At 39.3% G+C, this 57671-nt stretch carries 52 protein-coding genes, 1 riboswitch and 1 other annotated feature (1 of these 54 running past the window's edge); of the genes, 33 read left to right on the plus strand and 19 right to left on the minus strand.

What is annotated here, in order from left to right:
- Window positions 1–147: 147 nt before the first annotated feature.
- Window positions 148–450 (minus strand): MerR family transcriptional regulator, encoded by a 303-nt coding sequence (locus tag A33I_RS02945; RefSeq protein WP_012958293.1) that lies wholly within the window; start codon window positions 448–450, stop codon window positions 148–150.
- A 248-nt stretch (window positions 451–698) separates the two neighbouring features.
- Here A33I_RS02945 and cobA point away from each other — a divergent pair, with 248 nt between their 5' ends.
- Genes cobA through A33I_RS02960 form a run of 3 tightly spaced genes read left to right on the plus strand, consistent with a single transcriptional unit; the run spans window position 699 to window position 3636 of the window.
- Window positions 699–2177 carry a uroporphyrinogen-III C-methyltransferase gene (gene cobA / locus A33I_RS02950; RefSeq protein ID WP_022626966.1) on the plus strand — a complete coding sequence of 493 codons (1479 nt, stop codon included), beginning with the start codon at window positions 699–701 and terminating at the stop codon, window positions 2175–2177.
- Entirely contained in the window at window positions 2177–3016 is an 840-nt protein-coding gene (locus A33I_RS02955; RefSeq protein WP_022626967.1) for a sirohydrochlorin chelatase, read from the plus strand. Before cobA ends, A33I_RS02955 begins: the two co-directional genes overlap by 1 nt.
- The gene (locus A33I_RS02960; protein ID WP_022626968.1) at window positions 3013–3636 is read left to right on the plus strand and encodes a precorrin-2 dehydrogenase/sirohydrochlorin ferrochelatase family protein; all 624 of its coding nucleotides are present in this window, start codon (window positions 3013–3015) and stop codon (window positions 3634–3636) included. The genes A33I_RS02955 and A33I_RS02960 overlap by 4 nt, the downstream gene beginning before the upstream one ends.
- 23 nt (window positions 3637–3659) lie before the next feature.
- On the opposite strand, the gene folE2 is transcribed toward A33I_RS02960, so the two are convergent.
- Window positions 3660–4550 carry a GTP cyclohydrolase FolE2 gene (gene folE2 / locus A33I_RS02965; protein ID WP_420796748.1) on the minus strand — a complete coding sequence of 297 codons (891 nt, stop codon included), beginning with the start codon at window positions 4548–4550 and terminating at the stop codon, window positions 3660–3662.
- Between the two features lie 207 nt (window positions 4551–4757).
- Here folE2 and A33I_RS02970 point away from each other — a divergent pair, with 207 nt between their 5' ends.
- A complete protein-coding gene (locus A33I_RS02970; protein WP_022626970.1) occupies window positions 4758–5042 on the plus strand; it encodes a hypothetical protein in 285 nt (94 codons plus the stop codon).
- A 377-nt stretch (window positions 5043–5419) separates the two neighbouring features.
- Window positions 5420–6790, plus strand: coding sequence for an aspartate kinase (locus A33I_RS02975; RefSeq protein WP_022626971.1), 1371 nt, complete (start codon window positions 5420–5422; stop codon window positions 6788–6790).
- 50 nt (window positions 6791–6840) lie between these two features.
- Here the strand turns inward: A33I_RS02975 and A33I_RS02980 are convergent, their stop codons facing one another.
- The gene (locus tag A33I_RS02980; RefSeq protein ID WP_022626972.1) at window positions 6841–7695 is read right to left on the minus strand and encodes an ion transporter; all 855 of its coding nucleotides are present in this window, start codon (window positions 7693–7695) and stop codon (window positions 6841–6843) included.
- Between the two features lie 233 nt (window positions 7696–7928).
- Here A33I_RS02980 and A33I_RS02985 point away from each other — a divergent pair, with 233 nt between their 5' ends.
- On the plus strand, window positions 7929–8939 hold the full coding sequence (locus tag A33I_RS02985; RefSeq protein ID WP_022626973.1) for an NAD(P)/FAD-dependent oxidoreductase: 1011 nt from the start codon (window positions 7929–7931) through the stop codon (window positions 8937–8939).
- Between the two features lie 649 nt (window positions 8940–9588).
- Here the strand turns inward: A33I_RS02985 and proC are convergent.
- From proC to proB, 3 genes are read right to left on the minus strand one after another with little or no spacing between them, the layout of a single operon-like run.
- The gene (gene proC / locus A33I_RS02990; protein WP_022626974.1) at window positions 9589–10422 is read right to left on the minus strand and encodes a pyrroline-5-carboxylate reductase; all 834 of its coding nucleotides are present in this window, start codon (window positions 10420–10422) and stop codon (window positions 9589–9591) included.
- A gap of 7 nt (window positions 10423–10429) precedes the next feature.
- Entirely contained in the window at window positions 10430–11677 is a 1248-nt protein-coding gene (locus tag A33I_RS02995) for a glutamate-5-semialdehyde dehydrogenase (protein ID WP_022626975.1), read from the minus strand.
- Between the two features lie 2 nt (window positions 11678–11679).
- Window positions 11680–12801, minus strand: coding sequence for a glutamate 5-kinase (proB, locus tag A33I_RS03000; RefSeq protein ID WP_012958304.1), 1122 nt, complete (start codon window positions 12799–12801; stop codon window positions 11680–11682).
- A gap of 84 nt (window positions 12802–12885) precedes the next feature.
- Window positions 12886–13097, minus strand: a binding site (T-box leader).
- 159 nt (window positions 13098–13256) lie between these two features.
- Between proB and A33I_RS03005 the strand changes: the two genes are divergently transcribed.
- Both A33I_RS03005 and A33I_RS03010 read left to right on the plus strand, forming a co-directional pair.
- Window positions 13257–14054 carry an SDR family NAD(P)-dependent oxidoreductase gene (locus A33I_RS03005; RefSeq protein ID WP_022626976.1) on the plus strand — a complete coding sequence of 266 codons (798 nt, stop codon included), beginning with the start codon at window positions 13257–13259 and terminating at the stop codon, window positions 14052–14054.
- Between the two features lie 13 nt (window positions 14055–14067).
- Complete coding sequence (locus A33I_RS03010) at window positions 14068–14253, plus strand: hypothetical protein (protein WP_022626977.1); 186 nt, start codon at window positions 14068–14070, stop codon at window positions 14251–14253.
- 108 nt (window positions 14254–14361) lie between these two features.
- Here the strand turns inward: A33I_RS03010 and A33I_RS20730 are convergent, their stop codons facing one another.
- Window positions 14362–14520 (minus strand): hypothetical protein, encoded by a 159-nt coding sequence (locus tag A33I_RS20730; protein ID WP_022626978.1) that lies wholly within the window; start codon window positions 14518–14520, stop codon window positions 14362–14364.
- A gap of 188 nt (window positions 14521–14708) precedes the next feature.
- Between A33I_RS20730 and asnB the strand changes: the two genes are divergently transcribed.
- The 4 genes from asnB to A33I_RS03030 all read left to right on the plus strand — a co-directional run bounded on the left by asnB (window position 14709) and on the right by A33I_RS03030 (window position 20923).
- Entirely contained in the window at window positions 14709–16556 is a 1848-nt protein-coding gene (asnB, locus tag A33I_RS03015; protein WP_022626979.1) for an asparagine synthase (glutamine-hydrolyzing), read from the plus strand.
- Window positions 16557–16701: 145 nt separating this feature from the next.
- A complete protein-coding gene (locus A33I_RS03020; protein WP_022626980.1) occupies window positions 16702–17277 on the plus strand; it encodes a TetR/AcrR family transcriptional regulator in 576 nt (191 codons plus the stop codon).
- 65 nt (window positions 17278–17342) lie between these two features.
- A complete protein-coding gene (locus A33I_RS03025) occupies window positions 17343–19850 on the plus strand; it encodes a YhgE/Pip domain-containing protein (RefSeq protein ID WP_022626981.1) in 2508 nt (835 codons plus the stop codon).
- A 65-nt stretch (window positions 19851–19915) separates the two neighbouring features.
- Window positions 19916–20923 (plus strand): DUF3231 family protein, encoded by a 1008-nt coding sequence (locus A33I_RS03030; RefSeq protein ID WP_022626982.1) that lies wholly within the window; start codon window positions 19916–19918, stop codon window positions 20921–20923.
- A 43-nt stretch (window positions 20924–20966) separates the two neighbouring features.
- Here A33I_RS03030 and A33I_RS03035 read toward each other — a convergent pair whose 3' ends face one another.
- Both A33I_RS03035 and A33I_RS21385 read right to left on the minus strand, forming a co-directional pair.
- Window positions 20967–21377: a peroxiredoxin-like family protein gene (locus tag A33I_RS03035; protein WP_022626983.1), complete on the minus strand. Its 411-nt coding sequence runs from the start codon at window positions 21375–21377 to the stop codon at window positions 20967–20969.
- Between the two features lie 27 nt (window positions 21378–21404).
- A complete protein-coding gene (locus A33I_RS21385; protein ID WP_022626984.1) occupies window positions 21405–21533 on the minus strand; it encodes a hypothetical protein in 129 nt (42 codons plus the stop codon).
- Window positions 21534–21734: 201 nt separating this feature from the next.
- Here A33I_RS21385 and A33I_RS03040 point away from each other — a divergent pair, with 201 nt between their 5' ends.
- The 9 genes from A33I_RS03040 (at window position 21735) to A33I_RS03080 (ending at window position 35310) form a co-directional block, all read left to right on the plus strand.
- Complete coding sequence (locus A33I_RS03040; RefSeq protein WP_022626985.1) at window positions 21735–23363, plus strand: GGDEF domain-containing response regulator; 1629 nt, start codon at window positions 21735–21737, stop codon at window positions 23361–23363.
- A gap of 110 nt (window positions 23364–23473) precedes the next feature.
- On the plus strand, window positions 23474–24463 hold the full coding sequence (locus A33I_RS03045) for a HEAT repeat domain-containing protein (RefSeq protein ID WP_152976426.1): 990 nt from the start codon (window positions 23474–23476) through the stop codon (window positions 24461–24463).
- A 75-nt stretch (window positions 24464–24538) separates the two neighbouring features.
- Complete coding sequence (locus A33I_RS03050) at window positions 24539–25891, plus strand: glycosyltransferase family 2 protein (RefSeq protein WP_051320798.1); 1353 nt, start codon at window positions 24539–24541, stop codon at window positions 25889–25891.
- A gap of 28 nt (window positions 25892–25919) precedes the next feature.
- Complete coding sequence (locus A33I_RS03055; protein ID WP_022626988.1) at window positions 25920–26282, plus strand: response regulator; 363 nt, start codon at window positions 25920–25922, stop codon at window positions 26280–26282.
- The gene (locus A33I_RS03060; RefSeq protein ID WP_022626989.1) at window positions 26275–29157 is read left to right on the plus strand and encodes an ATP-binding protein; all 2883 of its coding nucleotides are present in this window, start codon (window positions 26275–26277) and stop codon (window positions 29155–29157) included. The genes A33I_RS03055 and A33I_RS03060 overlap by 8 nt, the downstream gene beginning before the upstream one ends.
- Window positions 29158–29851: 694 nt before the next feature.
- Window positions 29852–31333, plus strand: a complete 1482-nt coding sequence (locus A33I_RS03065) for a methyl-accepting chemotaxis protein (RefSeq protein WP_022626990.1) — start codon at window positions 29852–29854, stop codon at window positions 31331–31333.
- A 181-nt stretch (window positions 31334–31514) separates the two neighbouring features.
- Entirely contained in the window at window positions 31515–33014 is a 1500-nt protein-coding gene (locus tag A33I_RS03070) for a phytoene desaturase family protein (RefSeq protein WP_022626991.1), read from the plus strand.
- Window positions 33011–34456 carry a phytoene desaturase family protein gene (locus A33I_RS03075; RefSeq protein WP_022626992.1) on the plus strand — a complete coding sequence of 482 codons (1446 nt, stop codon included), beginning with the start codon at window positions 33011–33013 and terminating at the stop codon, window positions 34454–34456. Before A33I_RS03070 ends, A33I_RS03075 begins: the two co-directional genes overlap by 4 nt.
- A 14-nt stretch (window positions 34457–34470) precedes the next feature.
- A complete protein-coding gene (locus A33I_RS03080) occupies window positions 34471–35310 on the plus strand; it encodes a phytoene/squalene synthase family protein (RefSeq protein ID WP_022626993.1) in 840 nt (279 codons plus the stop codon).
- 56 nt (window positions 35311–35366) lie between these two features.
- On the opposite strand, the gene A33I_RS03085 is transcribed toward A33I_RS03080, so the two are convergent.
- The 4 genes from A33I_RS03085 to A33I_RS03100 are packed head-to-tail and all read right to left on the minus strand — an operon-like array spanning window position 35367 to window position 39470.
- The gene (locus tag A33I_RS03085) at window positions 35367–36845 is read right to left on the minus strand and encodes a phytoene desaturase family protein (protein ID WP_022626994.1); all 1479 of its coding nucleotides are present in this window, start codon (window positions 36843–36845) and stop codon (window positions 35367–35369) included.
- Window positions 36842–37951: a glycosyltransferase family 2 protein gene (locus tag A33I_RS03090; RefSeq protein WP_022626995.1), complete on the minus strand. Its 1110-nt coding sequence runs from the start codon at window positions 37949–37951 to the stop codon at window positions 36842–36844. Before A33I_RS03090 ends, A33I_RS03085 begins: the two co-directional genes overlap by 4 nt.
- Entirely contained in the window at window positions 37948–38673 is a 726-nt protein-coding gene (locus tag A33I_RS03095) for a lysophospholipid acyltransferase family protein (RefSeq protein WP_022626996.1), read from the minus strand. The genes A33I_RS03090 and A33I_RS03095 overlap by 4 nt, the downstream gene beginning before the upstream one ends.
- A complete protein-coding gene (locus A33I_RS03100) occupies window positions 38670–39470 on the minus strand; it encodes a carotenoid biosynthesis protein (RefSeq protein ID WP_022626997.1) in 801 nt (266 codons plus the stop codon). The genes A33I_RS03095 and A33I_RS03100 overlap by 4 nt, the downstream gene beginning before the upstream one ends.
- Before the next feature lie 133 nt (window positions 39471–39603).
- On the opposite strand from A33I_RS03100, the gene A33I_RS03105 reads away from it, so the two are divergent.
- The 3 genes from A33I_RS03105 (at window position 39604) to A33I_RS20120 (ending at window position 41531) form a co-directional block, all read left to right on the plus strand.
- A complete protein-coding gene (locus A33I_RS03105) occupies window positions 39604–40347 on the plus strand; it encodes an SDR family NAD(P)-dependent oxidoreductase (protein ID WP_022626998.1) in 744 nt (247 codons plus the stop codon).
- A 110-nt stretch (window positions 40348–40457) separates the two neighbouring features.
- Window positions 40458–41324, plus strand: coding sequence for an SDR family oxidoreductase (locus tag A33I_RS03110; RefSeq protein ID WP_022626999.1), 867 nt, complete (start codon window positions 40458–40460; stop codon window positions 41322–41324).
- A 57-nt stretch (window positions 41325–41381) separates the two neighbouring features.
- A complete protein-coding gene (locus tag A33I_RS20120) occupies window positions 41382–41531 on the plus strand; it encodes a YycC family protein (protein ID WP_022627000.1) in 150 nt (49 codons plus the stop codon).
- A 43-nt stretch (window positions 41532–41574) separates the two neighbouring features.
- Here the strand turns inward: A33I_RS20120 and A33I_RS03115 are convergent, their stop codons facing one another.
- A complete protein-coding gene (locus A33I_RS03115) occupies window positions 41575–43104 on the minus strand; it encodes an NCS2 family permease (protein WP_022627001.1) in 1530 nt (509 codons plus the stop codon).
- A gap of 12 nt (window positions 43105–43116) precedes the next feature.
- The gene (locus A33I_RS03120) at window positions 43117–43710 is read right to left on the minus strand and encodes a xanthine phosphoribosyltransferase (protein WP_022627002.1); all 594 of its coding nucleotides are present in this window, start codon (window positions 43708–43710) and stop codon (window positions 43117–43119) included.
- Between the two features lie 166 nt (window positions 43711–43876).
- Window positions 43877–43978: riboswitch (purine riboswitch) on the minus strand.
- A 253-nt stretch (window positions 43979–44231) separates the two neighbouring features.
- On the opposite strand from A33I_RS03120, the gene A33I_RS03125 reads away from it, so the two are divergent.
- Window positions 44232–45818: a glutathione ABC transporter substrate-binding protein gene (locus A33I_RS03125; RefSeq protein ID WP_022627003.1), complete on the plus strand. Its 1587-nt coding sequence runs from the start codon at window positions 44232–44234 to the stop codon at window positions 45816–45818.
- Window positions 45819–45975: 157 nt separating this feature from the next.
- Here A33I_RS03125 and A33I_RS21390 read toward each other — a convergent pair whose 3' ends face one another.
- Complete coding sequence (locus A33I_RS21390) at window positions 45976–46212, minus strand: YjcZ family sporulation protein (protein WP_022627004.1); 237 nt, start codon at window positions 46210–46212, stop codon at window positions 45976–45978.
- Window positions 46213–46451: 239 nt separating this feature from the next.
- Here A33I_RS21390 and A33I_RS03135 point away from each other — a divergent pair, with 239 nt between their 5' ends.
- The 6 genes from A33I_RS03135 (at window position 46452) to A33I_RS03160 (ending at window position 52022) form a co-directional block, all read left to right on the plus strand.
- Window positions 46452–46970: a PTS sugar transporter subunit IIA gene (locus A33I_RS03135; protein WP_022627005.1), complete on the plus strand. Its 519-nt coding sequence runs from the start codon at window positions 46452–46454 to the stop codon at window positions 46968–46970.
- A gap of 425 nt (window positions 46971–47395) precedes the next feature.
- Window positions 47396–48235: a BglG family transcription antiterminator LicT gene (licT, locus tag A33I_RS03140; RefSeq protein WP_022627006.1), complete on the plus strand. Its 840-nt coding sequence runs from the start codon at window positions 47396–47398 to the stop codon at window positions 48233–48235.
- Window positions 48236–48260: 25 nt separating this feature from the next.
- Window positions 48261–49205: an aminoimidazole riboside kinase gene (locus A33I_RS03145; protein ID WP_022627007.1), complete on the plus strand. Its 945-nt coding sequence runs from the start codon at window positions 48261–48263 to the stop codon at window positions 49203–49205.
- A gap of 326 nt (window positions 49206–49531) precedes the next feature.
- The gene (locus A33I_RS03150) at window positions 49532–49837 is read left to right on the plus strand and encodes a CC/Se motif family (seleno)protein (RefSeq protein ID WP_012958337.1); all 306 of its coding nucleotides are present in this window, start codon (window positions 49532–49534) and stop codon (window positions 49835–49837) included.
- Between the two features lie 20 nt (window positions 49838–49857).
- Entirely contained in the window at window positions 49858–50406 is a 549-nt protein-coding gene (locus A33I_RS03155; RefSeq protein WP_031311388.1) for a DUF8052 family protein, read from the plus strand.
- Window positions 50403–52022 (plus strand): carbon starvation CstA family protein, encoded by a 1620-nt coding sequence (locus tag A33I_RS03160; protein WP_022627009.1) that lies wholly within the window; start codon window positions 50403–50405, stop codon window positions 52020–52022. Before A33I_RS03155 ends, A33I_RS03160 begins: the two co-directional genes overlap by 4 nt.
- A 43-nt stretch (window positions 52023–52065) precedes the next feature.
- Here A33I_RS03160 and A33I_RS03165 read toward each other — a convergent pair whose 3' ends face one another.
- Window positions 52066–53019 carry a TIGR03943 family putative permease subunit gene (locus A33I_RS03165; protein ID WP_022627010.1) on the minus strand — a complete coding sequence of 318 codons (954 nt, stop codon included), beginning with the start codon at window positions 53017–53019 and terminating at the stop codon, window positions 52066–52068.
- Between the two features lie 51 nt (window positions 53020–53070).
- On the minus strand, window positions 53071–54099 hold the full coding sequence (locus A33I_RS03170) for a permease (protein ID WP_022627011.1): 1029 nt from the start codon (window positions 54097–54099) through the stop codon (window positions 53071–53073).
- A gap of 267 nt (window positions 54100–54366) precedes the next feature.
- Between A33I_RS03170 and A33I_RS03175 the strand changes: the two genes are divergently transcribed.
- On the plus strand, window positions 54367–54915 hold the full coding sequence (locus A33I_RS03175) for a DUF2179 domain-containing protein (RefSeq protein ID WP_012958342.1): 549 nt from the start codon (window positions 54367–54369) through the stop codon (window positions 54913–54915).
- 124 nt (window positions 54916–55039) lie between these two features.
- Window positions 55040–55984, plus strand: coding sequence for a CobW family GTP-binding protein (locus A33I_RS03180; protein WP_022627012.1), 945 nt, complete (start codon window positions 55040–55042; stop codon window positions 55982–55984).
- Window positions 55985–56680: 696 nt separating this feature from the next.
- On the opposite strand, the gene mtnA is transcribed toward A33I_RS03180, so the two are convergent.
- Window positions 56681–57671 carry the 3' portion of an S-methyl-5-thioribose-1-phosphate isomerase gene (mtnA, locus tag A33I_RS03185; RefSeq protein WP_022627013.1) on the minus strand. Its footprint extends 62 nt past the window's final position, so the window shows 991 of its 1053 coding nt (coding positions 63–1053); the start codon falls outside the window, past its right edge — the gene reads right to left on this strand; the stop codon is at window positions 56681–56683.

Below are 57671 nucleotides of genomic sequence, written 5' to 3' on the forward strand. Positions count from 1 at the left end.
AAAAGAGTCGTAATAATCAAGAGAAAGGGCAGTTCCTTCTCCACGGTCGGAGAAGAAACTGCCCTTTTTTTTATTTTTTTGATCATTTCCTCAGGCCACTAAAAAAACCATGGGTTTATCAGTGGCCTCGGTTGGACCTGGCATGAGTTATTTTCTTATATTAAACGCTGCATTTAATTGACCACGAAGCATTTTGTCGCGAACTTCTTTCTTCTTCATCATCTTTTGTTCTTGTCTTCTTATTTCGAACGTCTGCATACCATCTTCCATTTTATTTGCAATGTCAATTAGGCGTTCGACATCTATAAATGAATACTTGCGTGTACCGCCTTTTGTTCTGTCAGGGTAAATTAATTTTCTTTCTTCATAATAGCGGATCTTCCTCTCGCTCAATCCAGTTAGTTCACTTACTATCCCAATTGTAATCACTTTCTTATCTTTATAAGACATAACCAAGAAACACCTCTTTGATGGGGATTATTTATCTGTTTTAAAGTGAGAATGTTCTGACCTTTTGTCATACTATATCACATGGACAAGGGGGAGGTGAGAGAGTTTGTTAGATTTTCTGACAAATTTTCGATTGAACGAACATATTAAATAGTGAATGTACATTTTCTGAAAATTACGTTATACTTTATAAAACTTATAAATTAACTCGGAATAATAGATGTGAGAAATTAAGAGGAGATGAAGAGATGAACAATGGAGGGTACGTGTATTTAGTTGGGGCAGGTCCTGGGGATTTGCAGCTCATGACATTGAAAGCTAGAAGATGTGTTGAGATGGCAGATGTTGTTCTCTACGACCGGCTGGTGAATCCATTATTGCTTGAATGGACGAAGCCGGATTGTGAGCATATTTATTGCGGGAAATTACCTAAGCGGCACTTATTGAGACAAGAGGCCATAAATGAAAAGCTCGTTCAGTATGGGAGTGAAGGCAAAGTTGTTGTCAGACTTAAAGGCGGGGACCCAAGTGTGTTTGGTCGAGTGGGGGAAGAGGCTCATGCTTTAGATGAAGCTGGCGTTCCTTATGAAATCGTTCCAGGGATCACAGCTGGAATTGGAGCGGCAACATATGCTGGTATACCTGTGACGCATCGGGATCATAGTGCATCGTTTACCGTTGTAACGGGGCATGACAAGTCTGAAAAAGGAGAGCCTTTAATCGATTGGCAAGCACTTGCAAAAGGGAGCGATACAATTGCTTTCTATATGGGAGTGAAAAACCTCGGTTATATAGCTAATCAACTAACCCTGCACGGTAAGCCTAAAGACACACCTGTTATTTTAATTCAATGGGGAACGTTAGGCAGTCAAAAAACCGTGAGCGGTACACTTGAAACGATTGCAGAAGAAGTAAGCAAATCAAACTTGACGAACCCTGCGATTACTTTAGTTGGTGAAGTTGCAAACATAAGAAAAGAACCAAGCTGGTTTGAGCGAAAACCTCTATTTGGCCAGCATATCTTATTAGGCAGAACTTCAGGAAGCCAAGGTGCGGTTGCTCATGAGTTAGAAGAATTAGGAGCTGAAGTATTCGAATTTCCACGTATCTATTCTAAGACAGCTGAAAAACCGCAAACGGATTTTAGGGACTTTGATCAAATTGTCTTTATATCGCCTGAAAGTGTTGAAATCTTTTTTAATTGGTTGAGAACAGATAAGGTGGATCTACGAGAAATCAGGGCTACATTTCATGTGCGCTCAAAAAAATCAGAGAGGGTTTTAGAGAAGTACGGTTGTTTTACAAGTGAATTAACTAAGGTAAAGGAGGACTCTTCTAAGGTTCTGTTGCTAGGCAATGCACATTTAGCAAATGACAAAATGTTATTAACTGACACTTGGGGGTCACATGAATATGTTATTACCCATCACGACTTTGTTGTCTCGTCTACAGATGTTACCTGTGAAAGATTAAAAGATGAAGGGCGTATTCAAACCATTGTCTTCCCAAGTGCTCAGTCTGTACAAACCGTCAGCGGTCGGTTTATGAAGATGGGCTGGAGCATAGAGGAGATTAACAATACGGTCAAAGTAATTTGCTTTGGTTCAATGTCAGAGAAGGCAGCCCTTTCTGCTGGTTATAAAGTAGATGTCGTGTTAGAATCTCCTACAAAAGAAGCGCTTATTAACGTACTAAGACAATCTAACATAACAGAGGTGGTTAAGTAGTGAAAGCCATTTTATATGTAGGGCACGGAAGCCGGGTGAGGGCTGGAAATGAAGAATTAATCGCATTTATTAACCAAGTAAAGCTGCGGTTTCCCGAGATTCCTATTCAGGAGCATAGTTTTATTGAACTTGCCGAACCGTCTATCGACCAAGGAATAAAAACATGTATTGAAAAAGGGGCAACAGATATCGCGGTCATTCCTGTTTTGCTGCTAACGGCCAATCATGCGAAATTTGATATCCCAAGAGAAATCGACCGAGCAAAAGCAGAATATCCTCATGTACAGTTTTCTTACGGACGCCCATTTGGAGTGGAGTCAACATTAATCTCAATAGTAAAGAAGCGACTTGAATACAAAGGTTTAAAAAGTGTTGAAGGCAGACCGACAGATGAGAAGCGTGAAGAGGTAAGTGTTCTGCTTGTAGGACGGGGCAGCAGCGATCCAGATGCAAACAGCGATTTAATGAAAATCTCTAGACTTTTGTGGGAGGAAGCTCCGGTAAGTGAAATAGAGGTATGTTATATCGCGGCAACAAGACCATCTGTCGATCAAGGTTTGGAGAAAATTACTAGATTACCTTATAAAAAAGTATTCGTTCTTCCTTATCTTCTTTTCACCGGTGTCTTAATGAAAGGACTCCAAAAAAAATTAGACCAGTGGTCGCTTGAAACCGGAATAGAATCGATTTTATGCCCTTATTTAGGGTTTGATGATGATATGAAAGAAGTGTTGGTCAAGAGGGTAGAAGAAGTGTTAGCTAATCAGGTGAGGGTGAATTGTGATTTATGTGTTTATCGAATAGAAGCAGAAGAAAAAAAGCAGGTGACCTCTGAATGAATCTTCCTGTGATGATGGACCTTGAGGGACGGGAAGTAACGGTAGTTGGAGGGGGGAGAGTGGCTTACCGTCAAATAAAGAAGCTTCGGCTTCAAAAAGCAACCATTCATCTTATCTCACCAGATATTATTGCAGAAATCGAAGACCTAGTTAGAGCAGGTGAAGTGAGCTTTGAAAAACGTGAAGTTAAGCCGAATGAATCGTTCTCATCTGACCTAGTCATTCTAGCTACTAATGATCAAGAATTAAATGAGGCGCTTTATTATAACCGGGAAGCTAGACAATGGGTCTATAATGCCTCAAATCAAGCAAAGAGTGATATCCACTTTCCTCACATTTTACAAAAAGGGGATTTAACGATCACAGTTTCAACAAATGGGGCAAGTCCGTTCTATGCTAAAGAGCTCTCAAAACAAATCGTAAACCAGTTGCCAGTTGATATTGAAGATCAGCTCTTATTTTTAAAATGGGCAAGAGATCAGATTAAAAGCGCGTCTTTAAATTCAGTTGATAAAAAAGATCTGCTTACTCAAATCGTTCAATCTTATTGGCTAAACGATAAAGAGCGTGAGGAGAAGCTTCTGATGAAAGTAAAGAAAGCATTAAATAAAGAAGCCTGATCCGGATAGGATCAGGCTGTTTATTATTCTTTAGAGAAAGAAAGCTGCGCAATTGCATCATGCTGGTGAATCGACTCTTCATTACGGCACTCAATTTCAAATGAACGAATCGCTTCATTTTCATAAAGATCACTAGCTACAAGACGAACAAGATCTTCTACAAAACGAGGGTTCTCATATGCATGTTCGGTAACAGCTTTTTCATCAGGTCTCTTTAATACAGGGTAAAGAATGGAGCTTGCATTACTTTCTGCTGCTTCAAGCAGTGCTTGCTTCCAATCAATATCTGCCACATCATCCACCACAGCACTCATTGTTACAAAGCCGCGCTGATTGTGCGCACTATACTCACTAATTTCTTTTGAACAAGGACATAAAGTAGTTACAGCAGCAACTAAAGTAATCTTTGATGTGTAACCTGTTTCTTCATTAAAACTTACATCAAATGTAACATCTGCGTGAGCCATTCCTTCTTTCTTCATAGAAGGGCTTGATTTAGTAAAGAACCAAGGGAATGTAACCTTTACATCAGATGCTTTTTGGTCCATTTCGCGAGCTAAGATGGCAGCAAACTCACGCAGCGTTTCAAGTGAAAGAAGGTGAGTTTGGAAATACATATGGAGCTGTTCTGTTAAACGGCTCATGTTAATCCCTTTGAATTCTGCATCTAAGCTTGTCGTCATAGCAAATTCGGCTGTAGTCGTTTGAGTTGTTGGTGCTAGAGCCGATTCAATCATCACAGGATACTTAACCTTTGAAATACCTACTTTTTGAATAGGAAAATAATAATCATCTGGTTTATTTTGAAGATCTGGCATCTGATCTTTTTCTTTAGGCTTTGTTCCTTCAATTGGTTCCACTGAGCCGAAATGACGGTGCCTTTCAGCTTTAGGCGGCAATTGTCTATTCATCATCATCACTCCTGATTTATCCTCTAACATAATCTATAAGTAGAGTAAATTACATAAGAAATACGAAATTATCATACCATATTTTGTTCCAAGCAGAAAACAACTTGATTCGATATAGTTAAAAATTACTTATACAAGTTGTAAAGGTTGCATGCGCTGCTCCCTCATATTACACTACAAAAGGAAATGTAGACAAGGAAGTGAGCATATTTGAAAAAAGGAACGGGTATTTTAATAGCAGTCGCACTAGTTTTAGTAGTGCTTGGGTTAACGATTCAAACAACCGTTCAACCTACTGATGAGAGGGTAATTGTTGATCACACAAAGAAAGTTTACAGTGCACCAGAGTGTTTTGATCAAGCTGAATTAACCAACAATCTTGAAGAAGTTACATATGGCTATGCAGTTGATCTAGGATATGATTCTGAATCATCTTGTACGGCTGAAGCACTTAAAAGTGAGAAAATGCCAGTATTACTCTCATGGTTCAGATAAGCTGACCCCCCGCATGAAAATGCGCGGGGATTTTTTTGTTTCTTTTCATTTATTCCAGCTGTAACCTAATTTACAAAGAGCTAGTGAAAGAAGTGTAGACATAATATAATGAAATGAACATAAAATGTCCTTTATATGTGCTTAACCATACTCAAGAATGCTTCTCCATTTTGAGCATTTGGGAGAATTGGGCAATGATTGGCGTAAAATGAATGAACTAGACGGGTGAGGCGAGGTAAGCTAAGTTAAGCGTTTGGTATGCGGGATGAGTAGGATAGATTCACTTTGCGGCAACGGTGTCATTGTGCTATAGTTAGAATGTTCAAATAATTAGATAAATAGAGAAAACGAGAGAAGTAAGGAGCTGGAGTGACAAGATGAAGGTAGCTAAATTTGGGGGAAGTTCCGTAGCTAGTGCAGAACAAATCAAAAAAGTTGCAGCAATTGTATCAGAGGATTCTGAGCGGAAAATTGTTGTCGTTTCTGCACCTGGAAAAAGAGATAGCAGCGACACGAAAGTTACAGATTTACTTATTCATTTAGGTGAAACATACCTGTCGAATGGCGAGGTAGAATTAGCGCTGCAAGCCGTTGTAGAACGCTATGCTTCCATTGCCGAGGGTCTTGGTTTAGGGGGCAGTATTATTGCCACAATCGAAGCTGATCTCCGTGAGAGGTTAACATTTGACAGGAATCGTTCTGGGTCATTTATGGACTTAATTAAAGCTAGCGGCGAGGATAATAATGCTAAATTAATTGCGTCATACTTACAAAGTGTGGGCTTACCTGCAAAATATGTTAATCCTAAAGATGCAGGTTTATTAGTAAGTGATGAGCCAGGAAATGCTCAGGTGCTTCCAGAAGCTTACGATCATTTAAAAGAGCTGCGTAACACTGATGAAATCATTGTTTTCCCAGGTTTCTTTGGCTACTCAAAAGAAGGGACTCTTGTAACGTTCCCACGAGGCGGATCTGATATTACTGGTTCGATCTTAGCGGCCGGAGTGGAAGCTGACTTATATGAGAACTTTACAGACGTAGATTCTGTTTTTGCAGCGAACCCAAATGTCGTTTCAGAACCTGTGAAAATCAAGAAAATGACATATCGAGAAATGCGCGAGCTCTCGTATGCCGGATTTTCTGTTTTCCATGATGAAGCCTTAATTCCTGCATTCAGAAAAGGAATTCCTGTTTGTGTGAAAAATACCAACAATCCATCTTCCTCTGGAACGATGATTATCGCCGAGCGCGAATATTTTCTAAATCCTGTGATTGGGATTGCAGCAGATGAAGGCTTTTCAACCATTTACGTTCGTAAATACTTAATGAATAGAGAAGTGGGCTTTGGACGAAGACTTCTGCAAATTATTGAAGATGAAGGCTTGTCCTATGAACATATTCCATCGGGAATTGACGATACATCTGTCATTCTGAGACAATGTCAGTTAACTCCTGAGATTGAAGAGCGGATTGTTGAGCGTATCAGAATGGAACTTGGCGCAGATGATGTGTATATTGAAAAGGATTTTGCAATGATTATGATTGTCGGAGAAGGGATGCACAATACAGTTGGCGTGTCAGCTCGTATGACTGCTGCTCTGGCCCGTGCTAATGTGAATATTGAGATGATTAACCAAGGATCTTCTGAAGTGAGCTTAGTTATTGGGATTCATGAAAAAGATACAGACCGCGCAGTACGAGAACTGTATGCTGAATTTTTCGGTGCTGCAGTTGAAGTCGTTCAATAAATAGTAATACGCACACAAAAAAGGAGCTGTCATTAGTCAGCTCCTTTTTGTTACCCTTTTTTTGTTTGCTGTTTATACATTTGTTTAATGAGGTCTTTCATCTCTGCTACTTCATTACGCAGAGAAGCAAGCTCTTCTTTTGTATCTGCCTCTTTATCATCTAATTCTGATTTGAGTTCTTCTTCGTTTGCTTTTTCAACGTTATTAACGATAACACCGATAAATAAGTTAAAGACAATAAATGTCCCTACTAAAATAAAGATGACAAAATAAATCCAGGACCACCAAACCTCTGCAAAAATCGGCCTCATGACACCGCTTGCCCAAGATTCAAGTGTAACAACTTGGAATAATGTTAATAAAGAAAGCTGTAAGTTACCAAAATACTCAGGTGCTACAGAAGCAAATAACATCGTTCCAATCACAGCGAAAATATAGAAAATAATTCCCATCAGGATCATAATGTTTCCTAAAGCCGGGATGGTCATCAGCAAAGCATCGACTAAACGACGCAGAGAAGGAATGACAGAAATGGCACGTAATACGCGAAGAACGCGCAGGATACGAAGAACCGTTACAAAATGAGCACCGGCAAAGACATGACCGGCAAGAACGATTAATAAATCAAACCAGTTCCAGCTGCTTTTAAAAAAGGATTTAGTCGGTCTCGCTGCGATAAAACGCAGTGTAATCTCAATTGTAAATATCCAAAGCAAGGCTAAATCTGCTGCGTAGAACCAATCATTATAACCTTGATATACAGTAGGATATGTTTCAAGGCCTACAATAATGGCATTAATGATAATCAAGGTAATAATAGTTGGAGTGAAGGCCTTATGAAAGACGATACGCTGAGCTAAGGCTACTAATGGTGGAACTTGTTGTTCGGCTGGATTGTTTTCCATTTACATAATAACTCCTTCTTGCATTTTATTCTGCTATTCGATATGCACACTTTCCTATTTTACTAGATAAGAAGTCAACAAGACAAGCTGACGTTTCTTTTTATATATGTGCAATCCCTTCATCAGTAATTGAAACACGAAATCGAAATAACCACTTCGAAAGCGAGGTAAATTATTTCGTCATTCGGATTTATTCTGCTATGATCAATAATAATAGAAAAGGGAGGGTGAATATGAGAAAAGAATCACCTATTATTATTCTAGGAGCAGGGTTAACAGGACTATTTGCTGCACAAGAATTAAAAAAGAAAAGCATCCCGTCTCTACTCATTGAAAAAGGGAGAAGTGTAGGGGGCAGGATGGCTACAAGAAGAATCCAAAGCGGTAGAGCCGACCATGGAGCTCAATTTTTTACAGCAAGATCAGATGTTATGAAAAGTTTAGTAGACAGCTGGATGAAAGAGGGCACTGTTAATGAGTGGACAAAGGGCTTTCACCAAATGGACTTAGGCGGTAAAGTTCATTTAGAGACAGATGGTTATCCGCGGTATGTGGGCTCAACTAGTATGAATGCGCTTACAAAATCACTTGTTGATGAGAATGATATTCTTTTAAATCATCGTGCCGTTCATCTTGATTATCAAAAGCAACAATGGCAGTTGGAAGTCATAAATGAGCAGGATTCTGTAACAGAAACAGTACAAGCGGCAGGAATTATATCAACCATTCCGATCCCTCAAGTCCTCACCTGGATGAACCTCGGGCTGCTAGAAAGTGATATAAAGATGGAGCTTGCAAATATTACGTATGATCCTTGCATTTGTTTAATGGTTACGTTAAGAAATGACAGCAGAATTCCTCCTAAGGGCGGTATACAGGGAGAAGGGGATGTCGCTTTTATAGGAGACAATCAACAAAAAGGAATATCGACCAAACCGATCATAACGATTCATGCCTCAGGAGAATGGAGTTCTAACAATTTCGATGCAGCCGATGACGAGGTCACTTCATTCTTATTAAAGCAAGTAGAATCACTCATTTCTCCTAATGAAGTAGAAGAAGTACAAGTGAAGAGGTGGCGGTATGCAAAGCCACGGTCACTATATCCAGACAGGGTGCTTGCTACAACGTATCCGAGTCCTATAGTGTTTGCAGGAGATTGCTTTAAAGAAGGGAAAGTAGAAGGCGCTGTATTATCTGGAATGGAAGCAGGAAAACGAATGAGCAGGTACTTAAAGAAATAGAGGCTGGGCATAACGGAATTGCTTAAATAAGAATAGAACAAAGCGCTTAAGTCACTGAAAATGCATCTTCCTACAGTAGCTGTTGATTTCCGCTGCAAGGCACACGCTTCCCGCGGACGGCCCAGGAGCTCCTTGTCACTTAACTCCTGTGGGACCTCACTGGCCACGTACAGTATGAAAAGGTTCTCCCCTGCAGTAATTGTTGATTTCCGCTGCAGGCGCACGCTTTCCGCGGGCGGCCCGGGAGCCTCCTCGTCGCAATTGGCTCCTGTGGGGTCTCCCTGGTCACGCGCATCCCGCTGGAGTCGGCGCCTTCCGCTCCAATCAACGTAGCATGTAGGTTAATAAGTGGTCCCTCACATTGCAAGATAGTATTCAGTGACTTAGCTTTATAGTTAACATCATATAATTGGTGTTTCGATTGGTCTGATTCAAACGAAATCATTCAACTAAATCCGTCCCAAGCACATTACTTAGCGGATGAACTATGCGGAGACTCCCTGCGGTGCCTAGAGCAGGGCTGAGATCCCACAGGGCAAAAGCCCGAGGAAGCTCAGAGCTCACCGCGAAAAGCGAAGTGTATTTCAGGAGCGGGAATTCTCCTCTATCATACGTTCGTTTCAAAATGCTTTTGCCCCAGCCTCTATATTTATTTTGATTCTGTAAACACAGACCCTAATTCCTTCGAACGGGCAATGGCTTTTAGGATAGCATCATGCATGGCATCCTGGCCGTTACGTTCACTTAAAAGCGTGATGCCAGCTTCCGTTGTTCCATTTGGACTCATCACTTCTTCGTATAATTCCCGAGATGATTTTGATGTGTCTTGAAGTCGTTTTCCAACACCGACAACCGTTTGCGTAATTAAAGCTGTAGCTTCCTCACTTGTTAATCCACTCTCAACAGCCGCCTTCTCCATCGCTTCAATGAGATAATAAAAGTAAGCAGGGCCGCTGCCGGCTACGCCGGTGACAGCATCCATTTTTTCTTCAGGAACGACAGTTACCGTACCTACAGCTGAAAATAATAGAGATACCGTTTCTAAGTCATCACCTGTTGAATATCTGCCAGCACAGATGGCGGTTGCTGATGCTCCTACCTTAGCAGAAGTATTTGGCATCGTCCGAACGACCCTGCTCTTTGAGCCAGATAAATCCTCAATATAACTAGAAGGGATCCCTGCAATAACTGAAATAATCAGCTTATCGTTATTTACTTTCTCTTTAATTTCTCGTACAGCTTCTTCAATATTTTTAGGTTTCATCGCTAAAACAATAATTTCCGCTTGTTCCACAGCCCATGTTCGGCTTGTGGTTGTTTGAATGTTGTATCTCATTTTTAATTTTTCGAGCTTAGTTGTATCTGACAGGTTTGTGGCAATGATGTTATGTGGGTCTACGATTTGGTTTCGTATAAGTCCCCCAATGATTGCCTCTGCCATGGCACCTGCACCTAAAAAAGTAATCGTTTTATTTGTTAACATAGGTCACCTATCCTTTAATTTGTCCGTTCCCTAAAATCAGGTATTTGTTTGAAGTCAGGGCGTTCAGCCCCATTGGCCCTCTAGCATGTAATTTTTGTGTGCTTATTCCAATTTCGGCCCCAAAACCAAATTCAAATCCATCCGTAAACCTGGTTGAAGCGTTGTGATAAATAGCAGCTGCATCCACAAAATTTTGGAATGTAAGGACATGTTCTTTAGTCTCGCTGATGATGGCTTCAGAATGTTTTGTGCCGTATTTTCGTATATGTGCAATCGCTTCATCAATAGAAGGGACGATTCGAACCGCAAGTTTTAAATCTAAATATTCGTCTGCCCAATCAGATTCTGTGGCTTCCTTAATGCGCTCATCCATTGAACAAGCAGCCTGATCTCCGAAAAAGGTTACCCCTCTTACTTCAAGTTGGTCAAGCAGACTTTGTAAATGTTCATTTGCAAATCCTTGATGGATGATTACTGTTTCTGCTGCATTACATACAGATGGACGCTGTGTTTTCGCGTTGACGACAATTGATTTTGTTAGCTCGAAATCAGCTGAATGATCAACATAGATGTGACAATTTCCTACACCTGTCTCAATGACCGGGACGGTTGCTTTTTCAATGACTGCTTGAATTAAGGAAGCTCCCCCTCGTGGAATAAGTACATCTACATATTCGTTGCATGTAAATAGGTGTTCCGCCGTCGCTCGATTTGTATCTTCAATTAACTGAATCGCCTCTACAGGAAGGGAAGCCTTGCTAAGCGCGCCTTGCAATACATTGACTAGGGCTATATTGGAATGAATGGCTGTAGAACTGCCTCGTAAAATGACTGCATTTCCAGTTTTTAAACATAGGGCAGCTGCATCCACTGTTACATTCGGCCTTGCTTCATAAATCATGCCGACAACTCCTAGCGGCACGCGTACGTTTTGAATATGAAGCCCGTTAGGTCTCTCCCATTCACTCGTCACCTCACCTACAGGGTCATTTAGTTCGGCTACTTGTTCAGTGGCAGAGGCAATTTCTTCTAAACGGTCTACAGTAAGAGTAAGGCGGTCAATCATCGTTTCACTCATCCCGTTTGCTCTTTGAGCTTCTACATCTTTTGCATTTTCATTTAATAAAAATGCCTGGTTTATTCTAAGTTCATCAGCAATGACTTTGAGAGCAGCATTCTTTTGGTCTGTTGTTAAGTTTGCTAAAAGATGGGCAATTTCTTTTGCATTTTTTGCTTTTGTGTATACTTCATTCATTTCTAGATTCTCTCCTTTGTGAGTGGGACCCACTGATCACGGTGAATGGCCACTGGTTTAGTCAGCTTGATTTGTTCATTGGCTTGAATGCTTTGCATGCCTTTAATCAACATTAAATCACTAGCAGATAGTGTCGTTTGTCCTTTGCCAATGACTGCATTTTTTTCATTTACAATTTCAACGACATCATTTTCGTGAAAACGTCCAATAACGTCTACTACACCAACTGGCAGCAGGCTTTTGCCTTCAAAAAGCAAGGCTCTCTCTGCTCCTTTATCGATTTTGATTTGGCCTGATGCCTCAGAGTGCACGGCCAGCCATTGTTTAGAAGCTGGCATAACGCTCGCATGTTTAAATGATCCAATATACGTTCCATCACCTTTACCTAGCAAGAGATCTTCAAGTGTTGTCTCCCCGCTAGATTTTCCGATAAACACATTCACTCCAAATGGGGTAGCTGTCTTAGCTGCCATTAGTTTAGATTTCATTCCACCTGTGCCAACCTTAGACCCTGAATCACCTGCATAAGCGAAAAGGTCTTCAGTTACTTCAGGAATATAGTGAAACTTTTTAGCATTAGGGTTTTGATTTGGATTAGAATCATATAGACCATTCACATCCGTAATCATACAAAGGGCATCGGCATGTATAAACCCGCTGACTAGAGCGGAAAGCATGTCATTATCACCGAAAGTTAACTCTTCAATCGAAGTTGAGTCGTTTTCATTAATGATCGGAATAGCTGAACGCTTCAATAATTCAGTTAGCGTTTGCAAGGCATTTTGGTAACGCTTCTGATCTTTAAAGTCTTCTCTAGTTAAAAGCAGCTGAGCAGCTGTAAGATCATGTGCTGCAAATTCTGCAAGATAAGCTTGCATTAACAAACCTTGACCAACTGCAGCAGCAGCTTGTTTGCCCGCTGTTGTGGAAGGACGGGATGGATAACCGAGCGCAGAAAAACCTGCCGCTATTGCCCCAGAAGATACTAATACGACTTCATGGCCAAGTTTTTTTGCATGAGCAATGGCCCTGACATGCTCGCGTAATTTTGTCAGACATAGCGCGCCATTAGCGCCTGTAAGGGAGCTGCTTCCTACTTTCATAACTAATCGTTGACGGTTCATAATCAATGCCTTCTTTCTTTGGATCATTTATATTACATGCATCTTGTTTTTACTAAATAAAAAACCCTTCCATCCTTATCTATAAATAAGGACGGAAGGGTTGCATCCGCGGTACCACCTTGATTGGCATAAAATTATGCCCGCTCTAACATCCGTATCGTGGATGAGACGGTCAGGCTTTTACCAGACTGCTCAAGGGCAGGTTCCGCTACAACAGGGGTGATGGTCCTCTCAGCCGGTGAGACCACTCTCTTTTCACATGAAGTATGCGTACTATTCCCAATCAACGCACATTTGATTTAATTTTTATTATTATAATCACGCAAGCATTTTTAGTCAAGTAGAAATCTGAAGATTCACACAACTTTAAAGCGCTTTCATAGAAAACTTTTGCTACTCATAATGGACCGGGTTACACTAATAAAGGATCCTTTATTATATGTAGGAGTGAGATCATGAGTGAGTTTACACGTCTAGAAAACAAAGTAATATGGATAACAGGCGCATCAAGCGGTCTAGGAAAACAATTAGCTATAGATGCGGCAGCCGCTGGTGCGGTGCTGGTGTTATTAGCTAGAAATGAAGCTAAGCTTAAAGAGGTGCAGCAAGTCATCCAAGAAAATTCCGGTCAAGCTCATATTTATACACTTGATATTAGCAAACCTGAGGATATAGAAGCAAGTGTCAAAAACATAGTCGAAAAAGTCCAAAGAGTTGATATACTTATTAATAATGCTGGCTTTGGAGTTTTCGATTATGCCGATCGAATGAATATATCTGATACGAAAGAAATGTTTGATGTGAATGTTCTTGGCCTGATTGAAATGACGAGAGCAGTACTGCCATTGATGAAAAAAGCAAATCAAGGCCATATCATCAATGTCGCTTCTCAGGCTGGAAAGCTCGCTACACCTAAATCAAGTGTATATGCTGCTACAAAGCATGCAGTATTAGGCTACACGAATGCGCTTCGTCTTGAGCTAGAAGATACAAATATTCATGTAACAGCTGTGAACCCTGGTCCGATTCGTACTCCTTTTTTTGACCGTGCTGATGAGGATGGGAGTTATGTGGCTAATATTGAAAAGTTCATGCTGGACCCGGAATACGTATCAAATGAAATTTTAAAAGTGATTGAAAAGCCAACACGGGAAATTAACCTTCCGAAATGGATGGGGTTTGGATCAAAACTATACCAGTTGATGCCTGGTGTGGTAGAGAAGCTTGCAGGCAGTAAATTACGACAGAAATAAAATGGAGGTAACAGTGAAAAATAAATTCCATTGCTGTGCGACCTGTATTCATTTTAAGGCAGCCAGGGTTAATGATCACATGCACTATTTTTGCCAAAGACTTGGGTATGAAACCAAGCCTTCTTATCAATTTTCATGCTGGGAGCCGAAAGAACAAGTAAAGAAGCTGATGAAGAAGCGTCTTTCCTCTGATGATTGATAAAAGAACCTAGTAAAAACTATGGTAAATGAATCAGCCTCCCATTAACATGTGACTAACCAAGTGAATACAAAAATCAAGGTCCACCTCGGACCTTGATTTTTTTGTTTAGAAGAAATCTAAATCTCTTTGTTGATTGATTTGCTCAGGCTTCTTTGCAGGATCATCTTCCGGTGTATAAGCAATTAAAATGACACCGAGATCTTGCTCAAGCTGACGGACAGTTTGTAATTGATTTTGCTCTAAACGAGCTACGGGATAATTCATGTACATCACCTCTACTCTTATTATTTACTTAGAAGTACTCTCTATACAAAACACGAGGAATGAACTTCAAATAAAAAAATCGCACTTTTGGGTAATCGCCTGAATAACATAATTTATGGGTAGAGGACCTTAAGCTGTGCAGGTTTTAGAGAGAAAATGTGATATTTCCCAAGAGGGGCTGATAAAATATGTGTGGTATTACTGGGTGGATTGACTGGCGGCGCGATATGAGAAAAGAAGATGCGGAAGTATTAAAGATGGCTGAAACCCTCAATAGAAGGGGGCCAGATGATATGAATGTGTGGACTTCTAAGCATGTGGGCTTTGGTCACGCAAGACTTATTGTTGTTGACCCAGAAGGCGGAATACAGCCGATGAGCAGAACGTATAAAAATAAAACCTATACGATCTGTTATAACGGTGAATTATACAATACAGAAGATATTCGTAAAGAGCTGCTATCAGCTGGTCATGACTTTAGCGGACATTCCGACACTGAGGTATTATTGAAGTCTTATATTGAATGGGGTTATCAATGCCTCGAAAAATTAAATGGAATCTTTGCTTTTGCCATTTGGAATGATCAAGATGAAAGTCTGTTTATGGCAAGAGATAGACTTGGAGTAAAGCCTTTATTTTATACAGTAAGAAACGGGTGTTTATTATTTGGTTCAGAGTTGAAAGCACTGCTGGCTCATCGTGATATAGAGCCTGTTGTTGATCGTGAAGGCATTGCAGAAATTATGGGACTAGGACCGTCTCGAACACCTGGCCATGGGGTGTTCAAAGATATAAATGAGCTTCGTCCTGCTCATATGTTAATTTATGACCGGAATGGTGCGAAAATCAGCCGTTACTGGACACTTAAAAGTAAACCCCACCCCCATTCAATGGAGGAAACCGCTGCACATATTCGTGAATTAATGGAAGATATTGTGGAGAGGCAATTATTTGCTGACGTACCAGTCGGTTTATTTTTATCTGGCGGGGTTGATTCAAGCGCGTTAACAGCCTTAGCTGCAAAGGTACATGAAAAGCAAGGATTAGGTGCCGTTCGAAGTTATTCGGTTGATTATGATGAAAATGATAAATACTTTAAAGCAAATGATTTTCAGCCTAATGCAGACGGACCGTGGATAAAGCTCGTTTCTGATTCATATAAAACAAAGCACTATAACGCCAGCATTTCAATTGATGAACTAGCAAATCAGCTGAAAGAAGCTGTTCGGGTACGGGATTTACCAGGTATGGCAGATATAGACTCATCTCTTTTATGGTTTTGTAAAGAAATAAAAAAAGATGTAACTGTTGGACTCTCAGGTGAATGTGCGGATGAAATTTTTGGGGGATACCCGTGGTTTCATAAACCTGAGATCATGAATGTTGATATGTTTCCATGGATGCGCTCCATTGATGAACGGCAAGATTTATTAAATGAAAAATGGCAGAAGAAAGTCAACTTAAAAAGATATGTATACGACAGGTATAAAGAAACAATCACTGAAACACCAAGATTCAATGGTGACACGAAAGAAGAGGCAAGAAGAAGAGAGATCTCTTATTTAAATATCATTTGGTTTATGACCAATCTATTAGATAGAAAAGATCGTATGAGTATGGGTGCAAGTCTTGAAGTGCGCGTTCCTTTTTCAGACCATCGCTTAGTTGAGTATGTATGGAATATCCCATGGGAGATGAAACAATTAGGCGGAAGAGAAAAAGGAATTCTGCGAAAATCATTAGAGGGCTTATTGCCAGATGAGATTTTGTATCGAAAGAAAAGCCCTTATCCTAAGACCCATCACCCGAGCTACACAGAAGCTGTTCAAAAAGGGATCCAAGAGATTCTAGATCAAGATGATTCGCCCATTTTTGAATTTATTAATAAAGAAAAGCTGAGAGAAATAGCTGATAGCGGAGGACTTTCAACTGGCACACCTTATTTTGGGCAGTTGATGGCAGGACCACAGCTTTTAGCACATTTTATTCAGATGGACTTTTGGCTGAGAGAATACGGTGTCAAAATAGAAGGGTAATTAGAGAACGGCCTTACGTTGTAGGGCTGTTTTTTATATTGTAGATTTATTTAGAGGTTGCATGTACAGGTAAGGTGAAGTAAGATATTCAGTAATGAACGAAATGACCGTTTTCGTAAAATGGTCATTTTGCAAGGGTGATGATATGTTAGCAAATAAAAAAGAAATGATTTTAGAGGCTGCTGGTCAATCTTTTTCGATGTTTGGATACAAAGGAACAACGATTGATCAAGTTGCAAAGCTTGCCAATATTGGTAAAGGAACCATCTATACAGCGTTTAAAAGCAAGGAAGAATTATTTGAAGCAGTCTTAAATCAAATTATTATTGAAGTGAAAGATGTATTTGAGCGGGCTTTTCTAGACAGTAGAAGTATGGATGACAACATCAGTCATGCGCTGCATGATTTGCTTGAATTCAGGCAGCAGCATGTACTCTTAAATAAGTTGACTCAAGAAGCGTCTGCTATTCGTTCCATTCCTGCAAAAAATGCACTAACTGAAGTTGAAAAAGTCATTATTGAATCGATCACACAGCAAATTAAACGAGGGATCGAGCACGGGAAAGTTAAGGTTTCAGACCCAAAGTTGACCGCATTCATGGTGTATAAGTCTTATATGGCATTAGCTATTGAATTTACAGAGATGTTTGAACCTATCGATAAACAAAAGATTATCAAGTTATTTAAGAGTCATTTAACGAAAGGTCTGCTTAGTGACTAGGAGACCTTTTCATTTTAATAAAAAATGACCAATTGAACAAATCAGTCATAAATTGGAGTGGTTGCATGAAAGGTTATATAACTGAGCTGAAAGGTATATGGAGTCAAAAGAAAATGGTTATCGCTCTATTAGGAATTATTCTTATGCCTTTACTTTATGGAGGTGTATTAGTTTGGTCTTTTTGGGATCCGTATGGTCAATTGGATCAGTTGCCAGTAGCTGTAGTAAATGAAGACCTGGGGGCAGAGGTAGAAGGGGAACAAATAGAAGCCGGAGCAGAGTTTATTGAAGAGTTGAAAAAAGATCCAGCCTTAGACTTCCATTTCGTTTCAAAGAAAGAGGCAGAGCAAGGATTAGCCAGTCACGATTATTATTTCTATGTTGAAATTCCTGAGAGCTTCTCAGAGGATCTTATTTCATTAAAAGAGTCAAACCCTGTGAAGGCAAACGTATTTTATGAAGTGAATGAAGAGTATAATTACGTATCATCACAAATAGCTTCAAATGTGATTGAAGAAATGGAAAAAGAATTATCAGAAACCCTGACATTAGCGTATGTAGAGGTCGCACATGATGCATTTAGTAAGTTGACAGAGGCAGTCATAGCGCTTGAAGAAGGATCCAATGAAATAGCTGATGGAAATAAAAATGCGACTGAGAGCATGGAGCGCTTGTCTGAGGGGTTAGTCAGCCTAACATCTGGTTCAAAAGAGCTTACTACAGGGGTGAAAAAGGCTGCTGAAGGATCGGATCAATTAGTTAGTGGAATCGAGCAAGCCAAAAAAGAACTTCAAACATTCAATCAAGCAAATCAAGCAAATCAAGCAAATAATGTAGACGCTAAATTTAATGAGACAAGTCAACTTTTAGAACAAACCATTAATGAGCTAGAACAAGCCGATACAAAAGAAGCAGCTGTGATACTAGATAATCTAGATAACCGTCTCAAAAATGTAAACAGGCAGCTAAACCAAGCAGACGAGCAAGTGCAATTGGTAGAAGAACAAATACGAGGCCTGAAAGACAGCATGGAGGGGATGGAACAGCAGATTAATGAAGTCATTCATACGATAAATGATTATACTGACAAGCTGAATCAACAAATGGAAATGACTCATAAAGAGTTAGATGAATGGAATCAAAACGTGAAAGCAGCCTATGAAAAAGTAGAACAACCTTTGGCTGAACTTAAAAAATTTCAATCTCAAGTGGAGGAGCTTCCGGCCATTCTTAATAATCTATATCCCGAATGGAGAGAACATGAACATCTCGTGAGTTGGTATGAGGATCTTCAAGCGAATGTAAAACGTGTGGAGGGGCTTTACAAGGAGACTGCAGGAGCAATAGAAACGATTAATAATGGATTTCCTGAATTATTGAACGGGCTCGAGTCACGTCAAATCGAATGGAAACAGTTTAATGAAGAGTTAAACAAACAAATGGATCAATATTCTTCAAAATTGAATCAATTCTTTGAAGAGGCGACATCTAAAACGGATGAGCTCCTTATGGTTTTAGATCAGCTGTCTAGAGCCTTACAAGAAGCTGAAGCTGCTATTCCAGATGGTTTAAATGGGGATCAACTAACTGCCTCATTTGAAGAAGAGTATATGAATGTTTTATCGGCTCTTAATAAAGTAAATGAAAAATTGAATATGGCCTCTTCTCTTTATCAAAGAGGTCAGGCAGCAAGTGAACAAGCATATAAAGGGGTAGTAGATTTAAATGAAGGGCTGCATGAACTAGTGAATGGATCAAATCTTCTGAGTGAGAGCTTAGTTGAAGCAAGTGATGGAGGAAACGAACTCTTTAGCGGTCTTCATACGTTGCAAGATGGATCCATTGATTTAGCACTTAATATGAATCAGCTTAAAGAAGCGCTGCTTGAGGTTGATCCGAATGAAAAACAAGAAAGCATGCTTGTGAGTCCAGTGCAGTCCAAGAATCAATCGCAGACTGAAGATTACTCATACGGTGTAGGTTTAAGTCCTTACTTTCTGTCCATTGGGTTATATGTTGGAGGTCTGACTTTATCGATCATTTATCCCTTTAGAGAGCCATTAGGAGAGCATCAATCTGGATGGGAATGGTTTAGCGGGAAGCTAGGAGTTATATATTCTGTTGGGGTTTTGCAGTCTTCGCTAGTTGCCATATTTCTGTTATATGGGCTGAAGCTGGATGTAGCAAGCAAGATTGGCTTTTTTAGCTTTACCATCTTTACGAGTTTAGCGTTTCTCTCACTTATTTTCTTTTTGGTGAGTGTCCTTGATAATCCTGGCCGGTTTGCAGCAATCATTTTGTTAATCCTGCAATTAGGCGGAAGTGCCGGAAGTTTTCCGGTTGAATTGTTAGCATCTCCCTTGCAAACCCTGCATGGCTGGCTGCCAATGACTTACTCTGTACTTGGATTTAGGTCCGTCATTTTTATGGGGGTGAATCCTTTGCTTTGGGACAGCGTTCGCTTCTTATGCATCTTGTTAATTATTTGTACAGCAGGGGCTCTCGTTTATTTTATGGTTACACATCGCAAGCGGAATAAAAAAGAATATCCTACAACCTCAGCAGCTGAATAAAGAATGAATGTCTCTACTTTAATTGGGCAAATTACAGGTATCAGATTCGTATTGGAGGCAAATGTATGAAGAATATCCAATTAACCGCATCAGAGATTGGTACTCTGTGGATGACCTATCAACAAAAAACGATGCTGCTAAGGATGATTGAACATTTTCTATTGCATACTGAAGATAAGAAATCCAAGAAAATAATGATGGGGCTCCATAAAGATATATCTACATTTACTGTAAAAATTGAAAAATTATTTATACAAGAAGGGCATTCTATTCCATTAGGATACACAGAGCAAGATGTTAATTTAGAAGCTCCTAAGTTGTTTGATCAACATTTTGATATTATGTGTATGAAACTGATGAAGGCTATTAGTATGGGGATGCATGTATTGCATGTAAATATGGCCTATAGAGAAGATTTATTAATACTTTTTAGCGATCTTACCGCCCTGACTCAAAAATATTACAACCAATGCTCTATGTATTTAGCAGAGAAGGGCTTGTTTACAAGGCCGCCTTATTTATCAAATGATCAAGGGATCCAATTTGTTATAGATAAAGATTACTTCAGGGGAAACAAGCTGGTTGGGGATGAACGTGTGCTAAACGCCATTGAAGTGGCTCATCTGTATCATGCCATTGAAAATAACACCATTGGATTAACTTTAATGATTGGCTTTGCTCAATCTGCTAAAGAAAAAGATATTCAAGACTACTTTCTTAAAGGAAAAAAGTTAGCTAATCAAGTGGTAGATGATATTAGTCAAATCATGAAAAAAGATGACATCCAATTTACAAAACCTCCAAACGGAGCGTTGACTTCATCTACTATTTCACCATTTTCAGATAAGCTTATGATGTATTGTACAAGCTTATTATGCAGCTTTTCACTAGGGAGCAACGCATTTGGTACTGCTTTTAGTCTTAGAAGCGACCTGCCATTAAAAGTTGCATCACTTGGAAAGTCTATTTTTGATTTTGCCTCAGAAGGTGCTAAGTTAATGGCGAAGTATGGGTGGATGGAAGAGCCTCCTCAAATGATTGATCGCAGAGCAATTATGAAGTCAAAAAAATAAATTGAAAAACCAGCAGCATATCATGTTATGCCGCTGGTTTTTTCTATAGGGAATTTGCTTTTTCTATTAGGGTAGAGATGTCTGCGTGATCATTTGGAGACTTGTCTATGTGATGCCAGACTACTTCATTATTTGAATCAAACAACCAAGCGCCGCCTTGAACTTCAACATCAGATTTCTTAGTGGCTTCTTTAACAGCTTTTTTGTCCTGAGCATTTGAGGGAAGAGTAAAATTCCCTTTAAATAAGCTGGAAACAGAGTGAATGAATAGTTTCCATTTAGACAGGGGTTGGTGACCTAAATTGTTATACAAAGTAAGCGTTGAATCGCCGTAAAAAGGAAATGGGTACGAGGAGAGTGTATCTTTGTATTTCGTAAGATACTCTTCGTCGTGTGGAGTGACAATGAATATCTCTACATTTCTCTTCTTGAATTGTTCGTAAGACTCACGCACCTGCGTGAGGAAATCTCTATAAATTGGTCAACCAAGGTGACGAACGAATAATACATAACAAGGACTTTCTTTGACCAACTCCTGAAATGTAATGTCAGTCCCATCGGCCGCCTCAAGCTTTGTATTTAATTGATCTTCAGTCATTTTAGTAGTCATCCTGCTTGACCTCCTTTTCTAGAGGGTAAAAGTTTTAGCAAATAATAGCAACTAATCCCCCTTCTATACATATTTTTGTTAAAGAAGAAGAGGGGTTAAGATATGGTCCTATAGTCATAAGAAATGAAATGTGAGAAAATGAAATGAAAAATAAGGAATATACATGTGAAATATGGTGGTAATGGGCTACAGGGGGGTATTATGCAAAAATATCAAGAAAAATTTAAACAAAGGTTGAAACAACAGGTTGAAATGTGGCAGCCAGGGGATACCATTTCAAGAGATCAGATCTATCGTTTTCTTCATTCTGTTCATGGTACTGCCGCTTCGATCGGACTGCCGGACTACTCACAAGCTGCTTCGGAAAAATTAACAGAACTTAATAAGGAACTGAAGGATAAATGGTCATTTGAGGAAGTAATGACTCGATATTTTTCCCCTTTTATAAAAGATATGACAGAACAAGCGGAACCTTTAAGGGAGTCCTCATTTGTTCCTGTTACAACAGTGGAAACGATCGAAGAACAGGATGCTAAAGCAGTTGTCTTAATGATTGATGAAGACCTGGACTTTCTTTCTGGGATGAAGAGCGGGTTAGAGCAGCGGGGCTTTATCGTTTTATTAGCTGCATCTCCTGAAAAGGGGCTCGAAATGTTTCTAAATGAAAGACCTAACTGTGTGATTGTAGATTATGTACCTCCATATGAACGAGGGTATGAGTCTACTCAATCGCTATTATCAAAAGCGACCTCTGAATTTATTCCCGTTCTAATGATAAGCAGCAGTATGGATAAAGATATCGAGTTAAGTGCTTATAAATCGGGTGTAGCCGATTTTATAAAGAAACCGGTAGATAGTGAAGAGTTAGAAGTGCGTATGAACAATCGTTTAAGATACCAAAAGGTTATTCAACAAACAATCATGACTGATGAATTAACAGGTGTCTATACTAGACGTTACCTTTCTTCAGAAGGTAAAAAACAATTGAGTCAAGCACTAAGATCTAAGCAAACATTAACTGTTGCTATGCTTGATTTAGATTTTTTTAAGAAGGTGAATGATACGTATGGCCACCCTGCTGGTGATAACGTACTAAAGTCTTTTGCAAATATTATTACTCGGTTAAAACGAGAGTATGATTTATTGTTTAGGTTAGGCGGCGAAGAATTTTTATTGCTTCTCCCAAATACAACACCTGCTGAAGCAAAAAAGGTGGTGGAGAGGATTCGCATTAAACTCCGGCTAACAGAGTACCAAGAAGCCGGCTCCTCCTTTAATGTTACGTTCTCAAGCGGTATCGCAGGTTCTACAATCGAAACTAAGAAGTTGGAAGAGTTAATTGAACAGGCAGATCAAGCCTTATATATGGCTAAGCAAACAGGCAGAAATCAAACCGTTCTTTTTGAAAATAAGAATATGGTAGCTTCAAAACGTACGATCTATGTATCTATTATTGATGATGATGAAGTGTTACGAAGAATATTATTTGACCGGGTATGTGAGCTCGTTACGGATCAAGTAAACCTTGAAGTGACTGCCTATAAAAATGGTGAAGAATTTCTTTTAGCAGATTGGTATAAAACAAGGGAAAAACATCTAGTGATTCTTGACCGCATTATGCCTAAGATGGATGGTTTAGAAGTGTTATCTACCCTTCGCAGCAAGTACCCCGAACATGAAGTTATGGTGTTAATGTTGACGGGGCGCAAGCAGGAACAAGAAATTGTCAAAGCACTAGAGTTAGGTGCTGATGATTATTTAACAAAACCATTTAAGGTTGATGAGGTGACTGCTAGAATTAAACGGCTTATTAAGCGCTCATTACTTTAGGTGAGGAGTTGGTCATCATATCTATTTTAACTATTTTCGCTGTGTTTATCCTGCTCCTTATCATCCATATTTTCACCCTCATCTATTTACTTTTCATTAAAGGAAAATGGATGAGGAAGCAAAAAAGAAAAGAGCACCTTAGGTTCACAGTAGATAAAGCAGTATCAACCTACTTGTTTAATGATTCGATATCACTTAATCATCCATTAAAGGAAGAAGGACTAACACGACACCTAAAAGGGCAATCCATCATTACCTATGAACTCCTTGAAGAATCACTAGAGACGTACCAAAAATTAATTGATCATGAAGAAACAAGAGATAAGGTTGTTTTATTAGCTGAACACTATTTAAGTGATTATTATAAGCACCAGCTGTTAAATGGTAGATGGAGTAAGAGGATGAATACTCTCTACTATATCGAGGACTTTAAGATGAATAGTCTCGCTGATACAATTTGGATGCTCTTTCAAACGCGCTTAAAATGGGATGAGGAAAAAGAACAAATCATCCGAACCCTTGCAGCTCTGCAAGATGTGAGGCTGTTTGAATTGTTAGTAGAGGAGCAGCCTGATTGGTCTGTGGGCCTATATAAAGAAATCTTTAGAAGGATGGATAGAGATCAATTTAAATATAATGTCTCAGAACTAGATTCATTCGAGCACCCTGTTGGGAATGCGATGCTTGATGTGGCGAGGGAAGAACGGGATGAAGCTCTGCTTCCGTTATTTGAGGAACTTCTTAGCAGTCACTCTCTTGAAGTAAGGATTAGAGCCTTAAAAGGTATATTAACTTTAGAGAGAATAACTAACGTTGAGCTCCTCACTCCCTTTGCTTCCTCAAGTGAATGGGTAGAGAGAATGTTATTTGCAAGAATAGCAGGGAAGTTAAAGCAGTCTCGCTATATCGCCATACTAACCGAATTAATGGGGGATTCAATTTGGTGGGTAAGGCAAGGGGCTGCAGAGGCTTTATTCCATTATCGAGACGGAGTGTTTATTTTAGAGCATATTTACACTAATCACCCCGATCCATTCGCAAGAGATATGGCTAGACAATGGGTAGGAAGCAGGGAAAGTGTGAGTGATGGAGGATGTTAGTAAAGGAGGGGGGTTAGTGTGATCGAATCATTAGAATCAGTCTTTTATGTAATCGGTATTCTGCTAATAAGTTATATGGCTTTTGCCTCACTTTTTTACACGGTTCTCTTACTTCTCTCTGCAGGGATGCTTAGACGGGAGAGAGGATTAAATAAAGGAGAGCCATTCGAAGATATCCTGCATTCGACAGACACAAAGCCTATCTCCATTCTTGTACCAGCTTTTAATGAAGAAGCAGGGGTCGTTGGCAGTATCCGTTCACTCCTCAGTATGAATTATCCCGAATATGAAATTATCGTTGTAAATGACGGGTCAACTGATGACACATTGAACCGTTTAATAGAAGCTTTTAATATGAAGGAAACTGTGCAAGTATGCAGAAAACAGCTTGAAACGAAAGAAATTAAGGCCGTTTATAAATCAGAGCTATTCCATAACATTTATGTGGTTGATAAAGAAAATGGAGGAAAAGCTGATGCATTAAATGCGGGAATTAATGTTTCAAAATATCCGTATATATGTTCACTTGATGGAGATTCCATTTTAGAGGGCGATGCTTTATTAAAAGTAATGAAGCCGATTGTTGATTCAAACGAGAAGGTGATTGCTGCAGGAGGAAGCGTACGAATTGCTAATGGAAGTGAAATTGAACGCGGGCAGGTAGAAAAAATAAACCTTCCTACACACCCTTTAGCAATTATGCAGGTGATTGAATATTTCCGTGCGTTTTTAATGGGAAGAATAGGGTTGTCAAAATATAACTTGCTTCTTATTGTTTCTGGAGCCTTCGGGGTCTTTAATAAAAGCTGGGTCATTAAAGCAGGCGGATATAAAGTAGGTACCGTAGGGGAAGATATGGAGCTGGTTGTCAGACTTCACCGTCAAATCAAAAAAGAAGGGGTTAAACGATCTATCCGCTATATTCCGGACCCCGTATGCTGGACAGAAGCACCAGAAAGCTTAACAATCCTTAGAAGGCAGCGAACTAGATGGCAAAGAGGATTATTTGAAACGCTCCGCCTTCATTGGAAGTTGATTTTTAATCCTAAATATAAACAAGTGGGTTTGATTTCTATGCCCTATTTCCTTTTAATAGAGCTGCTCGGAGCGATTGTTGAATTTTTTGCCTACCTCTATATCATACTAGGTTTGTTTTTTGCTTTTGTACCTATTGATATAACCGTCCTTCTATTTTTACTCACATGGGTGTATGGTTCTTATTTATCCATGTGGGGTGTTTTGTTAGAAGAATGGAGTTCTCGTAGATATCCAAGAAAGAGAGATCTAATCATTTTATTTTTGTATGCTTCAAGCGAAGTATTCTGGTACCGGCCGTTAACTGTTTTCTGGAGGTTAGAAGGTATTTGGCAGGCGTTAAGGAAGCGCTCGGATTGGGGTGTTATGACTCGAAAAGGTGTATCTAAATAATAATTGTAAAAACAGGAGGAGAGCTTGTTTGAAAAAGATATTAATCGCTGATGATGAAGAAGTATTACGGATGTTAATTGTTGATACTTTAGAGGAAGATCATCTTCAATTAGATGAGGCAGAAGATGGTATTGAAGCCCTGTCTTTAATAAAGAAAGAACAATATGATTTGCTTATCCTAGATTATATGATGCCTGAGAAATCAGGGATAGAAGTATTAATGGAGACAAGAAAGTTGGCTATTCCTCAACCAAAAGTGTTAATGTTAACAGCTAAAAGCCAGCAAAAAGATCAGGATGAAATGTATAAAGAGGGTGCGAACTATTTTTTAGCAAAGCCGTTTAGCCCAATAGAACTGCTCTCGATCGTGGAGGACATGTTAGGTGACTAATTATTTCAAGAGGACACTCAATAGGCAATTTACTTTTTTATTACTTGTTGTATCTTTAGTTATTGTTATAGTAGGTGGAGTTTTAGCTGTTTACGGGGTGTCAATCCAATCAAGCTATCAGGCTGAAAGAGAGCGGAAATTAGAAAAGCAGGAAATTGTATTTGAAATTGATTCACATGCTAAGCAGATGTTAATAAGAGCAAGGGGTTACTTTGCTTTTCAAGACAATGAAGAGTTAAATGCTCTCTACAGAGAAATAGATGCCCTGAATGTGTATATTGAGAGGTTTTCCTCTTTAGATCTCTCAGCAGAAGAGCTTGCTTTATTAACTGAAATTAAAACAACCATTCATCTATATCAGACGATTCATCTGCCTGAAGCTTTAAGCTTAGTAAGTAACAATGAGCTTGACCGCTTAAGTGCTTATGCCAACAGCGGAGCAAATGATACAGTAAACCAATTAATTGAGAACACATCTAATTATGTCTTAACAATCTCTGAAAAGGCGGCAGAAATAAGCAGCAGCTACACGCAAAAAGTAAGTATACTAGTCTCATTATTTGTTATTTTTTTAGGTGTTGTACTTCTCATTCTTTTCATCGTTCTGTACAAAATGATTAAACAAATTGGAAAGCCGATTCAAGATGTTACGGTTGCAGCAGCTGAGCTTGCAATCGGTAAAGATGTTTCTTTGAAAAGCCATCAAAGGGAAGATGAGATTGGAGTATTATCTAGAACGTTTCTTGATATGGTGGAGATCATTCAACAAAAAGAAGATGAGATGACTCAGCAAAATATTGAATTGAAAACCCAGCAAGAAGAACTTGAACATAAGCAGGATCAGTTAATAAAGTCCCTTCATGAAACAGAAGCGATGCAAAACGTATTACTAAAATACAACTCACTTAACCATGCTATATCTGTCACTCTTAATAAAGAGGACCTATTTGATGAGCTGCTTACTCATTTAAGCGACATTTATCCTGTTGATAAAATGCTTTTATTCTTAACTGAGGAAACGTTTTACCGTTCTAGAGGGATTTATGATAAGCACGTCACTCAGCTATTGAATCATTTCGATCAAGGGATTGGACTTATCTTAAGAGAGAAAAATAACTATCATCTCGTGGAAAGAGAAGTGACCGATGTTGAGAGAGGGTTAGCAGAGGGAGTGCTGACTGCTTACGATCTCTACATTCCTATTTATTCTTCCGCCGGGGAACTGCGGGCTGTTTTTGCGACAAATAGAGTCGGTAAACCTTTTTTACAAACTGAGATCAATGAATTAAGCGGAGTTATGAATCATATGTCTATAGCTATCGAGAAAGTTCATATGCACGAAGAAACTGAAAAAGAAAGACAGCTAAATCAAGATATCATAGATAATGTAAATGAAGCGATTCAGTTTGTAGACAATGAGGGGCATCTCTTACAGTTTAACCAATCATTTTGTCAATTGATTGAATGTGAACAAAAAGCTCGATTAAAGGCGCCTTTTTCGATGTGGTTTCAGGCACTAGAACATGTGGTTGGTGGTAACGAGGCAGTAGCCAGTTTTTACAATGAGGCTTTAAAACAAGATAATAGCTCCGTGTTATCAATGAATTATGAGATTCACACCAAGCAAAAACGTATATTCAAAGTGTATGCCGAGCCTGTATACCATGGATATAATAAAGTAGGGACCATTTTTGTACACCGTGATATTACTAAGCAGCATGAAGTAGAGCAAATGAAATCAGAGCTTGTTAGTACAGTAAGCCATGAGCTGAGGACACCTTTATCTAGTATTTTAGGATTTACGGAATTAATGCTTCATCGCAAGCTGAAGCCTGAAAAACAAGAAAAATACTTAAAAACGATCCATAAAGAAGCCAACCGTTTAACGAATCTGATCAATGATTTCTTAGATTTACAACGGATGGAATCGGGCGGGCAGATGTATACAAACGAGAGTGTAGATATAAGGGATCTTGTATCTGAAGTGTTAACAAGGTTTGAGGCATATTCAGAGAAGTATACGCTGCATTTTACCAACCAGGCAGAAAAGACGATCATACAAGGGGATAGTGAGAGGATCCAACAAGTCATTACAAACATTATTAGCAATGCCATTAAATTTTCCCCTAATGGCGGTGACATCACAACGACATTAACTAGTAATTCCACTTCCCTCTTTGTATCTGTTAAGGATGAGGGGCTTGGTATTCCAGAGAACGAGATGAAAAATTTATTTAGAAAGTTTTATAGGATCGATAACTCAGATCGAAAGAAAATTGGTGGAACAGGGCTCGGACTTCCGATTTGTAAAGAAATAGTCGAAGCTCATAACGGTAAGATAAGCGTAGAATCAAAAGAAAACGAGGGAAGTACATTTATCATTGAGCTCCCTTTAAATGATTGTTCCCAAACGCTGAAGGCGGAAGGGGAGAGCCCTAAAACGATATTGTTGTTAGAAGATGATCAGAGCCTGGCATTATTATTAGCTGAAGAATTAAAGAATTATGGGTTTAATGTTGAACATTTCTCAAACCCTGCCACAGCTATCACATTTGTCGATAAAATGGCTAGTCATCTTAACTCCACTCATTCGCTCCCTCTAGATGCAATGGTTGTAGATATTATGCTTGGGGATGAGCTGACGGGCTGGGACTTTATCCATAAGATAAAAGCAAATAATCTTTGGAGTGACTTGCCTATTTTTATTTCTTCAGCACTAGATGAAGCCGAGCAGCTTACAAGACACTCTGAGATTGAGAGCTATTTGACAAAACCCTACCCTCCTAGCGAACTATCAAAAACAATAATTGAAACTCTCAATCAAGATAAGACAAGGGGTGAAATACTCATACCTAAGAAAAAGAGTGAAACATAAGCAGAGGGGCTGGGACATGATTAATATGCTTTATTCTGGATACGAAGGAAGTACTAAATATAGCGACTGAAATATATGAAGACTGTGGGAGGAAAAAAAGGATACTGAAAATGGATCTACCTGCAGCGAGGTCAACGGAGCGAGCATGCTGTAAAGTGCTCCTTCCTTGTATTTGTTCGTTGTTCAGTGATTTTAGCAAACGATGGCTTAGTTTATTATTTGAACTGAACCATAACTTAATCGCTCCACATAATAGGTACAAAAAGCAATATCTTAGCGGATGAACTATACGTAGACTTCTACGGGGCCTAGAGCAGGAGTGAGATCCCACTCACCAGCTCCCCGTGAAAAGCGCAGTATAGTTCAGAAGCAGCGAATCCGCTATATCCCATGTTTGAATCACTGTCATGTAAACAATATTTCCCCTTAATTTTTGCATAAAATCACTAGCTCCCCGCGAAAAGGAGTTTAGTTTAGAAACGGTATACATAAGCCGCTTATGTAACGTTTGTACTATACAAGTTAAAGATACTATTCTAATAAGCTTTATTAGAAGGAAGAAAATTCTGAAAAGGTAATTGTAGGATGCAAATGAACTGTGGTATGATCACAGTGATCAGACTAATTTATCATGACAATTGTTTTAGTTTTTATATGAATGATTATTCATTCATAACAAGGGGGAGTGGAAGAGTTGCTCGATTCAACAATCGTACTTAAAAAACGTAACAGGCTATTAACGAAGCTTATTTGGGCCTTATTTAGCTTAGGGTTGCTTAGTAATTTTATCAGCTCGGTTCCAATGGAAGGGATCATAGCTTATGCAGTGTGCGGGGCAGTTTTATCAACTATGATCACTTTATTAACCTTTCAAGAAAAAGCACAAATGTATGTTCCATATGCTGTAACTGTTTCATTTTCTATTCTAACATTTGTACTCGGGACAACCTCACCAAAATTATCAAATTATCTTTTAGTATACGTCAGTTTAGCAATCGTCACTTTATATCATCAATATCATCTCATTGCTATTTCTGGAGTGCTTGGGCTCGTATTAACCAACTACTTCTTCCTTAATCTAAACGAAACTATGTTCAGCGGATTAGGCAGTGAAGTGTTAATATCTCTCAATCTGTATGTGTTGTTATTAACTCTTATTCTAATTGCACAGGCCAGGATTGGGACTAGTATGCAAAAAGATGTTGAAATGCAGGCAGAAGATGCGACGAAAGCTAAAGAAAAAGCCGAAAACTTATTACATAAAGTGGCACAATCTCAAGCTGTCATCACACAATTCAGCGGAAAAGTAAAAGAAGATATTCATTCTACAAAAGCTGTATCTACACAGCTTTATCAAACATTTAAAGAAGTTTCCGGGGGAATAGAAGATCAAGCAATGAGTGTAAGTGAAATGAACGAATTAATAAAGGAGCAAGACCAATCAGTGACATATGTTTCAACGTATGCTGAAACGGTTCATACAACCGCTCATGAGAGTCTTAAAGAAACGGAGTCAGGTTATCAGCGTTTAAATGAGTTAGCAAAGGAAATGAATGATGTTCAGAAGATGGTAGAAAGTACGACTGTTAATATGAGCGACCTAACAGATAAAACGAAAAATATTGGGACTATATTAACGACGATCGATCAAATTGCCGAACAGACAAACTTACTAGCATTAAATGCTGCAATTGAAGCTGCCAGGGCCGGAGAACATGGCAGGGGATTTGCTGTTGTCGCTGATGAAGTAAGAAAGCTTGCCACACATTCGCAGCAGTCTACAAAAGAAATCACCAAGCTTTTATTTGATATTCAGAAAAAAACCGAATCCGTCTCATTAGAGGTAAACCTTAGTGAACAAGCAATCAACAGAGGAATGCTTGCAACTGAACAAACGGAAACGAGCTTACAGTTTCTTTTATCAAAAATGAAGCAAATGGCTGAAGCAGCTAGTGCTTTTAATGAGCTGGTGAAAAAATTAAAATCATCATCTGCGATTATAACCGAGGAACTTGCAACAGTTACAAGCGGAACCGAGCAATCACATGCGATGGTTGAAGAAGTTTTTGCAAGTGTCGAGGAACAAAATGAGTACATCGCAGCCATAACGGACCGCTTTAAAGAATTAGAAAAACTAACAAATGAATTATCTTCTTTAATAGATAGAACAGAATAACCCTGATAAAAAGGCACATGAAGAAAAAGTTTCTACATGGGTCTTTTTTGCTTTATTTTGGTAAATGTTGAATTGGAGTGATATTGTTTGAAAAAGAACCGTTTCAAGGTTATACTGTTTGTATAATATATGTACAATTTATTTCTAAGTTATGATTAGTGATTAAGAGAGGGTGGATACGGTGGCAAGAAAAAAGATTTTCGTCATCGGTGCGGGCCCTGGCGGACTGGCAGCAGCTATGCTCTTAGCCGGTAGAGGGTATCACGTAGAAGTATTTGAAAAACAATCTTATCTTGGGGGTAGAACCTCTTCTTTTACAAAAGATGGATATACGTTTGACAGAGGGCCTACATTTCTAAGCATGCCCTATATTTTAGAAGAGTTATTTGATGCAGTGGGACGGAGAATGAATGACTATCTTTCTATGATAGAAATTGACCCGATGTATGAATTGAAATTTGATACCCTCTCTGTCTTTCCTTCAAGAGATTCTTCGATCACAAAAGAGAGAATTGATCAAACTTTTCCGGGTGAGGGCGAAGGATATTTGCAGTTTATGAGGGAAACAGAGAAAAAAATGAATGCCTTAATGCCTGTTCTGCAAAATAGACATAGTTCTTTGCTTGATTATACGAGATGGAGAACAATTAAGGCGCTTCCAGAATTATCACTTGGTCAAAGCCTTTATCAAGTCTTATCTAAATACTTCAAGGATGAACGTCTCAAACTCGCATTCACATTCCAATCAAAATATTTAGGAATGTCACCGTGGGATTGTCCAGGGGCATTCAGCATACTATCTTATATGGAACATAAATACGGTGTATTCCATCCAACAGGGGGGTTAAATCAAATACCTAAAGCGATGGCTAAAGTCGTTCAGGAATTTGGCGGAAGCATCCATCTGAATACCGGAGTAGAAAAACTGATTACTAAAAATAAAAAAATTATCGGGATTGAAACAACGAGCGGGGATCGTCTTCACTGCGATGATGTAGTGATTAATGCTGACTTCGCAAAAGCAATGACTACGATTGTAGAAGATCGTGACTTGAAAATTTATACAAAAAAGCGATTGGAAAAAAAGAAATACTCTTGCTCTACTTTTATGATCTACGCAGGGGTTAAGAAAACATTTGATCTTCCTCATCATACAATCCTTTTTTCAAATGATTATAAAAAGAATGTTGAGGAAATTACCCATTCTAAAATCCTTTCAGAGGATCCATCAATCTACATTCAAAATGCCAGTGTGACAGACGGCGAATTAGCAGAAAAAGGGAAATCTGCTATGTATCTATTAGCCCCTGTTCCAAATAATTTTAGTTTAATCGATTGGGAAGAGAACAAACATGCTTTTAAGCAGCTTGTATATGAGCAGGTAGAAAAGAAGACAGGGTTTAAAGGGCTAAGAGAGAATCTTGAGGTAGAAGAGATTATTACACCGCTTGACTGGGAAGAAAAACATCATGTTTATAAAGGGGCGACGTTTAATTTAGCCCATAACTTAGGACAGATGATGTATTTCAGGCCTCATAATAAATTTCAGGAACTTGAAAATTGCTGGCTTGTAGGAGGCGGTACTCATCCAGGAAGCGGGCTGCCTACAATCTTTGAATCGGCAAGAATAACAGCTAACTTAATCTTTGATGCTGATAAGGAGGTGTTGGTGTCCACGTGAAGACAGCAATTATTGGCGGTGGTGTCGGAGGAATGCTCTCTGCTTTGTATGAAAGACAGCGAGGCAATGAAGTAGTCTTATATGAAAAAGAATCCTCCTTAGGTGGAAGGTTAAACTTTGTCTCCAAAGATGGTTTTAAAATCGATAAAGGTCCAACGATTGTTTTACTTCCAGAAATGATCTACTCCATCTTAAAAGAAGTAGGGATCCAAAAGGACGAGGTTGAGATGATTCGGATTGACCCTCTCTACAAACTACAATTTCCTGATGGGATGGAGTTTTTCAAATGGAGTCATATCGAAAAACAACAACAAGAGATCAAAAAATGGTTTCCAGGAGAAGAAGAATCCTTTGTTCATTATTTAAATGAAATGAAATGGAGATTTGAAGAAGGAAAAGAAGCGTTTCTAGATCGAGACTTTGTGAGAAAACGAGATTTCTTTTCTCCTTCAAATGTACAGACATTGTGGAAGCTAAAAGCATATCAAACAGTGAAAAAACAGGCAAGCCGGTATTTTATCAATCCTAGACTTGTAGAGGCTTTTTCGTTTCAAACCTTATATATAGGCGGGGCGCCTAACAAGTCTCCTGCGCTTTATTCATTAGTTCCGTTTAGTGAACATCATCATGGCATTTGGTATGTAAAAGGCGGATATGCAAGTCTCGTTTCACTTTTTGAAGAAAAGCTTCGTGCCAAGGGAGTTGAGATCAAGCTTTCTTCAGAAGTAAGTGAACTGGTCACTGATGGTACAAGGTGTACAGGTGTACGTGCAGGGGATAACTTAGATAAGGTTGATCGAGTAATTGTAAATGGAGACTTTCCGCTTGCTGAGAAATTAGTGACCAGTAAACAAAAGTCGTATACCCCGTCATCAGGTTGTCTTCTGCTCTATTTTGGGCTAAGTCGTAAGTATAGTGAGTCCTCTGTTCATCAGTTTTTGATGACAGAAGACTTTGAAACTCATATGAATGAAGTATTTGAAAAGAAGACTTTGCCGGCTTCTCCCTCCATGTATGTATTTCATCCGTCTTTGATTGATGACTCGCTCGCTCCTAAGAATAAAGGGGTCATGTACGTGTTAATTCCAGTTCCATCTAACGGAAACGTGGATTGGGATTTAATTGATGACTATGTAGATGAACGGATTAAGGAGTTAGAGGAAAGAGCATTTCCTAATTTAAGAGAAGCGATTGAATGGATGGAAGTCCGGACTCCAAAAGATGCGATGCAGGACGGTTTATATGCGGGAGGAAGCTTTGGAATTGCTCCTACCCTTATGCAATCAGGAGTATTTAGACCTCAATTAAAACCCTTTCAATATGAAAATGTGTATGCCGTAGGAGCATCAACTCATCCAGGCGGGGGGATCCCAATTGTGATGCAAGGTGCAAAGCTGTTAAATGAGTATATTGAAACAGAAGAGTTGGTCCAATCATGGTGAAAAGGAGTGAGACGATGGATAGGATAGAACAAGCCTATAATGATTGTTACGAGGTCATTCGCCGTCATTCTAAAACATTTACAAAAGCCTTTGGTACACTTCCGAAAGAAAAACGAAATGCCGTATGGGCTGTATATGCTTTTTGCCGTGAAGTGGACGATATTGTTGATGAAGGTGACAACCCAAAAGAAGAGTTGACACATTTTGAAGAAACATTTGAGCTGTTTTTGCAAAGAAAGCTGCCGCTTGTAGAATCTAAATGGATTGCACTAGACGATGTATTTTCTCGTTTTGAAATGGATCAAGTAGCTTTCTATGATATGATTCGCGGACAGAAAATGGATTTAGAGAAAACAAAATATACGACATTAGAAGAGTTAGAACACTATTCTTATCACGTGGCTAGTACCGTTGGGCTGATGCTGCTTCCTATTCTTGCTCCTAAGAACCACGAATCTCTTAGAGCGGGTGGAATTGCGCTCGGGCTTGCGATGCAATTAACGAACATTCTCCGTGATGTGCAGGAAGATTTAGATAGAGACCGTATCTATCTGCCATCCGATTTAATGATGAAGCATGGCTATTCTTTGGTCGACTTGCATATGGGAATCAATAATTCTTCTTTTGTGAAGGTTTTTGAAGAGATCGCTGAAAGAGCAGAAATGCTGTATGAACAAGCCTTAGATACTATGGAAGGATACCCTCTTGATTCGAGACTCCAAGTAAAAGGGTCTGCCTTATTGTATCGAGCGATTCTCCAATCGATCCGCAAAAATAACTACAATGTTTTTAAGACCCGTCATTATGTGACGCAAGAAGAAAAAGATGCGATTTTGTTAGAGATGGAAGCATAACTATCTTATTGCATTATCTGCTATACGTTAAGAAGGAGCTGTCAAAAGACAGCTCCTTAAACATGTTTATCTATGAGTACCTTCGCTATATTCTTGCCGCTTAATGTGACCATTGGAGACCCGCCTCCTGGATGAGTCGAGCCGCCGACAAAGTATAGATTGCTCAAGTCTTTTGCTTTATTTGCTGGCCTTAAATATGCATCTTTTCGTTTATTAGATGCTGGCCCATACAATGCCCCGCGATATGCATTAAATGTGGAAGCAATCCAATGTGGCTCTATTGTCATTTCTTCTAAAATATAGGGTCTGATCTCTACACCAAAAGCCTCTAGTTTATCATAGATTACTTCTTTATATGATTCTAAATCTAGCGGAACCTTTTTATTTGTGATGGCTGGTGCATTCACTAAAATGAATAAATTATCTCCATCAGGTGAGACGTCAGGATCCGTATAAGATGAATTACATATATACACTGTAGGATCTTTCGGGAGCTGTTTTTTTGTGAATAATTCATTGAATTCTTTTTTGTACGATTCGCTAAAATAAACCTGATGGTGAATAAGTGAATCAAGCCGTTTATTTAAAGAAACTAAGAGAACGAGCGCAGAAATTGAGGGCTCATAGGAATCTCTTTTTCGATCTTTAAAAGAAGGGCGGTACTTTTCTTTTACTAAGGAAGGATATACGGTTAAAAGGTCCCCGTTCATAATCACTTCATCTACAGCAATGACCTCATCTGTCGACAAAGTCATTTCCGTTACGCGATTGTTTTCCACTTCAAGTTGTATCACTTCTGTGCCTGTCTTAATGTTCACACCAAGTTCTACAGCTCTTCTAGTTAGAGCTTCCGCAATGACAGGGTTTCCCCCTTTAACGTAATACACTCCCTCGATTAACTCTAAGTAAGCAATCATCGCAAATGTAGCAGGGGCAACATACGGAGAGGAGCCGATATAGGTTGCATATCGGTTAAACATTTGGATTACCTGCTCATTTGTAAAGTATTTTCTATGAAATGAATCAAGGGTTTGGTGCGGCCTTACTTGGGTAAGCGCACGAGCAAGCTCTGGTGAAAGATAATCAGTCCAGCTGGTGAAGGTTCGATGAAAGAAGTAGCGCTCGGACAATCCGTATAAACGCTTGATTTCAGTTAAATAATTTGAATAACAAGAAGGAGCATCTGGCTCAAATGAAGTGAGCTGTCTGCTTACCTCAGATTCATCAGTGGACAAATCTAGCGTCGTCCCATTTGTGAAGTGATTTCTGGTGTGGGTTTTTAGTCGAATAAACTCAAGATAATCATCCGGGTTGACACCAGTCTCTTTGAATATACTTTTAAACACATTAGGCATGGTTATGGTATTTGGACCAAAGTCAAATTGAGCACCACCTAACTGATGGCGCATCATCTTTCCACCTAAATGTTGATTCTTTTCTACTAAATGCACCTCAAAACCATGATAGGCAAGCAGTACTGCACTAGCTAAACCGCCCAGGCCCCCGCCAACAATCCCTACAACTTTCTTTTTCATGAATAACGCCGTCCTTTCCAAACAAATCCCTTCCCATTAAAGCTTAAGAACATGGATCGATATAATACCAATAATAAGCTGATTGCCGAGAGGGGCATGAAGAGCCACAGCCACTTTTCTTGATTCATTGAACGATCGATAAAGAATTTGATCACCCAAGTGAGAGTTAACGGTAACAAGTAATAAAATTGCAAAGTAAATAGACCGAATAAGGCAAGAGGGAGTGGCACAATAAACAACAAAAAATAAAAAATAGAGAGAAAAGCGGCTAGTATAACTGACCTTCCTATACCGGGAAAAATGTTTTTTGAAAACCCTTCCCATACTTCTTTATTACTGTCGTACATATAGCATGTAACGTCAGCTGTCACATTCGCAATGATTGCTTTGCTGCCGCTTTTTTTTACAGCGCGGGTAAGATGGACATCTTCGACAAGAGAACTTTGAACGGTCTGATGCCCGCCGGCTTTCTCATAGGCTTCGCGGCTAAAAAACATGAAAGCACCATGGGCAGCAGTAAAAGCAGGCTTCATTGTATAGTTAGCCATAAAAAGCGGCAGGTGCATAAGAACAATCATATGCTGCATAGGCACAAGCAGTTTACTTAGAAAGCTTGTCGTAGGAAAGAATGGAAACCCTGTAAGCAATCCTGCTTTATGTTTCTCCAATAACTGTAAAGCTTTATGAAGTGTATCTGACTTTATTCGAATGTCTGCATCAATAAAAACGAGAAATTCTCCCCGCGCTTTTGCTCCAAGTTGATAGCATGCATGAACCTTTCCCACCCATCCTTTTGGGAGCGGCTTTCCGTCGATTATAGTTACGTTGGTAAGAGATTGACTGTATGTTTCTAGAAGAGGTCGAGTCTGATCAGTTGAACCGTCGTCTAGAAAAATAAATTCTACATTTGGGTACGTTACCTTCGATAAAGAAGAAAGTAAGTCACCTACATTGCGCTCTTCGTTTCTAAGCGGCACCAAAACAGAAAGCAAGGGGTAGGTGATACGTTTCTCACTTTTATCTGGCAGCTTCGGGATAAATAAGCGATTGATCATGGCCCATATTAATATGACGAAAAGAATGAAGCAGAGGATCATTGTCATCATTTAATTCCTCCCTTTAAAGTGAATGTTTGCAGCCATTCACTGACTGTTTTTCCACTTTGCAAAAGAGATTGATACTCTGATGGCTTCTCAAGAACCAACTCCTCCTTTTGCTCCTCAAGCTGCCTTGTAAGTGCTTTTTCTAATGAGCGTGTGATCTCTTTTCTATTTCCCCCTAGACCGCTGTTATTCTCAATAGCAGTCCCGACATGAATATATAGCTCAGGTTTTTGCTCGTGTCTAAAGGTGTAGTAATAGGTGAGCGGAACGACTAATACATCTTTCTTATCTTTTAATAAGTAGCCAACACCAGATTTAAATTCAAGCGGCCGTTTTTCAAGATGTTGTTCAGCCCCTTGAGGGAAAAACCACAGGGCTTGTTTAGTTGTCAACTTGGTCTGGGCATAGTTTAACGAGTCTAGGAGAGAGCGAGAATCGGATGGGTTGACTGAAAAAGCACCTATTTTTCTAAAAAAGGAATAGGACTTCATCCCTTCCTCACTCATCATAGCAAACGATTCATGACGTAAGCACTCGTTGGATAAATAAAAGGAAACGAGACCATCCCACCAGCTGCTGTGATTGGCGATTAACAGAAGAGGTCTGTCCGTTTTAGGGAATGTTCCCTTTAGATTGACTGAATAAAAGGATCTTTTTAGAAGCCAATGAGTGGTATAAAAATGAAACACTTTTGAAAACCAGACACTCTTCTTATCTCTAATCATCTAGACTCACCTTCTTCTTTCTGTAGTGAGAGGAGATAGCTCAATAAAATAATTAAGGTAGGGATGGCAGTGACAACAATAGCCAGCCTAAGCTGTTCAGTTGCAGCAATGACCATAAACATGAAAATCATTAATCCAAATAGCCAGACCATACGTATCTTCCAATAAGGTGATTGATCAATGTGGTAAACCTTTTTATAAGAAAGCAGAAGATAAATAATAGCGTGAAGTAAAAAAGCAAGCCAAAACCATCCTGCAAAATTTGAAAAAGGAATGTCATAATACAACCCGCCCTGATCCCATATCCAATATTCTTTAATATGGAAAGCCACTGGATCAATGATTAAGTCAATCACAACAGCGAATAAACTGCCAGCTACAACGTAAACCAGTCCCCTAATCCAAGTATTAGAAAGGGCTTTTGTCAGTTGTTTGCTGATGACATGGGTCGTTGCTATAACCATCAACCAAGCAAAGCCGATCGTTAAAGGAAGGTCGAATACGACAAGACCAAAATCTGGATTGTAATAATAGTGTCCAAAAAACAACCCGTAATGAACTCCTGCCCCTTCAACAAGCAGTGTAATCAAAAAGATAGCAGCACTGATCACACTCCCAAGAGCGGCACCATAATTTCGGATAAAGTAAACGACTCCAAGAGTTCCGGATAAGATGAGAAACACTGCGTTAGCCCACTCAAGAGCAGGAGGCAGAATATCAAAGGTTAATAGAATGACTCCGTTTATGTACCAAAAAATAAATAAGCCGAATAGTATACGGTCGAATGTGTGTGACATGACTTTAGCCTCCTTATCTACTATGATCATTATAAAGTGATTTAGATAATTGTACAAATATTGTACAACGCGTTAAAATGTACAGCACATTAAATTACACAATTTGTTAATTAAATAGAACGGAGGCATTATCATGAGAAATGAAATCGTAATTGTAACAGGAGCAGGACAGGGTTTAGGGAAAGTGATTGCATTAGAGTATGTCAAAAGGGGAGCGACCGTAATTGCTTGTGATATCAATCAAAAGGCAGTCGAAAAAACGGCTAGAGAAATAGATGAAAAAGACAAACACCTTTATCATCCTATGGCATGTGATGTCAGGTCTGAAGATCAAATACAAGAATTGATTGGACATGTGAAACAACAATTTGAGCGAATTGATGTTTTGATTAATAATGCAGGTGTTTCTTCATTTAAACCTCCCTTTGATTTAGACGTGAGCGAATGGGATGATGTGATTCACACGAATTTACGAAGTGTGTTTATTTTTACAAAAGAAGCAGCAAAGGTAATGCAGCAAAATAAATATGGGGCGATCGTAAATATTGCGTCGACTAGAGCCATCATATCTGAACCAAATTCTGAGGCTTACGCTGCTTCAAAAGGGGGTATCATCTCTCTAACACATGCTTTTGCAGCGAGTCTTCAAGATTCAGGGATCCGTGTAAATGCGATCAGCCCTGGATGGATTCATACAGGAGATGCAGGGGAACTAAGAGAGGTTGATCACAACCAGCATTTTTCAAAAAGAGTCGGCGTACCAGAAGATATTGCGCGTGCATGCCTGTTTTTAACTCAAAAAGAGAATTCATTCATCACTGGTGAGAATATCGTTATTGACGGGGGCATGACTCGGAAAATGATTTATGAACATTAAAACAACGACATTGATAGTGGAAACTTTAAAAGGTTTCTTCATTTCCGGGTGATAGAAGCCTCATGATTTTTCTCATTAGTGAGAAGCTAATGGAAAAGGAGTGTTGCTATATGACAAATAAATCGTATCCAACTAGTCAGCCAGCCCAGCATCAAAATCGCCAGCCAGGCTTTGAGGAGGAAATGAACCCAAAACCTGTGTATGACCGGACGGAATACAAGGGGAGCGGGAAGCTTGAAGGGAAAGTAGCTCTCATTACAGGAGGAGACAGCGGGATTGGACGAGCGGTTGCTGTAGCATTCGCTAGAGAGGGAGCAGACCTTGTCATTGGGTATTTAGATGAACATGAAGATGCCCAGATTACCAAAGGGTTAGTCGAAAAAGAAGGGAAGCAATGTTTATTATTCACTGGTGATATTGGAGAGGAAAGCATTGCTAAGCAGCTTGTTCAAAAAACGATTGAAACCTATAATCAGCTAGATATTCTAGTAAATAATGCAGCAGAGCAGCATCCTCAAACATCACTTGAAGCGATCACTGCAGAGCAGTTAGAGAGAACATTTAAAACAAATATTTTCTCCTTTTTCCATGTAACAAAAGCAGCACTGCCTCATTTAAAAGCAGGTGCGAGTATTATTAACACAGCATCTATTACGGCATATCAAGGAAATGATCAATTAATCGATTACTCCTCAACAAAAGGGGCGATCGTCAGCTTTACCCGTTCCTTATCAGAATCATTAATTAAACGAGGCATACGAGTAAATGGGGTGGCACCTGGTCCTATTTGGACGCCGCTTATCCCAGCAAGCTTTGATGCAAGCCATGTCGCTTCTTTTGGGCAGAATTCTCCTCTAGGACGTGCGGGGCAGCCGGAAGAATTGGCACCTTCCTATGTTTATCTAGCATCTGATGATTCCTCTTATGTCAGCGGACAGATGCTTCATGTAAACGGCGGGACCATTGTAAACGGTTAAAGGTGTTGCCATCATAGAGTCACATCCGCTACACTAATAAATACGAGGAGTGATGACATGAGACCTTTACAAATTTCAGCCGAGACTGCACAGAAATTATCTAAATCATTGAATGTGCCGATTGAACAAATTATGCATATGCCTCAGCATATTCTGATTGCAAAACTGGCTGAGCTTGAGAAAAAAAACGATAGCTCAGAAAAATAAAAAGACGTATCCGCACTTAACTGCGGATACGTCTTTCATTTTATTAAGAGGCTACTTGTTGTTTTGTTTTCGTTAAAGCAGGCTCTGTGACTTCTTGTGCCGATGCTTGTTTATACGCACAATAAACAAAGAAAACTGCAACTAATACATATCCAATAGCATAATCTGGTGCAGCATTAACTGCAAGAGCTGGTGCATGCATAAAACCTACAAAAGATAAGAAGGCAGCAATCAGAGAAAAGATGGTTGCTTGTTTAAAATTCCGATCGATAATAGCAACCGTTATAGCCCCAAGTAAAATAGCTGTAAACATAGCTCCTTGTCCGAGTGGAACGATCCCCTCAGAAATCCCGGCAACGACTTCACCTGCTCCATTATTAAATCGTGTCATAACATAGTTAGCGAAATACGGCAGCATTGCGATCGCAACAGCAGGATAGTATTTCTTTTCATTAGATTGAAAAGCTGTTGTGACCATTGATAAGCCGACAAATACAAGAATTGGTGCGATCGCAGCTAATGGAATAATCGCGGCTAATGCAGCAATCACACCTGTTACAGCTGCTGCACCAAAAACAACGGCATTTAATATACTGTACCCGCGTCCGGCTCCCATTTGTTTTGAGCCGACTGTTGCAATATAAACAGTTGTAGGAAACAATCCTCCAAAAATGGCACCAAGCATCGTCCCAGTTCCGTCCACAGCTTGGCATTCACGAACATCATAGGAATCACCTGCAGCTGCCATCGCATCGACGTTATTCATCGTTTCAATTGCATTATAAAGTGTGATAGGCAGTAATACGGCAAGTAATCCAATAAGTGCTCCAAATAAATAAGTCATTCCTTCAAATGCAGCTAGTGAAGGGACGATTGGGTAAAATCCCATGTTTGAGATACCTTCAGCAATACTTCCAGGAGATTGATACCCTAAGGCAAAAGCTAGAGCAGTACCGATGATTACGGCGAATAATGATGCCGGGATATTGAATGGCATTGCGATTTTACCAACTACACCAACTAAAATAATAGCTAATGCAACAAGACCTACAACCGGGATGGAGAATGTATTAAATAACATTTCACCAGCAATAAATGTGATTGCCACACCCGCAAGAGCTCCTAACATGGCTGCACGCGGCAGGTGGTCACGGACCCAGTTTCCAGATAAGCTGACTACAGCTTCAATCAAACCACTTAAAAAGGCTGCGGCAACAGCAATTTTCCAAGCAAGCTCAGGGTCACCTGTAAGAGCGTTAGCAGGAGCAAGAACCCCAAATAAAAAGACAAACATAACAGGGGTGCTGATCCCATAAGACAGGGCGGTTACATCAGTTCGGTTTTCTTTAACTGCCAAGCGCTTTGCCATGTACGCATAATATAAGTTTCCGGCCATAACAGCAACAGCAGCACCAGGAATAACTTTGCCAAACACAATACTAGCAGGGAATCCCATACCGAGCATAGTGACCGCAATAATCACAAAGTTTGCTAAGTTATTTTGGAATAAGGCAAAAAATGCATCTGTATCCTCTCTTTTATAAAGGGGATAATGAATAGGTTTAGTCGTCATGATGCAGCCTCCTTATGAGTGAGATGAAACGAGTTCATCAACAAATGTAATTTTACCTTCATTTAAAGTGTGCAGGCGTGCTAGCGATTCGACGCGATACCCAGCATCATCAAGCTTTTTTCTTCCTTCTTGGAATGATTTTTCAATCACAATTCCAATACCAGCAACACTAGCTCCTGCTTGTTCAACGATTTCTATTAATCCAAATGCAGCCTGGCCATTAGCAAGGAAATCGTCAATGATTAACACACGATCTCCTTCTTGGATGAAATCTTTGGAGACAGATATATCATTTGATTCTTGTTTCGTAAAAGAATAAACCTTGCTTACAAGGAGGTTATCCGTTAACGTTAATGACTTTTTCTTACGGGCAAAGATCAACGGTGCTTGAAGTTCTGTTGCTGCCATAAAGCTAGGTGCAATACCTGATGATTCAATAGTTAAAACTTTAGTAATCCCATCATTCTTAAAGCGTGCAGCAAATTCCTTGCCGACCAATGCCATTAGCTCCGTGTCAATTTGATGGTTTAAAAAAGTATCAACCTTTAACACATCATTTGATAATACTTTTCCTCTTTCTCGTATTGCATTTTTTAGCTCTTGCATACGATCCCCTCCCTAATAATGAAAAAACCCGAATATCAAGGCACCTGTAGACTACAAGTGATACCTTGACATTCGGGTTTTTGTCAAAAGAAAAGTAAGGCAATGTATATTGCTAAATAAGTAGTAATATACATACAACACCTGTTCAATTGAACTATTATTTGATCCGATTGTCATCATCACTCATAGTCAAGCCATTTACGGCAGCTTGGTAGAAACTTGTGAGCCATATCCTCACGATTATACGAGTTTGTTTTATATTGTTTGTGTATAGGGGTTAGTATAGAGTATTATGTCTATTTTTTAAAGAGCTTTTTTAAAAAAACGAATAAAAAACTTAAATTTAGAAAATTCATTCGTTTTTTCAATGCGCAAATGGTCCTTGATAATAATGAATTCAATATTCAAAACCTTCCTTATAATTTGGATTTGACTATTCCTATCTTTTTACTTGTGTTTATGTGAAAACACGCTATAATCAGTAAATATCATAAAAATTTAATAGAGAGTAGGTACGTAAAGTGGGGAAAATTAAGCTATACACTTTATTTATGTTGGTAATGTTAATTAGTGCAATGATGGCTGCGTGCTCAAATGATGAAAAAGTGGGTGAAAAAGCAGCTGATCCGGCAGAGTTAAGCGGGGGAGATTTAGTGATTGATGTTCAAGCAGACCCTCAAACGCTAGATCCGCATTTAGGAAATGATCACCAAACACTTAATGTTGGTCGTACTATTTATGATACATTAGTCTACACAGATCAAGAGCTAACGATGCATATGGGATTAGCTGAATCATTCGAACCAATTGATGATACAACGTGGGAAGTGAAGGTACGAGAAGAAGTAACTTTTCATGATGGTTCGAAATTAACTGGGGAAGTTATTAAAGCAAATATTGAGCGTTTGCTCGACCCTGCTATTGCTTCTCCGGTTGCCTTTTTATTTGATATGATTACAAATGTTGAAGTAATTGATGAATATACAGTACACATTGAAACCGAGTTTCCATTTGCACCGCTTCCAGCTCATTTTGCACACCCTGGCGGTCATATAATTAGTGCTGAAGCCATTACGGCGGATTATGCGGCTATGGATGAGGGAGAAGAACCTGGAAGTGTCATTAATTCTAATCCGGTTGGGTCTGGATATTTTAAGTTTGAAGATCGTGTTCACGGACAGTCGGTAAGAGTCGTTAAGAATGAAGAGTACTGGGGAGAAGCTGCAAAGGTCGATTCTATTACGTTTAAAGTAGTGCCTGAGGATTTAACTCGTGTTGCAGAGCTTGAAACAAATACAGCACAGATTATCGGCCACTTAAACCCAAGTGATGTTACTCGTATAGAGCAAACGGAAGGGGTTAAAGTCGCAAAAGAAGATAGTGTAAGCTTAGCCTATTTAGGATTTAACAACACAAAAGAACCGTTTGATAATGAGCTTGTTAGACAAGCGATTTCAATGGCTATCGATAAAGAACAGATCATCGATGGCATTATGGACGGAGCTGCACTCCCTGCCAAAGGACCTCTGGCTCCACCGGTTTTTGGCTACAGTGATGAAGTAGAAGGCCTTCCTTATAACGTGGATCAAGCAAAAGACTTATTAGCCGAAGCAGGTTATGAAGGTGGATTTGATACAGCCATTTGGACCGATGATGCAAGAATTCGTATTGACGTAGCTGAATACCTGCAAAGTCAATTAGCTGAGATTGGGATCCGAGCTGATATTCGTGCGATGGAATATGGTGCGTTTTTAGACAGTATCACGAATGCAGAACATGATATGATGATTGGTGCTTGGGGAACGGTGACAGCTGATGCTGATTACGGACTTTATCCGATGTTTCATTCATCTAACTTCGGCATGACTGGAAACCGTACGTTCTATGCTAATGATGAAGTAGATGAGCTGCTTGTATTAGGCCGCCAAGAAACAGATGAGGGCGAGCGATTAAACATTTACAAACGTGCACAGGAAATTATAATCGAAGAAGCTCCTCTAGTGCCTCTTTATCATACAGAGCATCTAGCTGGTCTTCGTGATGAGGTAGAAGGTTTTTGGATTCATCCGAGCAGCTTATATTACCTCCGTGATGTGACGATTCAATAGTATAAAACCATTAGTATAAAACCATTAGTATAAAACCATTAGTATAAAACATAGTATAACTCCATAATATAACGACTATGTATATCCACTAACCCCCCAGTTTATAAACTGGGGGGTTATATGCGTTCACTATAAGGAGGGGGTTCTTAAAGTGTAATTAGCATACGTAAGCGGAACCGACAATGACTAATAAGATGAATAATACGACAATTAACGTAAACCCACCTTGATAAGAGTAACCCATAGCTGTCAACTCCTTTCTGCTCTGTTCCATACATACTATGTCAATTAGCTGAGATGGCTTGGGCGAATCATCATTTTTCAGGTGAAAATCATCAATCCCGCCATGATATGTTTTCTTGTTTGAGAAATGGTAAACAAGGGAATAGTACAAACAACGCTTCCCCTAAAGCGGTATCATTTGACAAGGTCTATTGTTCATATTAAAATGTGTTAGCGAAATGAATATGGCAGGATTGTAACTGATTAGATCAGGCAAGACCTTGAGAAACGAATGGGGAGCACTAAGCTATCTTTATGCGTTTTTTTAGGTCTTTTTCTTTTTCCTGAAAAAAGCATTATTTCCAGTCATGTAATTAGTAAGTATGAAATTAATTGAGAGGTGTATTTGACATGTTTAAAAAATTATTCGGACTAGATAAGAAGGAAGCAGCACCAGTTCAACCAACTCAAGAAATTGTTCACTCTCCAATGACGGGGAAATATGTTGCTATTGAAAATGTTCCAGACCCAACTTTTGCAGAGAAAATGATGGGTGACGGTGTTGCCGTGGAACCTGCTAATGGAACAGTTGTGGCTCCTGTATCAGGAGAAATCATGCAGGTTTTCCCGACAAAACATGCGATTGGAATCAAAACGCCGAGCGGAGCAGAGATCTTACTTCACATTGGTCTTGAAACGGTTAATATGAAAGGTGAAGGTTTCACAGCTCATGTTAAAGAAGGAGATAAAGTGAAAGTAGGAGATCCTTTAGTTGACTTTGACCTTGCACTTGTAAAAGAAAAAGCGGCAAGCATCATTACGCCAATTGTTGTTACAAACCAAGACGACCTAGATAGCGTCATCAAAGAAACAGCAACCGATGTGGTTGCAGGTGAAACTCCTCTTCTTACATTAAAGATGAAGGGCTAATCTTAAATTAATAGTTGAATGAGAAAAGTGAAGCCGTCAAACAGCTTCACTTTTTTTACATCTGCTTCCTCATTTACCTGCAATGCCAAAGCATTCACTTTCGCTTTTCGTGTCTAGCTGCAGTTCATTGGCCTGCGAGGTAAAACGGTGAATCAAATGAAGTCAAAAAGCGACTTCATATTGCTTCTCCTCATTTACCTGCAATGCCAAAGCATTCACTTTCGCTTTTCCTGTCTAGCTGCAGTGGCTAGGTCCTTGGCAGCTTCACTATGCTAAACGAAGCCAAAAGCGCTTCTAATTATCATAGCTCCACCTGTCATCGTACCTATGCAAGCCACTTTCGCTTTTCGTTTCATTTCGTTACAATGGTAGGGTGTTATTCGGATGATATATTGTTGATGGCGGATTAAGTAGGGAGCATGATGATGAGGATTAATAAAGTGTTAAATAATAATGTAGTGGTTGTAAAAGAGGGGCAAGAAGAAATTATTGTTATGGGCTCTGGATTAGCTTTTGGTAAGCGGAAGAATGATTTAATTAACCCTGAGAAGATTGAGAAAGTGTTTGTCATGAAAGATAAGAATGAATATGAAAAATTTACTCAAATGTTAAAAATGCTGCCTGAAGCACATATTTCTTTAGCTGAGCAAATCATTACGTATGCCGAGAAGAAGTTAAAAGCCAGTTTAAATGAGCATGTTCATGTGGCTTTAGCCGATCATCTTTCGTTTGCCATTGAACGTATAAAACAGGGGTTCAGCTTACATAATAAATTATTACACGAAATTAAAGCATTGTACCCTGCTGAATTTGAAATTGGTAAATGGGCTGTCGACTTGGTTTTCGAAAAAACGGGAGTTCGATTACCTGAAGATGAAGCAGGACATTTAGCTCTTCACATTCATACAGCCAAGATGAATGCCTCTACCATGAATGAAGTGATGAATACTACCGTTATCCTTCATGAGCTCATTTCATTAATTGAAAATACACTGCAAGTCAAAGTTGAAGAAGACTCCATTTCGTATCAACGATTAATGACTCACTTAAATTTTGCTTTGAGGCGAGTAGTAGAAAATGAACCGTTTCAAGATGTAGACCCAGACATGCACGCGCTTGTAAAGGAGAAATACAGCAGATCCTATCAAACGGCCTTGCAGCTGAGAGATCATGTAAAGGAACGTTTGGAACAGGCTCTCCCCGCATCAGAACTTGTTTATTTAACATTACACATTCAACGAATTGATAAAAAAGAACGAAGTTAAAGAAAAAAATAAGGTGTGATTGAATATGAAAGGGATTATATCCTTAGGTGAAGCATTAATTGATTTTATTCCGTTAGACAAAGAGAATATCACTTATCAAAAAAGCCCCGGCGGTGCTCCGGCAAATGTGGCTGTTGCAGCAGCTAAATTAGGTGCGAAATCTACCTTTGTTGGTAAAGTTGGGCAAGATGTATTGGGAGAGTTTCTCAAAGAAACGTTGCAAAACCACGGGGTAGATGTTACTTCTATGATCTTAACAGAGGAAGCAAGAACTGGAGTCGTTTTTGTAACGTTAGATGAATCGGGTGAGCGTAATTTCAGCTTTTATATTGATCCTAGTGCAGATCGTTTTCTTTCTATAGACAACTTAGATTCCGAGTTATTTATAGGGCATAATGTTCTTCATTATGGTTCCATTTCAATGATTTCCGAGCCAAGCAGAAGTGCTACTCTACAAGCAGTAAAAATGGCTAAGGAACATAATATGATTGTGTCATATGATCCTAACTTAAGATTAGGGTTATGGCCTTCAGAAGAAGACGCTAGAGAAACGATTAGTTCAATGTTAAAAGAAGCAAGCATTGTAAAAATCTCCGACGAAGAACTTACATTTTTGACTGGTGAAATAGAACTTGAAGCAGGTATAAAAAAGCTTTCAAAGTACAACATTCCGGTGCTGCTTGTTACTTATGGCAGCAAGGGGAGTTATGTACATGTTGATAATGAAACGATTCATGTGCCGGCAATGAAAGTTGAAACAGTTGACACTACTGGAGCAGGGGATGCTTTTGTTTCAGGAATCTTATATCAATTGAGCGAAAGAAATACGGCTCTAGGAGAGATCGCTCTTGATCAGTGGAAGGAAATTGTTGAGTTTGCTTCAGTATCCGGGGCGCTTGCAGCTTCTACAAGAGGAGCAATGACTGCCCTTCCTACGCTTGATGAAGTGAAAGCTACATTACAAAAGTAGAGTGTGTGTCCGGTGATCTTAATGTGTTTTTATGGAAAATAAGTCGATCGTAACGATGGCTGACTTAATTTTATAAGACAAAAGAAGGAGCTGTTCATCCTAGAACAGCTCTTTTTATACGAAATGTACTATAAAAACATATAATTTAATGGAATTGTTAGAAAATCGAACAAATTAGTGAACTTTCTCTTGTTTTCTATTTCTATTTTTGTATAATGATAAATAGTTGGTAGAAAAGTTCGAAAATTGTTAATACTATTAAGGGTTAAATAATAACATTCAATATATGAGTGTTTTAGAAGGTACACTGAGAATGGGGGGTCTAAATGAAAGATTCGAACATTCCTATCACCATTTCAAAACGTGCCTATGACTTTATAAAAAAGCACGGAGGTACAGTAAGCATTTCATTATTTCACGGAAATTCTTCCTGCTGCACAGGGGGGATTACTGAACTTATTTTATCTTATAAGGCGCCTTTTGATAGAAATAAGTTTCAGAAAATTCAGCATAATGAAATAGAGTTGTTAATTGAACCGAACCTTCCTCTAAAAGATACAGGTTTAAAAATTGATCTATCTACATTCGGCTGGATCAAACAACTACAAGCAACAGGACTCGAGAGATTTTAAAGGGGAGTAAGGTGAAGGGAATGCACAAGACTAAAGTCAGCACAAAGAAAATGAAAGAATTTATTAATGATATGGCTAATCAATACACGATGCAGTTTAATGTGTACCGGGAGGAAAGAATAGGCGATACACTGCTTGATTTTTATGCTGAATTTAAAAGGCGTGATGAGAAATATCTAATGAGTAAGTCAATTAAGGTATGGAGTGTTGAAAATCAGCAATATGCATTTGTCAAACATCAAGAACAAGCCATCACTCCATCAGATATAAAGAAGTTCGCCAAAGATATTGATGCTAGAATCAAAGAGTTTGTACCATCTAAACGTGAACATATGTCGACATTTTTTATAGGATTTATTGTAACCAATCAACCTATAGATAAAGCTGTTTTGAAGGAGGTGAAGAAGGCTCGGAAGCTGCAGTTTTTAAAGTTTGGGTTGCATGGCTGGGCTGATCGCTACATTGCGATTGTTGACCTTACAGAGAGAAAAGTGCTCGTTAACAACAAAGGGAGAGAATTTGTAAAGGGATTTCAGGATGCCTTATTAAAGGGGGAAGCTAGAGTATGAACTTTTTAACATTAATGATGATCTCAGGGGTCATTTTCTTACTTGCTTATCGTATTTATGGTCGTTTTCTAGAAAGAGAATTAAAAGTGGATCCAAACCGTGTGACTCCAGCAGTTGAAGTGAATGACGGGGTAGAGTATGTTCCTGCCAAGAAGCCCGTATTGCTTGGACATCACTTTGCAACCATTGCTGGTGGAGGCCCGATTACAGGTCCGATAACAGCTGTAGCATTTGGCTGGCTGCCTGCGGTATTATGGATTATTATTGGTAGTATTTTCATTGGCGGGGTACATGATTATACTTCACTTCAAGCTTCTATCCGCCATAAAGCGAAGTCAATTGGTGCGGTAATTAAAGAATATATGGGTGGACGAGGTCAGATATTATTTCTTACATTTTCTATTGCAACATTAATTTTAGTTGTCGGTGTATTTATGATTCTTGTAGCAAATACGTTTGTATCCGTTCCTGAAGCCGCTACAGCGTCGATTTTATTTTTAGGTGTTGCTATTATTTTTGGATTCTTTGTAAACCAGCTTCGTGTCAATTTAGCAATTGCAAGCGTGTTTGGTGTCATTGCCATGTTATTATCGATTTGGGTAGGAATTAACTTCCCCATCCATTTAAGTGCACCGACATGGTCACTCATTTTACTAGGCTATGCTTATGCAGCTTCTGTTATGCCTGTATGGCTGCTTCTTCAGCCGCGTGATTATTTAAATGCCTTCTTATTATATGGGTTAATTATTGGAGCCGTAGTGGGGATCTTAATTGCCGCTCCATCTATTCAATTACCAGCATACACTGGTTTCCGTCATGAGACGATGGGCTTTTTATTCCCAATCTTATTTATTACGATTGCATGTGGAGCTATTTCGGGTTTCCATTCATTGGTATCATCAGGTACAACGGCGAAACAACTTGATAATGAGAAAAATGGTAAATTTATTGCTTACGGCGGTATGCTCCTTGAAGGTTTCTTAGCGATTATTGCTATCGGATCTGTAGCGTATTTATCACAAGCAGACTTTGCAGCAAGAATGGATGCATTAGGCGGTCCGATTGGAACATTTGCTGCTGGTATCGGTTACTTTATGTCATTTTGGGGTATCAGCGAAACGGTTGCCGTGACATTTGCTGCCCTGACAGCTTCTGCTTTCTTACTAACAACACTAGATTCTGCTACGCGCCTTATGCGCTATGCAGTCCAAGAAATTACCGAAGACCGAGCGCCAAAAGCGTTCCAAAATTCACATGTGGCTACAGCATCTGGTCTTGTCTTTGCGGCTGCACTAGCTCTATCAGGAACGTGGAGTCAAATTTGGCCGCTATTCGGTTCAGCTAATCAAATGCTTGGTGCACTTGCCCTGCTTGCAGTAGCTGTCTGGCTTAAAAAGACTGGAGCTCGTACTTTCTATGTCGTTATACCGATGTACTTTATGTTCTTTGTCACAGTAGCAGCACTTGGGGTATTAATGTATAACAACTTTATCGCAAGCAATTGGCTGTTATTTGTTTCAGCATTCATCTTATTTATTCTATGTATCTTCCTAGCCATTGAAGGTTGGAGAGCATTAGGAGAGAAAGAAGAACAAGATCGTACGGTTAAAATGTAAATAAAGAAACAAAAAAGGCGGCTCATAAGAGCTGCCTTTTTTGTTAGATCCCAAAGCTTGGGAAGACATATGGAGTGTCTGGTTCTGGAACTTCGTTAATCGTATCGAGCTGGATTAAAGGTATGTGAAAATCATTGTACATTGTTTTGTCAATCGTACCTACTACGTTGACCCATGTATCGTTTTCAAATGCAGTTGCTTCAGTCGTTTCAATCATCGTTCCATAAACCGATGCATCGGCAACACAGCAAGTCATTCCAAACCGGGCAACGACTAACTGATTATCATCAAAATCAGGTTCCCTGTACACAAATCCTACTATATGAATTTCTTTCCCGACAAAGCGGTCTAGGTGTAAATCTAGGACAGTCATAATATCTAAATAATTTTCTTCTGTAACTACAATCCGTTCTTCTGCAAGTAACTCTTGTGCCATTTCGTCGTAATAGGAGTTAAACCCTTCCTCAGTATAAAATTCTTCTGTGCTGAATTCGTCACTGGCGCTTGTTTCTGACTCGAGATTTTCCATATAACCATCAGGATCATTTAAATAGGCTTCCGCTCGAGAAGTCTGCGATCCTTCTTCCGACACTTGAGCTGTTGGTTTTGTTAGAATGCCTGAACCGTATTGGACCCCCCGGTTTTGCGCAACAGTTGAATCTAATACTTTATCCGGCAACACAAACCCTAAAACAATAGGTGCAATGAAAATAGAGTAAATAAGTAATTTAGTAACAGGAGAACCTTCCATACTGTGGTCGGTTCCGCAATCGCATAACAGCTCTTCCTCTTGGCCTTTTGATGTGCTTCTTATAATCTGAACGACACCGAGCAAGAGAAAAACGCCCGTAGCAAAATAGATAAACGGCATCATATTTACGGCAATATAGTAACGTATGTTGCCAGTAATGATAAATGCCAATATTAATAAAGCAAAGCCGATTAAAATAATCCCTCGAATATAGGCGTGAAATCCTAAGTCTGTTTCTTTCTTCAATTTCCATTCACCTCATTTATTTTAAAATACTTTTTACAAGCTAAGTACTTTTTACAATATGAATAACTGAAGAGTCATCACTGCCGCAAAAACAGTCACTGTAACAACGATCATAAATGTAACAACAAAGCGAGCTTTAAAGAACGCAAATAGCATAATTGTATTTTTTAGGTCTAGCATAGGTCCGTATACTAAAAAGGCTATAAGTGATCCAGTAGTAAATGTGTTTCCAAATGATGAAGCTACAAAAGCATCTGCCTCAGAGCATAATGAAAGCAAGAAGGCGAAAGCCATCATTACAGCCGTTGAAGACCATTCGTTGCTTCCAATTGTAAGAAGAAGCTCACGATCTAGGAACGTTTGAAATAACGAGGCAATAAATGCCCCAAGAATCAGATATTTTCCCATTAAGAAAAATTCGTCTGAAGCGTGATAGAGGGTTTGCTTAAACCGATTCATCTTGCGCACAGGGCTTTCAATAGTAACAGGGGTAATACCTACTAGCTCATCTTTAGATAACTTTAGCTGCTCACTATTTTTGAAAATGACATAAAGTATGCCTCCAATAATAATAGCAAGTATGAACGCTAGTCCCATTCTCGCATATAAAACGGTTAAATCTGTTCTAAAGGCATAATAAGTCGATGCAGCTACAACTGGATTTAAGATGGGTGCCCCGACTAGAAAGACCACACCCACATGCAGGGGCATTCCTTTTTTGATGAGTCGTCTGACGATAGGAACGATGGCACATTCACAAATAGGGAAGATCGCTCCTAAAAAGGCAGCGGGCAGAAGGGCTGCATAAGCATTTTTTGGAAGATAACGATGTATCCATTCTTCCTTTACATAGATTTGAATTAAAGCAGACACGAAGACTCCAAGTAAAATAAAGGGTACCGCTTCAATTACTATACTTAAGAAGATTGTATTAACCGTTAACCATGTATCAGGGACAGCGATAGAGGCTTCCGTATTTTTAAATGATTCAATATTGAAAAATAAAATTAAGAACAACAGCAGCAAGACAAAGCCGATCATGTCTTTGCCAAAACCTATTAATTTTTTACCTGCTTTCATTTCTTTTAAATCGACTCCTTTATTAGAAGGTTCTATTTATTCTTATGTGAGTGACTTTAGATTTAGTAGATATAGAATAACTTTGCTAGAAAAAAGTTCCCTAGCTAGTTTATCATAAACAGCTTCACAACAGGGGAAACCGTTGCATTCGTAATAAAATTGAAAAAATATCGAAAGAAGTAGAAAAAAAGTGGTAGATTCATGGTTGTTTTCCTGTTAAACTACGGGAGTTGCCTGATGGATAATAGTAAAGGAAGGTGATTGAATATGGTTCAGGCTTTAATTATTTTTGTTGCCCAGCTTTTATTTGTACCAGTCTTAACCTTACGTACGATTATGATGGTTAAGGGGATGAAAGAGAAGGCTGCTGCTATGGGTATACTTGAGGGGATTATTTATGTTGGAGCACTTGGACTCGTGTTCAGTGATCTATCCAACTATTTAAATATGGCTTCGTATGCATTGGGCTTTGGTGTTGGACTTTATATCGGAGCAATTATTGAACAAAAGCTCGCGATTGGTTATGTAACAATTGAAGTCAACATTATGCAGCGTAATGAGGAATTAACAAATCGTTTAAGAGAGGTAGGATTCAGTGTTTCGACTGCTGAAGTAGAAGGAATGAATTCTTCTCGTTTTAGACTAGATTGCACAGCTCGGAGAGATCGTGAGCGAGAGTTTATTGAAATTGTAAATGCTTATGAGCCAAGTGCGTTTATCGTTTCCTTTGAACCGCGTAATTTTAAAGGCGGTTACATTACAAAAGCGATGAAAAAGCGTAAAGAAAAATTCTTGAAGAAGAAAATGAGTGCATAATATAAATGATAGAGGAAGACATAAGGGGAACCTTATGTTTTTTTCTTTGTGTAAATAAGAATGATTTTGATTTGTGAGGTTATTTATGATATTTTTGTAGAAAAGAAGAGAAGGAGACAGGTCAATGAAACAAATTCCTGCATATGTGTTAACGGGATTCCTTGGCAGCGGAAAAACCACTGTCCTGCAGCGTATGATCCAATCAGCTAAAGATGACGGCTTAAGACCAATTATTGTCTTGAATGAGCTAGGTGAAACGAATGTAGAACGTCATTTATTTACTGATGTTGAAATGGTTGAATTATTGAATGGATGCATTTGCTGTACGATTCAAGAAGATATGAGAACCGAACTAGAGGAGCTTTTGCGCTCAGACGATCCAGGAGATATATTATTTATAGAAGGGACAGGCATTGCTAATCCCCAAGAAATAATGGAAGCACTCACACACCCACATTTAGTTGAGGCCGTTCAATTACAGTCGATTATAAGTGTAATAGATACTAGTAAATTTCTCGAGTATCAAAGCCGGTTTCAAAGTTCTAAAGACGTAAGACAGTTATTAAAACAACAGGTTGAGTTTGCCTCATTACTCTTATTTAATAAGATGGATTTAACAGACGGCCGTACGCTTAACAAAGTTAAAAAGAAAGTTGAAGTTTTGAAGCAGAAAAACACTCCTATTATTGAAACTGAGATGGGAAATGTAGATCATACTGAGTTGTTCGCCTCAAGATTTAAGTGGGAATTAGAAGAGTCTGAAAAAAGTCAAAACCACCATCACCACCATCATCATCATCAACATACTTTCCAAGCTGTTCGAGTAAAAGATGTACCGAATATAGAGAGGGTAGCTTTTGAGAAGTGGCTGAAGAAAAATGATGAGCTGATCATTCGAGCTAAAGGAGTAATTCGCTTAACTGAAACACCAAGACTCTTTCACTTTCAATATGCATCCAAGACTTTGCAGTTAACGCCTGCTGAAAGGGAAGATGAGCCTGTTATCATTTTGATTGGCACAGGAATTCAGAAAGAAGAGTTATTGGATTCTTTTAAGAAGAATTGTTAATGAAACGATAATAGAGGTCGGGATTTTATTAGAGTGCTGGATCAAGATACGAACCCATCGCTAATCTAGCGGATGAAATAAATGTAGATTGTGGGGGATAAAGAAGGTACAGAAGATGTTTCTTCCTGCTGTAGTTGGTTGATTTCCACTGCAGGCACACGCTTTCCGCGGGCGGCCCGGGAGCTTCCTTGTCGCATTCGCTCCTCTGGGATCTCCCTGGTCACGCGCATACCGCTGGAGTCGGCGCCTTCCGCTCCAAACAACATGGCAAAGATGTTGTAAAGTGTCCCACTTTTATAATCACTGTTCAGTGAACTTAGCAGATAGACCTAGACCCAAGGATGTCTGCATTTTTATTATTTGAACTGACGATAACTATATCGCTACACTTAATAATTATTGAATGTACTAATCTAGCGGAGGAAATATACGGAGACTCCTGCGTGATGTAAAGCAGGGCTGAGACCCCACAGGGCCAAGCCCGAGGAGGCTCAGCAGCTTCCCGCGGAAAGCGAAGTATATTTCAGGAGCGGAGAGCTTACGCCTACACTGCATTTTTTGCCTTTTTCAGTTGAACTGACAACTTTCCAGCTCCACATCAATTTAATAATTTAAAGGAGCGCTATACATATGCGGTATCTGAAATGTCAGATTACCAGAAGTTAAAATACCTTTATCACTCAACTTCTTTACGTTCTATACGTGTACGGAGTCATTTTTGAGTGCTTGTAATTTTTTTTCAAAGTCACCTTCTATAAGCCCCTTTTCAGTAATGATTCCGCTAATCAGTTCATTAGGTACAACATCAAAAGCAGGGTTAAATACTTTGGTACCATCAGGTGCAAGCGCAACACCTTGGAGGTGAGTCACTTCTTGGGGTGCCCGTTCTTCAATAGGAATATCTTCTCCTGTTGACGTGTTGAGGTCAATGGTTGAAAAAGGTGCTGCCACATAAAAAGGAATATCATGTGCTGTAGCCAAGATGGCAAGACCGTATGTACCTATCTTATTTGCAGTATCTCCATTAGCGGCTATTCGGTCCGCTCCAACAATCACCGCAGTAATGTTTTTTGTCTTTAATACATGAGCAGCCATACTGTCAGTAATTAAGGTTACATCAGTACCAAGCTGTTGCAATTCCCAAGCAGTTAGTCTTGCACCTTGTAAAACGGGTCTGGTCTCACACGCATAAGCTTTTAATTCTATATCTCTTTCTTTTGCGAGGTAAAAAGGAGCCAGAGCTGTACCGTACTGAGCCGTTGCGATCCCTCCAGCATTACAGATCGTTAGTACCGTATCTCCCTCTTCCAAGAGCTCTAGACCAAATTCTCCAATTTTTCTACACGTATTCCTATCTTCCTCTTGGATCGCTATTGCCTCAAATACACACCGCTTTTTTGCTTCCTCGACACTTTTAGCTTTAATAGCTGCTTCAATCACTCGGTCTATGGCCCAGAATAAATTAACAGCAGTAGGGCGGCTTGTGGCAAGATAATCTCGTTTGGCCCGCAGCTCATCTAAAAAGAGTTCAAGTTGATTAGATTGCTTTTCTTCGCTCCATAAAACGAGGCCAAAAGCTGCGGCTATACCAATCGCAGGTGCGCCTCTTACTTTAAGAAACGTGATGGCCTCCCAAACTTCCTCAATGGAAACGGCATCTACAAAAATCACTTTATGAGGTAATTGT

This window comes from Alkalihalophilus marmarensis DSM 21297 (assembly GCF_000474275.2).
GTDB classification, from domain to species: Bacteria; Bacillota; Bacilli; order Bacillales; family Bacillaceae_D; genus Alkalihalophilus; species Alkalihalophilus marmarensis.

Coding starts and splice junctions, on each gene's coding strand:
- A33I_RS02945 (WP_012958293.1), bottom strand. CDS start 450: ATGTCTTATAAAGATAAGAAAGTGATTACAATTGGGATAGTAAGTGAA.
- cobA (WP_022626966.1), top strand. CDS start 699: ATGAACAATGGAGGGTACGTGTATTTAGTTGGGGCAGGTCCTGGGGAT.
- A33I_RS02960 (WP_022626968.1), top strand. CDS start 3,013: ATGAATCTTCCTGTGATGATGGACCTTGAGGGACGGGAAGTAACGGTA.
- folE2 (WP_420796748.1), bottom strand. CDS start 4,550: ATGATGAATAGACAATTGCCGCCTAAAGCTGAAAGGCACCGTCATTTC.
- A33I_RS02975 (WP_022626971.1), top strand. CDS start 5,420: ATGAAGGTAGCTAAATTTGGGGGAAGTTCCGTAGCTAGTGCAGAACAA.
- A33I_RS02980 (WP_022626972.1), bottom strand. CDS start 7,695: ATGGAAAACAATCCAGCCGAACAACAAGTTCCACCATTAGTAGCCTTA.
- A33I_RS02985 (WP_022626973.1), top strand. CDS start 7,929: ATGAGAAAAGAATCACCTATTATTATTCTAGGAGCAGGGTTAACAGGA.
- proC (WP_022626974.1), bottom strand. CDS start 10,422: ATGTTAACAAATAAAACGATTACTTTTTTAGGTGCAGGTGCCATGGCA.
- A33I_RS02995 (WP_022626975.1), bottom strand. CDS start 11,677: ATGAATGAAGTATACACAAAAGCAAAAAATGCAAAAGAAATTGCCCAT.
- proB (WP_012958304.1), bottom strand. CDS start 12,801: ATGAACCGTCAACGATTAGTTATGAAAGTAGGAAGCAGCTCCCTTACA.
- A33I_RS03005 (WP_022626976.1), top strand. CDS start 13,257: ATGAGTGAGTTTACACGTCTAGAAAACAAAGTAATATGGATAACAGGC.
- A33I_RS20730 (WP_022626978.1), bottom strand. CDS start 14,520: ATGAATTATCCCGTAGCTCGTTTAGAGCAAAATCAATTACAAACTGTC.
- asnB (WP_022626979.1), top strand. CDS start 14,709: ATGTGTGGTATTACTGGGTGGATTGACTGGCGGCGCGATATGAGAAAA.
- A33I_RS03020 (WP_022626980.1), top strand. CDS start 16,702: ATGTTAGCAAATAAAAAAGAAATGATTTTAGAGGCTGCTGGTCAATCT.
- A33I_RS03025 (WP_022626981.1), top strand. CDS start 17,343: ATGAAAGGTTATATAACTGAGCTGAAAGGTATATGGAGTCAAAAGAAA.
- A33I_RS03030 (WP_022626982.1), top strand. CDS start 19,916: ATGAAGAATATCCAATTAACCGCATCAGAGATTGGTACTCTGTGGATG.
- A33I_RS21385 (WP_022626984.1), bottom strand. CDS start 21,533: ATGACTACTAAAATGACTGAAGATCAATTAAATACAAAGCTTGAGGCG.
- A33I_RS03040 (WP_022626985.1), top strand. CDS start 21,735: ATGCAAAAATATCAAGAAAAATTTAAACAAAGGTTGAAACAACAGGTT.
- A33I_RS03045 (WP_152976426.1), top strand. CDS start 23,474: ATGAGGAAGCAAAAAAGAAAAGAGCACCTTAGGTTCACAGTAGATAAA.
- A33I_RS03050 (WP_051320798.1), top strand. CDS start 24,539: ATGGCTTTTGCCTCACTTTTTTACACGGTTCTCTTACTTCTCTCTGCA.
- A33I_RS03080 (WP_022626993.1), top strand. CDS start 34,471: ATGGATAGGATAGAACAAGCCTATAATGATTGTTACGAGGTCATTCGC.
- A33I_RS03085 (WP_022626994.1), bottom strand. CDS start 36,845: ATGAAAAAGAAAGTTGTAGGGATTGTTGGCGGGGGCCTGGGCGGTTTA.
- A33I_RS03090 (WP_022626995.1), bottom strand. CDS start 37,951: ATGATGACAATGATCCTCTGCTTCATTCTTTTCGTCATATTAATATGG.
- A33I_RS03095 (WP_022626996.1), bottom strand. CDS start 38,673: ATGATTAGAGATAAGAAGAGTGTCTGGTTTTCAAAAGTGTTTCATTTT.
- A33I_RS03100 (WP_022626997.1), bottom strand. CDS start 39,470: ATGTCACACACATTCGACCGTATACTATTCGGCTTATTTATTTTTTGG.
- A33I_RS03105 (WP_022626998.1), top strand. CDS start 39,604: ATGAGAAATGAAATCGTAATTGTAACAGGAGCAGGACAGGGTTTAGGG.
- A33I_RS03110 (WP_022626999.1), top strand. CDS start 40,458: ATGACAAATAAATCGTATCCAACTAGTCAGCCAGCCCAGCATCAAAAT.
- A33I_RS20120 (WP_022627000.1), top strand. CDS start 41,382: ATGAGACCTTTACAAATTTCAGCCGAGACTGCACAGAAATTATCTAAA.
- A33I_RS03115 (WP_022627001.1), bottom strand. CDS start 43,104: ATGACGACTAAACCTATTCATTATCCCCTTTATAAAAGAGAGGATACA.
- A33I_RS03120 (WP_022627002.1), bottom strand. CDS start 43,710: ATGCAAGAGCTAAAAAATGCAATACGAGAAAGAGGAAAAGTATTATCA.
- A33I_RS03135 (WP_022627005.1), top strand. CDS start 46,452: ATGTTTAAAAAATTATTCGGACTAGATAAGAAGGAAGCAGCACCAGTT.
- licT (WP_022627006.1), top strand. CDS start 47,396: ATGAGGATTAATAAAGTGTTAAATAATAATGTAGTGGTTGTAAAAGAG.
- A33I_RS03145 (WP_022627007.1), top strand. CDS start 48,261: ATGAAAGGGATTATATCCTTAGGTGAAGCATTAATTGATTTTATTCCG.
- A33I_RS03150 (WP_012958337.1), top strand. CDS start 49,532: ATGAAAGATTCGAACATTCCTATCACCATTTCAAAACGTGCCTATGAC.
- A33I_RS03155 (WP_031311388.1), top strand. CDS start 49,858: ATGCACAAGACTAAAGTCAGCACAAAGAAAATGAAAGAATTTATTAAT.
- A33I_RS03160 (WP_022627009.1), top strand. CDS start 50,403: ATGAACTTTTTAACATTAATGATGATCTCAGGGGTCATTTTCTTACTT.
- A33I_RS03170 (WP_022627011.1), bottom strand. CDS start 54,099: ATGAAAGCAGGTAAAAAATTAATAGGTTTTGGCAAAGACATGATCGGC.
- A33I_RS03175 (WP_012958342.1), top strand. CDS start 54,367: ATGGTTCAGGCTTTAATTATTTTTGTTGCCCAGCTTTTATTTGTACCA.
- A33I_RS03180 (WP_022627012.1), top strand. CDS start 55,040: ATGAAACAAATTCCTGCATATGTGTTAACGGGATTCCTTGGCAGCGGA.